The following is a 57230-nucleotide window of genomic DNA, read 5'->3' on the forward strand; positions in this document are numbered from 1 at the left end:
TCGGCCACGGGCTCGCCGCCGGCACCGACCTCGGCCCGCTGGTGAGCGCCGCGCAGGCCGAGCGCGTGGCGGGGTACGTCGACGAGGGGGCTGCCGACGGCGTCGAGGTCGTCACGGGCGGACGGCGCGAGGGCGACGCCGGCACGTTCTACAGGCCCACGGTGCTCACGGGCGCCCGGCCCGGGATGCGCCTGCTGCGCGAGGAGATCTTCGGGCCTGTCGCCGTCGTCACTCCGTTCGACGACCTCGACGAGGTCGTCGTATGGGCCAACGACAGCGACTACGGCCTGGCCGCGAGCGTGTGGACGGAGGGGCTGAGCGCTGCGCACCGCGTCGCCGCACGGCTGCAGGCGGGAACCGTGTGGGTGAACTGCCATTCCTTCCTCGGCCCCGAGCTGCCCAAGGGCGGCCACAAGGAGTCGGGCTGGGGCTACGAGAACGGGCCGCAGGGGCTCGAGAACTACCTGGAGACGAAATCGGTGGTGATGGTCCTGTGACGCAGCGCATCAGGCTCGGGGTCTTCGAGATGATGAACCCCTCGAACGGCATGCCGACGTGGACGCATCCCGAGGGGCGAGGGGACGACTGGGACCGGCTCGAGTACTGGGTCGACCTCGCCCGCGACCTCGACGCCGCCGGCTTCGACTTCCTCTTCTTCGCCGACACCTACGGCTATGCGACGCTCGACGGGCGCATGCCGGACGAGGTCGCGGCCCACGGCATCCAGTTCCCCGCGCTCGACCCCATGCTCGCCATCGCGGCCCTCGCGCGCGAGACCGAGCGGCTCGGCTTCGTCGTGACCTCGCCGACGACGGTCGAGAAGCCCTACGGCACGGCGCGCCGCTTCGCCACGCTCGACCGCCTGACGGGAGGCCGCATCGGATGGAACGTCGTGACCGGCAGCTCGCAGGCGACGACCGACGAGCTCTTCGGCGTCACGTCCGCGCTGTCGCACGACGCCCGTTACGACGCGGCGGACGTGTTCCTCGACACGTGCCTGCGGCACTGGGAGCACAGCTGGGACGACGACGCCGAGCGGCGCGACCGAGCGGCGGGCGTGTACGCCGACCCCCGGCGGCTCCACCGGGTGGAGACGCCCGCGTCGCGCGGCGTCTTCGCCGTGCCGCCCACGCCGCAGCGCACTCCCGTGCTGTTCCAGGCGGGCACGTCCGACCGCGGGCGCGCGTACGCCGCACGCAACGCGGAAGCCGTGTTCATCCAGGGGCAGACGGTCGAGGGGGCCGCGGCGCACGTCCGCGACATCCGCGCGCAGGCCGTCGCGCACGGACGTGATGGCGCCGACGTCGCCGTCATCACGGGGATGACCGTCACCGTCGCGCCCACGCGCGCGGAGGCCGACGCCCTGCGCGCGGAGTACGAGGCCCTCCTCGGGCACGACGACGCGGCCGTCATGTTCGCCGGGATCACGGGGCTCGACCTCACGGGCATCGGCCCGGGGACGAAGGTCGTCGACCTCCGCACCGACCTCGGCCAGACGCTCGTGCAGCGCTACGCGCGGGAGGATCCCGGCATGCGCGTCGGCGACATCCTCGACGCGTTCCGCACGCGCGCCATCCGCGGGTTCCAGGTGACGGGCGCGCCCGACGAGGTCGCCGACGAGATCGAGCGCATCGTCGACGGCTCCGGAATCGACGGCATCATGCTCGAGCCGACGTTCGGCGGCCCCGGCGCCTACCGCGCCTTCATCGAGCTCGTCCTGCCGATCCTCGTCGCCCGAGGACGTGCGGGCGCGCCGGAGGGCGCGACCCTGCGCGAGCACGTGAGCGGGCGCACCCGACTCGCCCCCGCCCATCCCGCGCACCGCCTCGCCGCGGTCGCACCCCAGCCGGCGCACAGCGCCGAGAACGGAGAGAGCGCATGAGAGCCGACGCCGTCGAGGCGGTGATCCGGGGCCTGAAGCGGGCCGGCGTGAGCATCGCGACCTACCTCCCGGACTCGCTCCTCAAGGAGCTGTACCCGGCGCTGGACGCCGATCCCGACATCCGCACCATCCCCGTCACGAACGAGGGCGAGGGCGCGGCGATCGCCGGCGGCGTCTTCCTCTCTGGCAAGCGCGCCGTGCTCGTCATGGAGAACTCCGGGCTGCGGGCCGCGACCGAGCACCTCGCGCGCATGGGTCTCGGCGCGGGCATCCCCGTCGTCATGATCATGAGCTACCGCGGCGAGCTGGGCGAGAACAACTGGTGGGCCATCCCGCACGGCATCACGATGGAGCCGCTGCTCGCCACCCTGCGCACGCCGTACACGATCGTCCGCGAGGTGGACGAGATCGAGCAGGCCGTCGTGAACGCGTACGAGACGGCGTACGCGTCCTACCACCATGCCGCCGTCGTCCTCGGAGGGGGGATCGTGCGATGAGCATGAGCCGTTGGGAAGCCATGGCCCTGCTGGGCGCGCGTCTGCGCGACGAGCTCGTCGTCCTGTCGCTCGGCGGCGCCGTCGACGAGTGGTACGACGCCGCTCCGCACATGCGCGACGCGAGCCTGTTCCAGCAGCAGCTCGGATGCGTGACGCCGGAGGCGTTCGGCCTCGCCGCCGGCCTGCCGCACCGCCGCATCGTGTCGCTCGACACCGACGGCGGGCTGCTGTTCAACCTCGGCATCCTCGCGACGCTCGGCAACGAGCAGCCCGCGAACCTCTTCGTCGTCGTGTGGGACAACGAGCAGTACCAGTCCATCGGCGGGCCCGCCACCCACACCGCGAAGGGCCGCGTCGACCTCGCCGCGATCGCGCGGGGTGCGGGCGTCGCCGAGGCGCACACGGCGACGACGCTCGAGGAGTTCGACGCGCACTGCGCCGCCGGCCTCGCCGCGCACGAGCCCTACATCGTCGTCGCGAAGACCGACGGCGTGCTGAAGCCCGGCATCCGCCGCAAGCACTCGGATGGCCGCGAGGACAAGTACATCTTCGTGCGCCACGTGGAGGAGACCGAGGGCATCGTCGTCATGGGTCCGAGCGAGCACAACTGATGCCCGTCGTCGCCCGTCCCGCCGCCGCCTACGACGTCATCGTCGTGGGCGGCGGCGCCGCCGGCTGCGTGCTCGCCGCGCGCCTGTCGGAGGACGCCGCCGTGCACGTGCTGCTCGTCGAGACCGGTCCCGACCACCGCGGCGTCCGGGAGATCGTCGACGCCGCGCACTGGGATGCGCTCATCGGCGGACGCTACGACCACGGCTACCGGTCGGCGCCGTCGCCGCACGTCGGCGGCCGGGAGCTCGCCATCCCCCGCGGCCGCGTGCTCGGCGGCAGCTCGAGCACCAACGCGATGCTCTGGTACCGCGGCAACCGCGCCGACTACGACGCCTGGGAGGCGCAGGGGGCCGCCGGCTGGGGATACGACGCCCTGCTGCCCGCGTTCCGGCGCTCGGAGACCCGGCCGGGCGGCGACCCCGCCTACCGCGGCGACGACGGGCCCATGCGCGTGGGCCCGCTCGCCTCGGTGCACGCCATCGCGCACGCGCTCGTGGCCGCGTCGGCCGAGCGGGGCCTTCCCGTCATCGACGACGCCAACGCGGCCGACGACCTCGGCGCGACCTACGCCGACTACAACGCCGTCGTGGGCGAGGACGGGGCGTTCGAGCGCTGGAGCGCCGCGCGCGCCTACCTCGAGCCCGCACTGGCACGGCCGAACCTCCATGTGCTCGTCGGGAGCCGCGTGCACGAGGTCTCGCTCGAGGGCGACGTCGCCACCGGCATCCGCCACGAGCTCGATGGAGCGCTCGCCACCACGCGCGCGGCGCGCATCGTGCTCACCGCGGGCGCCATCGACACGCCGCGGCTGCTGCAGCTGTCGGGCATCGGCGACCCGACCCGGCTCGCCGAGGCGGGCATCCGGGTACGGCACGACCTGCCGGGCGTGGGCGAGAACTTCCAGGACCATCCGCTCATCCTCGGGATGAACTTCCGGTCGCGCGCGGGCCTCGGTCCCGTCGTCGGCAACGGCGGCGGCGCGATGCTCAACTGGCGCAGCACGCACGCGGGGGCGAGCCCCGACCTGCACACGGTGGTCGCGCACGGATCCCGCGGCGATGAGCGCCTCCACGCGGCGCACGACCTGTCGGGCGACCGGGTGTTCGCGCTCGTGCCCGGCCTCTACCGGTCGCAGAGCACGGGGTGGGTGCGGGTGCGGTCGTCCGACGCCGCGCAGGCTCCCGAGATCCAGCCGAACTACCTCGCGCATCCGACCGACCTCGCCGCGATGGTGGAGGCCCTCGACGCCGTGCACGACCTCGTCGCGGCTCCCGCCTACCGAGCGCTCGCCGAGGGGCCGATCACGCCGCCGCACGGGCTCGACCGCGCCGCGAAGGAGCGGTACGTGCGGGAGAACGTCGGCACCTTCTTCCACTGCTCCGGCACCGCGCGCATCGGGGTCGACGACCTCGCCGTCGTCGACCCGTCACTGCGCGTGCGCGGGCTCGCCGGGCTGTGGGTCGCCGACGCGTCGGTCATGCCGAGCATCCCGACCTGCAACACCCAGGCCCCCACGATCGCGATCGCCGAACGGGCGGCCGAGCTCCTCGGCGCGGCCGGCTGATAGGGGTGGGCGGCGCGGGCGGCGCCGTGCCGCCTTTCGCGACGTTCGCCAGTGCGGATGTCGGCCTGGGCGGCCCGCCCCCCGCTTCGCCAGTGCGGATGTCAGGCCGGGCGCCCCGCCCGCCGCTTCGCCAGTGCGGATGTCAGGCAAAAGCACCCACTTCGCCCACAACCGCACTGGCGAACGACAACAACGCGCACAACCGCACTCGCGAAGCAGCACCCGACACCCCACGGCAGCCGTCACCGCCCAGCACACCTGCTCGCCAGTGCGGATGTCGGCCAAAAGCACCCACTTCGCCCACAACCGCACTGGCGAACGACAACAACGCGCACAACCGCACTCGCGAAGCAGCACCCGACACCCCACGGCAGCCGTCACCGCCCAGCGCCCTACTCGCCAGTGCGGATGTCAGCCAAAAGCACCCACTTCGCCCACAACCGCACTGGCGAACGACGACAACGCGCACAACCGCACTCGCGAAGCAGCACCCGACACCCCACGGCAGCCGTCACCGCCCAGCGCCCTACTCGCCAGTGCGGATGTCAGCCAAAAGCACCCACTTCGCCTACAACCGCACTGGCGAACGACGACAACGCGCACATCCGCACTGGCGAGCGGTGACGAATGGACGAAAAGCACGCACCGGCGTCACCGCGCAGCGCGCACCGTCTCCTTGACCACGAGCAGCCGCGCGGCACCGCCGTCGGGCGTCCACCAGCGGTGCTGCACTCCGCCCGCGTACGACGCGGAGTCTCCCGCGGCGAGCGCGTGCTCCTCGCCGTCGAGCTCGAGGCGGATGGCCCCGGCGAGCACGTACACGAACTCACCTTCGGCGTGCGCGAACCGCTCGCCGCGCTCCGAGCGGGTGACCTCGACCTCGAGCGGATGGAACGCCGACGCGCCGTGCGCGAGCGCCCGCGCCGTGCCGCGCGAGAACCCCTCCGGCACGGCTCCGTCCCCCGCGCGGACGAGCTCGACGCGGGCGGGCTCGTCCGACGGCTCATCGGCGGCCGCGACGAGCTCGACGGGGCTGGTCTCGAGCGCGACGGCGATGCGCCGCAGCGACCCGAGGCTCGGCTGGTGGATGCCGCGCTCGACCTGGCTGAGGAACGGGTGCGAGAGCCCCGTGGCGGCGGCGACGCGGGCGAGGGTGAGGCCGCGCGCCTTGCGGAGCGCGCGGATGCGCTCCCCGAGCCGCGCGGCCGTCTCCGGGTCGGAGGTGACGCGGGCGTCGGCGTCCGCGCGCGCCGCGCCCGCCGCCATCCTCAGCCCGCGACCGCGACGCCGTGCGACGCCGCGAACTCCTCGACGGCCGCGACGAAGGCCGCGCGCCGCGCGGGCGTCAGCCACGAGGCCTCGAAGGAGTTGACCGCGAGACGCGCGAGGTCGCCGGCGTCGAGGCCCGCCTGTTCGGCGAGGGCGACGTAGTTGTCGGCGACGTAGCCGCCGAAGTACGCCGGGTCGTCGGAGTTCACCGTGACGCGCACGCCCTCGCGCAGCAGCGAGACGATCTCATCCGACTTCATCTGCTCCGTCACGAACGAGTTCGACACGGGGCACGTCGTGAAGCCGAGGCCGCGCTCCTTCGCGAGTGCGACGAGCGCGGGGTCCTCCACGATGTTCGTGCCGTGGTCGACGCGGTCGACACCGATCTCCTCGAGCACCTGGCGGATGTGCTCGATCGAGCCCTTCTGGTCGATGTCGCAGTGCATCGTCGTGAAGAACCCCTCCGCCTTGGCGCGCGCAAACACGGCGGCGAACTTCGCGGGCGGGTTGTCGCGCTCATCCGAGTCGAGGCCCACGCCGACGATCCACGCTTTGTACGGCAGCGCCTCCATGAGCGTGGACATCGCGTGCTCGGCCGTGAAGTCGCGCAGGAAGCAGAGGATGAGCTCGGCCGAGACGCCGAGCTCGTCCTGCGCCCGGACGGCCGCACGGCGGTACCCCGTGACGACGTCGGCGAACGGGACGCCGCGGCTCGTGTGCGCCTGCGGGTCGAAGAACATCTCGACGTGCACGACGCCGTTCGCCTTCGCGCGCTGCAGGTACGCCCAGGCGAGGTCGTGGAAGTCGTCGGCGGTCTGCAGCACCTCCATCGCCGGGTAGTAGACGGCGAGGAAGCTCGTGAGATCGGTGAAGTCGTAGGTCGCCTTCACGGCCTCGACGGTCTTCTCGGCGAGCGCGATGCCGTTGCGCGCGGCGAGCGCGAACTTCAGCTCGGGCTCGAGCGTGCCCTCGAGGTGCAGGTGGAGCTCGGCCTTGGGGAGGCCGTAGGCGAAGGCGCGGAGGTCGACGGTCATGCGGGTGGTTCCTTTCGGGTGGCGCGTCAGGCGCGGTCGGCCATGCCCATGCGGGCGAGGACGACCGATTCGACGATAGCCACGAGGTTGTAGAGGACGAGCGCCGCGCCCGTGACGAGCACGACGGCCGTCCACAACGCAGCGAACTGCGCCTGCGCCTGGTACCCGCCGACGGCGCCGCCGATGCCGCCGCCGACCGCGAGCCACTCGGCGAGCAGGGCGCCCGTGATGGCGCCCGGCACCGAGATGCGCACGGCGGCGAGGAGCGAGGGCAGCGAGCTCGGCAGGGCGACCTTGCGCAGCGCCGTCCACGGCGAGCCGCCGTAGACCTCGATGACGTCGCTCATCTGCGGCGACACCTGGCGGAGGCCGAAGACGATGTTCACGAGCGCGGGGAACAGCACGACGATGCCGCCGATGACGGCCACCGTGACGGGGCTGCGGCCGAAGATGAGGATGATGACGGGCGCCATCGCGACGAGCGGCACGGAACGCAGCAGCATCGCGAGCGGCATGAGCGCGTGCTCGAAGCCCTTGCTGAGCTGGAAGCCCATCGCGACGAGCAGCGCGACGACGAGGCCCGCGACGAAGCCGATGGTCGCGTCGGCGAGGGTCACGCCGAGCTGCCCGAACAGCTGCGCGCGGTTGTCGGCGGCGTTCGGCATCGTGAAGAGGAACGCCCAGACGTCGGCGGGGCCCTTGCCGACGTAGGGGCTCACGCCGAACACGAGGAGCAGGCCCTGCCACAGCACGAGCACGGCGACGATCGTGAGCGCGAACGTGGTGAGACTCGACCCGAGCGCGCGGAGCGTCGCGCGCCGCGCCTCGCGGCGCATGTCGGCGATGGGGGCGGATGGCGCGGGGGCGGCCACCGGGGCGGCGACGGCGGTCATGCGGATGCTCCCTTCGACCACGGGGCGACCTGGCGGGCGGCGAGCCCGACGAGCGCGAACCCGGCGAGGGCCACGAGGCCCGAGACGAGGGCGATGCCCCACACGCGCGGCGAGTCGAGCGCCTGCTGCGCCGCGATCATGGCGGGGCCGACGCCGTACTGCACCTTGCCGAAGAACTCGCCGAGCACGGCGCCCAGGAAGGCGGCGGGCACGGCGATCTGCAGGGCGTTGAGGATGGACGGCAGCGCGGCGATGAGCCGCACCTTGCGCAGCTGCGTGAGCCGCGATCCGCCGTAGACGGCGACGAGGTCGAGGGCGGAGCGGTCGGCGGCCTTGAGCCCGAGGAGCGTGCTCACGACCGTCGTGAAGAAGACCGACAGGGCCGCGAGGAAGATCGCGTTGCCGGCCGGCTCGCCCGCGTCGGGCACGGGGATGATGACGACGAGGAGGATGCCGATGGCGACGATCGGGATGCAGTACGTGATGATGGCGAGCTGCATGACGACGCCCTCGAGCCGCGGCAGCACGAGCACCGTGGCCGACAGGAGGAGCGCGATGACGTTGCCCCACAGGTAGCCGATGCCCGCCTCGGCGAGGGTGACGCCGAAGTTGCGGGCGTAGAAATCCCACCCGGAGGTGAACAGTCCCTCCACGACCTGCGGAGGGGTCGGGATGGCGCGCACGCCCGTCCCGACGCTCGCGAACGCGGTCTCCGCGAGAATCCACCACGCGAGGATGACGCCGATGATGCCGATCGCGCCGACCATCCAGGAGGGGAGCTTGACGTCCTCCCACTGGATGCGCGCTCCGCGTCCGTCCGGAGCCTGTGCCGCGACGGCCGCCATCGCGGCTCCCGAGCCGTCCGTCGCGACGGGTGCCGCGCCATCCGTCTCAGTGCTCATCGTCTGCCCCGTCGTCTCCGCCGAACAGCAGCTCGGATGCCTGGTCGACGTACGCGTGGAACTCCGGCGTGCGCATGAGCTCGGGTGTGCGAGGCCGCGGCAGGTCGATGTCCATGACGGCCTTGATGCGCCCGGGGCGCGGGCTCATGACGGCGACCTTGTCGCTCAGGAAGATCGCCTCCGAGATGCCGTGCGTGACGAGCAGGGTCGTGGCGGGCTTCTCCGTCCAGATGCGCAGGAGCTCGAGGTTGAGGCGCTGGCGCGTCATGTCGTCGAGGGCGCCGAACGGCTCGTCGAAGAGGAGCACCTCGGGCTTCAGGATGAGCGAGCGCGCGATCGACACGCGCTGCCGCATCCCGCCGGAGAGCTGGGCGGGCTTGGCCTTCTCGAAGCCGGTGAGCCCGACGAGATCGATCATCTCGCGCACGTAGTCCTTGTCGACGGGGGTGCCCGCGACCTCGAACGGCAGCTGGATGTTGGACTGCACGCTCCGCCACGGCAGCAGCGCCGAGTCCTGGAAGGCGATGCCGAGCTTGTTCTCGCGGCGCAGCTCCTTCGGGCTCTTGCCGTCGACGCGCGTCATGCCGCTCGAGGGCTCCTCGAGCCCGGCGAGGATGCGCAGGATGGTCGACTTGCCGCAGCCCGACGGGCCCAGGAGCGAGAGGAACGTGCCCTGCTCGGTGTGCAGGTTCGCGTCCTGCAGCGCGACGACGCTCTTGCGCCCCACGCGGAAGACCTTGTTGAGGCCCGTGATCTGGAGGCCGGTGCCCGCGCTCTGCGCGGTTCCGGTCGGGATGGCCGTGTCGGTCACTGCTGCTCCTGGCTTGTCGTGGCGGAGGTGTCGGGGGCGCGGCCGGCCGGTCCGCCGGCCGGCCGCGCAGGGGATCACTCCGCGTAGGCGATGAGGTCGGGGTTCTCCTCGTAGACCTCGGCGAGCAGGCTGAGGTCGAACAGCTGGTCGGCCGTCACCGAGATGCCGGCGCCCTCGAGGCTCGCGATCGTCTCGGCCTGGAGGTCCTCGCTGATGGTGAAGAGGCCGTTCTCGGCGGTCTCGTCCGACACGACGAGCGCGTTCTGCGCCTCGGAGCCGGCGAGCGTCTTCTCGGGGTCGAGCCCGAGGTCGGCGCCGTACTCCTCGAGAGCCAGGTCGGCGCCGAGCTGCGGGTCGTTCACGGCGTCGGTCCAGCCGCGCACCTCGGCCTCGAGGAGGCCCTTGAGCTTCTCGCGCTCGGTGTCGATGGCCTCCTGCGTGACCGTGACGGTCTCGGCGACGAACGGCAGGCCGTTGTCGGCGAAGGTGAGGTTGGTGGTCTCCAGCCCCTCCATCTCCACGGAGATAGCCTCGTTCGTGATGTAGGCGACGAAGCCGTCGACCTCGCCGTTGATGAGCGGCGCCGGGTCGTACTGCACCGGCACGACCTCGACGTCTGCGGGGTCGATGCCGTTGGCGGCGAGGAGCGCGTTGAAGAGCGACGTGTTGGAGTCCTGCACGCCGATCTTCTTGCCGACGAGGTCCTCGGCGGTCTGGATGTCGCCGCCGTCGGCGAGAGAGAGGATCGTGAAGGGGTTCGCCTGGAACGTCGCGCCGATGATCTTGAGCGGGGCGCTCTCGTTGGCGATCGCGGTGCCGACGGCGACGGAGTCGCTGAACGCGACGTCGGCCGTGCCGCTCAGCAGCTCCGCGACGCCCGTGGACGGGCCGGGGACGAGCGTGACGGAGTCGAAGCCGGCGTCGGCGTAGTACCCCTCGGAGTCGGCGATGTACTCGCCGGCGAACTCCTCGTTGAGGATCCAGCTGAGCTGGAGGGTGAGGTCGCCGAAGCTCTCCTCCTCCTCGCCGCCGGCTGCGGCGTCGTCGGACGAGCTCGCGCAGCCCGCGAGGACGAGGCCCGTGAGGGCGGCGGTCGCGACGGCGATGCCGGCACGGGTACGGCGGGAAGACAGGGACATGCTGTGCTCCATCTGCAAGGTGGTGCTCTCGGGTGAGTACCTGCCTGACACTAGGAGCCGTAGGTTTCCCCAACATTCGCCCGCGTTGCCGCGATGTTACGGGTTGATCGGAGCCCTCCCCCGCCCCTCAGCCGCGCTCGGCGCCGCGATGGGCGACAGCCTCGGCGAGCGCGCGGATGCCGAGGGCGACGTCTCCTCCCGCCACCGACTCCGCGGGGTGGTGGCTGATGCCGTCGGGATTGCGCAGGAAGAGCATGCCGACATCGGTCAGGGCGCCGATCGACATCCCGTCGTGGCCGGCCGGACTGAAGAGGGTCGCGGGCTCCGCGCCCGCGACGGTCGCCCGGATGCCCGCGCGCACGACGTCCTGCAGCAGCGGAGCGCAGAACACGGCGGCTGCGCTGTGCACCTCGCGGGCACGCCAGCGCAGGTGGCGGCGGCCCATGATGGCGTCGAGCTCACGCGAGATCGCGTTCCACACCCTGTCGCGCTCGCCGTCGAACTCGCCGCGCAGATCGAGGCTGAAGCGCGCCTCGCCAGGCACCACGTTGACGGCGCCGGGGAACGCCTCGAGCTGCCCCACCGTGCCGATGATGTGGTGCTCGCCGGAGCAGATGCGCTCGACGGCGAGGGCCGCCTCGCTCGCGCCGAGCAGCGCGTCCCGTCGCATGTCGTAGGGCGTGCCGCCCGCGTGGCGCGCCTCCCCCTCGACGACGAGCTGGAACCGGCGCGCCGAGGCGATCGACGACACCACGGCGAGCGACTCGCCCCGGCGGTCGAGCTCCGGCCCCTGCTCGATGTGGGCCTCGAGGTAGCCGACGAGCTGGTCGGGTCGGCGTGCGGCCTCGCCGATGCGGCCGGGGTCGAGCCCGAACTCGCGGTACGCCTCGCGCAGCGACGTGCCGTCGGAGTCCTCGAGCTCCCACCACGCGTCGTCCCAGTCGCCTGCGACGGCCGACGATCCGAGCAGCGCCTTGCCGAACCGCGTGCCCTCCTCGTCCGAGAACGCCGCCACCTCGATGCCGAACGGGAACGGCGAGCGCCAGCCGTCGCCATCCGCGACGCGCAGCAGGCGCACGACCTCGATCGCCATGAGCACGCCGACGATGCCGTCGAAGCGGCCAGCGTCGATGACGGTGTCGAGGTGCGAGCCGAGCATGAGCACGGGCGCGTCGCGGTCGGCCGCGGGCAGCAGGCCGAGCTGGTTGCCCGCCGCGTCCTGCCGCGTCGTCAGGCCGACCTCGCGCATCCACTCCGCCGCGAGGCGGTTGACGCGGGCGTGCTCGGGCGAGAGGTAGACGCGCGTGATGGCGCCTTCGTCCGCGGTGACGCGGGCGAGCTCGTCGCACCGCGCCATCACGCGCCGCGCCGCCGTGAGCACGGCGTCGGGGGCGAGGTGCGAGAGCCGCCCGCCCGTCACGCGGCGGCCCCGCGGAAGACGTCGGCGGCGGCCTCGACGCCGCCGCCGGCCGGCACCGACGCGCCGAAGCGGCGCAGCACCGACTCGAGCGCGGCGAGCGTCGTGAGCACGGTGTCGCGTCGGGCGTTGTAGCCCATCGTGCCGATCCGCCACACGCGGCCGTGCAGCGGGCCGAACGACGTGCCGATCTCGATGCCGAAGTCGTCGAGCATCGCCTGGCGTGCGGCGTCGCCCGGCACTCCGTCGGGGATGACGACGGCGACGACGTTGTTCATCTTGTGCGCGACGTCGCCGAACACCTCGAGCCCGAGACCCTGGACGCCTGCCAGCATGGCGGCGCCCGCGACGCGGTGGCGCTCGATGACGGCCGTGCGCCCCTCGTTCAGGAGCACGGCGGCGCATTCGCGCGCCGCGTAGAGCATCGACGTGGCCTCGGTGTGGTGGTTGAGCCGGCGCGGCCCCCAGTAGTCGAGGATCATTCCGAGGTCGAAGTAGTTCGTGCGGATGAAGTCGGACGCGCTCTCGTCGGACTCCTCGCGGATGCCCGCCTCGACGCGGCGACGCGAGCGGATGACCTCGACGGCGCGGTCGGAGAGCGTGATCGGCGACGAGCCGCTGGGCCCACCGAGGCACTTCTGCAGGCCGGCCGTCGCGGCGTCGAGCCCCCACGCGTCCGCCTCGAAGGCGTTGCCGCCGAGCGAGGCGGTCGCGTCGGAGTAGAAGAGCACCCCGTGCGTCGCGCACAGCGCGCCGATCTCGTCGAGCGGCTGGTTCATGGTCGTCGAGGTGTCGCCCTGCACGAGGGCGAGGAGCGTGGGCTTGACGCGCACGATCGCCTCCTCGATGAGCGAGACGGGCACGACCTGCCCCCATTCCACCTCGATCGTGTGCACCTCGGCGAGCGCGCGCTCGGCGATCTCGGCGAGGAGGTGCCCGAAGCGCCCGAAGACCGGCACGAGCACGCGGTCGCCCGGCCGCACGAGCGAGACGATGGCGGCCTCGATGCCCGCGCGCGACGTGCCGTCGACGAGCAGGGTGGCGTCGTTCGACGTCGCCCACACCTCGCGGTAGAGCGCCTGCACCTCGCCCATGGCGCTCGTCATGAACGGGTCGTACTGCCCGACGAGCGGCGACGACATCGCCCGCAGCACGCTGGGGTACGCCGAGATGGGGCCGGGGCCCATGAGCAGACGGGCGGGCGGGTCGAGGGGGGCGATGCGGGTCATGGCGGTGCTTCCGGGGTCGGGGCGGGGTCAGGGGCGGATGGCGCGGCTCACGCCGCCGCCTCGGCGACGCGGCGCGCGAGGCGCACGAGGGCGATGTCGGTGCCGGGGCGCGAGACGAGGCAGACGCCGACGGGCGCGGGCCCGAGCGACGACGGCACTGTCAGCAGCGGGGCGGAGACGGCGGGCGCTCCCGCGACGGCGGCGGGCGTCGTCATGCGCAGGGTCGCGGTGCGGAGCGCGTCGACGGCCGCGCCGTCCGCCGTGCGCAGCGGGGCGGGCCCGGGCACGGTCGGCAGGAGCAGGGTCGCGTCGCGCAGCAGGCCGTGCAGGCGCTCCGCGAGGGGCTCGAGCGCCGCGCGGGCGGCGGTCTCGTCGTCGGCCGAGATCTGCGACGCGGCGCGGAAGCGGTCGGCGACGGCCGCCCCCGTCGAACCGGGATGGTCGCGCAGCCAGTCGCCGTTGTTGCGCCAGGCCTCGGCGCCCTGCACGACGCGGAACGGCTCCTGCCATCCGGCGAGGTCGCCGATCGACACGCGCTCGACGGGCGCCTCGAGCCGTGCGAGCAGGGCCTCGAAGGCGTCGCGCGTGGCCGGCTCGACGATGTCGAGCACCTCGATGGGCACCGCGAAGCGCCACGGCAGGTCGGCGCCCGATTCGCCGAGCACGCGCTCGGTCGACTCCGATCCGTCGTACGAGAGGCACCAGTCGACGACGCGCTGCAGCGTCGCGCCGTCGCGCGTGAGCCATCCGACCGTGTCGAACGACTGCGCGAGCGGCAGCATGCCCTGGCGTGGCACGAGCCCGTGCGTCGTGCGGATGCCCCACAGCCCCTGGTACGACGCCGGCACGCGGACCGATCCCGCCGTGTCGGTGGCGAGGCCGATGTCGGCCTGGCCGGTCGCGACGGCGGCGGCGGGCCCGCTCGACGATCCGCCGGGGAGCGCTCCGGGGAGCGCGCCGTTCGGCGGGGTGCCGTAGTGCGCGTTGTCGCCCGCGACGGAGTAGGCGAACTCGTCGGTGCGCGCGATCCCGCGGAGCGACGCGCCGCCGCGGAGCAGGTCGGAGACGGCGGGTGCCGTGCTCGACTCCGCCTTGACGGACTCGAGGTAGGCGGGGTTGCCCGCGCCGATGCGGTAGCCCTTGATGGCGAAGAGGTCCTTGACGGCGACCGTGAGCCCCTCGAGGGGGCCCTCCCACGCCCCCTGGAAGAGCGGGTCGCCGACCGTGCGCCAGATGGCGCGGTTGAACGCCTGCGGCCGGGGCGAGACGTGCGCGGCCGTGATGCGCCAGCCGTCCGCCGTCTTCTGCCACACCTGCGTCTGCAGCCCGCGGCCGCCGATCGCGAAGCGCGACACCGAGACCAGGAGCGCGACGTCCTCGCCCAGCGGCCGGTGCTCGATGCGCTCGATGACGCGCGACGAGACGCCTCCGCGCAGCGACCGGAAGGCGCTGATCGCGTCGTGCCCGACGAGGAGGCCCGCGTCGTCGCCGCGCATCGTCCCCGCGCCCGGCGCGAACCATCCGTCGAGCGCGTCGAGGTCGTTGTCGAGGATCGCGCGCTCGTAGGCGAGGAAGGCGTCGAGCAGGTCGGCGGGCACGCCGTCGGTTCCGGGGATGGCCATGGCCTCAGTCTCGGTCACGGGGCACCTCCGCGAAGTCGGACGCGCGGATGCGGGCGTGCACGCCGCTGACGACGTCGACGACCTGGGAGATGTCGAAGTCGGTCGCCGCGGAGAGGTACGCGTAGGCGAGGTGCTCGTCCATGCCCCATCGGGCCTGCAGCAGCGACAGCGCCGCCGCGACGCACTTGCGCATGGCCTCGTCGAGGTCGAGGTCGATGCCCGTGGGGACGAGGTAGTCGGCCGTCCGCACGAGCGGACCCGTCACGATGCCGAACTCCGCCGCCGCGTCGGCGGCGGGCACGACGTCGAACGTCAGCGTCGCGCGCAGCGACGCCTCCAGCGCCGTGAGCGCCACCTCGCCGTCGCCCTGCGCGAAGTGCGGGTCGCCGACGTAGGCGAGGGCGCCCTCGACCTGGACGGGGAGGTAGAGGACGCTGCCCTCCACGAGCAGGTTGATGTCGATGTTGCCGCCGTACTCGGCCGGCGGAACGGAATGCGGACGCTCGTCGCTCGCGGGGGCGACGCCCATCGTGCCGAGGAACGGCGCGAGCGGGAAGGCGATGTCGCGGCGCCCGCCCTCCGTCGCCGGCAGCGTTCCCACGAGGCGCCCTGCGCGCTCCTCGACGGGCGCGAAGACGCTGACGGTGGCTCCGGAGCGGGGCAGCACGGCGGGCAGCGCGCCCTTGCCGTGGCGGTTGGAGATGACGCCGTACGGGACGCGCGGCTGCAGGCGGCCGACCGTGATGCGCAGGAGGTCGCCGGGCGCCGCGCCCTCGACGCGGATGGGGCCGGTCACGACGTGCGGGCCGTCGGCGACGACGTCGCGCGGAGACCGGGCGGCGATCGCCACGGCGTCGTCGAGCACGGCCGCGCGGTCGACGCCGTGGCCCGCGAAGAAGGCGACGGGGTCCTGGCCCTGGTCGGGGAGGATGCCCTCGTGGCTGACGGTGTCGACGACGACGGTGTCTCCGGCCGCGATCGTGAGGACGGGCGCGTCGCGCTGCGACGGCAGCCGGCCCCACAGGACGGTGTCGGGCCCTGCGGGCAGGTAGGTCGCTCCCTCGGGCACATCGGCGCCGGGCTGCAGCACGGGCAGGTCGGCGAACACGGGCGGCGTCGCGCCGACGCCGAAGCGGTTGTCGTCGATCGCGCTCATGCCGTGCGCTCCTCTCCAGCGGCCATCCGATTGCCCAGCGCACACCCGATTCCCGACATTCGCGTGGCCTCTCGGCCAACGGATATCCGTTGGCCGAGAGGCCACGCGAAAGCGCGAGAACGGATGCGGGTTCGGCACGCGGATGTGGGTTCGCCGATCGCGCTCACGCGAGCACCTCCCGTCCGTCGCGGGCCAGCACCCCGTCGGCGCGCGTGTACACGCGCGCGCCGTGCAGCCAGGTCTCGCGGACGATTCCGCGCAGGCGCGCACCCTGCCACGGCGACATCCGGTTGCGGTAGTGCAGGTCGTCGAGCTCGAGCGTGTGCTCCGCATCGGGCTCGAACACCGCGAGATGGGCGGGGGCGCCCGGCGCGATGACGCCGCGGTCGGCGAGGCGCACGATGGCGGCGGGGCCCGTCGTGAAGCGCGGCAGCACGTCCTCGAGCGGGATGCCGCGGCGGTGCGCCTCCGTCCACACGGCGGAGAGCCCCGTCTGGACGCCGGCGATCCCGCCCCATGCAGTGCCGAGGTCGGGGTCGTCCTTCAGCTCGGCAGTGGCCGGGGAGTGGTCCGAGACGATGGCGTCGATCGTGCCGTCGAGCACGCCCTCCCACAGCAGGTCCTGGTTGGCGCCGTCGCGGATGGGCGGGCAGCACTTGAACCGGCCCAGCCCGTCGGGCACCTCCTCGGCGCGCAGGGTGAGGTAGTGCGGGCACGTCTCGACCGTGAGGCGCACGCCGTCGGCCTTGGCGGCGCGCACGAGGTCGAGAGCCTCGGCGGCGGCGACGTGCACGATGTGCGCACGGGCGCCCGTGCGACGCGCGGCCTCGATGACGAGGCGGATGGCCTCCACCTCGGCACGCGGCGGTCGCGACGCGACGAAGTCGGTGAAGACGGGGCCCGCGGCATCCGTCAGGTACTCCTCCAGCTCGGCGTGGGCGATGAGGAGGCCGTCGTGCGCGGCGAGCTCGGCGAGGGCGCTGTCGAGCTGTGCGGCGTCGAGGTGGCCGAACTCGTCGATGCCGCTGGGCGCGAGGAAGCACTTCACGCCGACGACGCCCGCATCGAGCAGCGCTCCGAGCGCGCCGAGGTTCTCGGGCACGGCGCCGCCCCAGTACGCGACGTCGACGGCGAGCTGCGTGCGGGCGGCGTCCCGCTTCACGGACAGCGCCTCGGGCGTCGTCGTGACGGGCACGGAGTTCAGCGGCATCTCGACGAGCGTCGTGATGCCGCCCGCCGCCGCGGCGGCCGTTCCCGTCGAGAAGCCCTCCCAGTCGGTGCGGCCGGGCTCGTTGAGGTGCACGTGCGTGTCGACGAGCCCCGGCAGCAGCACCTGGTCGTCGGCGAGGACGACGTCGGCGTGCTCGTCGAACGCGTCGACGGCGACGATGCGTCCGTCGGAGATGCGGACCGTGGCGGGCGAGAAGGCCCCGTCGAGGAAGACGCGCAGAGCGGCCACGGACGAGATCGGGGCGGGGTGCGGGGTGCGGGGCGGTGCGGTGGTGCTCACGCGATCACGCTAACCGCGGAGGATGTCCCGGATGTTTCGCGCTGCGGCGGGAAGGCGTACTCGTCGCGCTTGCTCGTGCCCACGGCCATCCGCACCATGCCGGACGCGAGGCCGACGGCGGCCGCGACGCCGTCGACGACGGGCGCGCCCACGACGGCCGTGAGGCGCGCGCAGAGGTCGGCCATCCCCGCGCACCCGAGCACGACGGCGTCGGCGCCGTCCTCGCGCACGACGCGCTCGCACCATCCCGCGATCCGCTCGAACGCCGCCGATCCCGTGTCCTCGAGCTCGAGGACGGGGATGCCCGTGCCGTAGGCGGCGACGCGCGCCCGCTCGAAGCCGTACCGCTGCACGAGGTCGTCGGCGCGGCCGAGCGTGCGCGAGAGGGTCGTGACGATGCCGAAGGTGCGGCCCGTGAGGGAGGCGACGTGCATGGCGGCCTCGGCGATGCCGACGACCGGAACGCCGACGAGCTCGCGGGCGGCGTCGAGGCCCGGGTCGCCGAAGCACGCGATGACGTAGGCGTCGCTGCCGCCCGCGCGCTGGTCGCGCTCGACGAGGTCGACCACGGCGGCCGCCGCGCGGACCTCGTCGTAGTGGCTCTCGATGGCCGACGGCCCCTCGCCGTCGGCCGGGCACACGGCCGCGATCTCGACGTCGGGGGCCGCGACCCCCCGGGCCGCGTCCGCGATCTTCGCGGTCATGGCCCGGGAGGTGTTGGGGTTGATGAGGGTGATGCGCATCAGCGGACCTGCAGGGAGCCTTCCGTCTGGTCGGCCACGGCCACGGAGGCGGTCGCGGTGTCGGGGTACCCCTCGAGGACGTCGGGTGCGGTGCCGTCGGAGACGCCCTCGGCGTCGCCCTCGAGGGTCGGCACCCGGGGGTTCCGGCGCTCGAGGAGCGTGAAGAGCGCGAAGCCCAGGCCGCAGCCGATGAACCACGTGAAGTCGCCGATCGAGCCCCACCCGGCGTCGATCACGCCCGCGAAGACGAGCGACTTCGGCACGATCGCGAGGAGGATGGTCGGCACTCCGGCGCCCACGATCGCCCACATGGCGTTGGGGTTGTAGCCGCGGCGGTACCAGTAGGCGCCCTGCTCCGACATCGTGTACATCTCGTCGACCCTGATGCGCTGCTTCGACACGACGTAGTAGCCGGCGATGAGGATGCCGAACAGGGGGCCGATGAGGGCGGACAGGATGCCCAGCGAGTAGTGGATGGCCTGGTCGTTGGAGTACCAGTTCCACGGCGTGAGGAGGACGGAGCCGACGGCAGCGATCATGCCGCCCATGCGCCACGAGATGCGGTGCGGCGCGACGTTGGAGAAGTCGAACGCGGGCGAGATGAAGTTCGCGACGATGTTGATGCCGACCGTGGCGGTGACGAAGGTGAGGCCGCCCAGCAGCACCGCGAACCAGTGGTCGATGCGCTCGACCGTGTGGATGGGGTCGGTGATGAGCTCGCCGAAGACGGGGACCGTGGCCGATGCCGTGAGCACCGTGAGGATCGAGAAGAAGAGGAAGTTGATCGGCAGCCCCCAGAAGTTGCCGCGCTTGACGGCCTGGAAGCTCTTGCCGTACCGGGCGAAGTCGCCGAAGTTGAGCATGGGGCCGGAGAAGTACGAGACGACGATCGCGACGGCCGTGAGCATGACGGGGATCGATGCCCAGAAGTCCAGCGGCTCGCCGCTCGAGAGGTCGAGGCTGATGTTCTCCCAGCCCGCCTGGCTCACGAGGTACACCGCGAGCACGATCATCACGACGTAGACGGCGGGGCCGGCGAAGTCGATGAAGCGGCGGATGGCCTCCATGCCGTTCCAGAACACGGCCGCCTGCGCGACCCAGAGGATGGCGTAGGAGATCCAGCCGAGGGCGTCGAGGCCCAGGAAGCTCGGCTCGAGCAGCGCGGCGGACGCCGGGATGAACTTGAGGAACACGATCGTGAGCGACTCGGCGGCGAGGTAGGTCTGCACGCCGTACCAGGCGATCGCGATGACCCCGCGGATGATCGCGGGCACGTTCGCGCCCTTGATGCCGAACAGGAAGCGGTTGACGACGGGGTAGGGGACGCCCGTGCGCTGGCTGGGCTTGGCGACGAGGTTCGTGAAGAACTGCACGATGCAGATGCCGACGACCAGGGCGATGAGCACCTGCCAGCTCGCGATGCCGAGCGCGAAGAGCGAGCCGGCGGTGACGTAGCCGCCGACGGAGTGCACGTCGCTCATCCAGAAGGCGAAGATGTTGTAGCTCGTCCACTTCTGCTTCCGCAGCGGGGCGAGGTCCTCGTTGGCGAGGCGCGGGTCGTAGCCGGGGCGCATGTTGCCCGAGCCGACGGGGAGACCCGCCGCCTCGACGATGTCCTGAGGGCGGGTGAGGGGCTGGGGGGAGCTGCTCTGCGACACGGGAGTGCCTTTCGAGAGGAGGGATGCTGCGTCGTGGGTGGTGCTCCGGCGGGAGCGGGTGCCGGACGGAGAGGCGTGACTGTGAAGTTATCGCTTCACGTTTCCCGCGCGGTGTCCCTCGTGTTTCGGGGGTGTAAATCCCGCGCCGCTAGCATCGCCTCGTGACCTCAGGAGCCGCCGCCCCCGACCCGCGCGCGCTCGTGGGCCGCCGGCTCCGCGAGGCACGTGCTCTCACGGGCCTGTCGGTATCCGCGCTCGCCCGCCGCCTCGGCATCTCGACGAGCGCGGTGTCGCAGATCGAGCGCGGCGTCATGCAGCCGAGCGTCTCGCGCCTCATCGCCATGACCGATGCCCTCGGCGTGCCGCTCGCGACCGTGCTGTCGGGCCCGGCGTCGACCTCGCCGACGGGCGCCGAGTACGCCGTCGAGCGCGCAGGCGACGCCGCGTACCTCGAGCTCGGCGGCGGCGTGACGTTCCGGCGGCTCACACCGGGCGACAGCCCGGGCGTGGACTACTTCGAGTCGGTCTACCCGCCCGGCAGCACAGCGGCGTCGAAGGACCAGCTCTTCCGCCACGAGGGCTACGAGGTCGGACAGGTGGTGTCGGGCGAGCTCACGATCGACTTCTCCGACGAGATCGTCGTCCTCGGCGCGGGCGACACGATCAGCTACCCGTGCGACAAGCCCCACCGGCTGCACAACACCGGTGCGGACCCCGTCGTCGCCCGCTGGCTCATCGTGCACCCGGCCGACCCCCGTCGTTGAGCGAGCCGCCCGACCCGTCCCCGGCCATCCCGCCCCGGTGCCGGTCCGGCCCCGGCCATCCCGCCCGCCCTGCGTAACCGACCGGAAACGCCCCCGGGCTAGCCTGGCGGCATGCTCCTCGATCAGTTCAACAGCGCTCCCGGCGACGAGGCCGCGGCGATCGCGAAGGTCTGGGCGGATGTTCCGGCGTGGGTCGACTCCCTCGTCTCCGGCCGCCCGTACGCGTCGGTCGACGCCCTCGTCGACGCCGCGTCGACGGCCGCCGCGACGTGGGGGCGGGCCGAGCTCGACGCCGCTCTCGCGCAGCATCCGCGCATCGGGTCGTCGCCGACCGGCGCGTCGGCCGAGGCGGCCGCATCCCGCCGAGAGCAGGCGTCGATGGCGGGGGCGTCCGACGAGGTCGCGAGCCGGATGGCCGAGGGCAACGCCGCGTACGAGGCGCGGTTCGGACGGGTGTTCCTCATCCGCGCGGCCGGACGCTCAGCCGAGGAGATGCTGGCCGAGCTCGACCGGCGCCTCGCCCAGGACGACGAGGCCGAGGTCGCCGAGGCGTGCGCGCAGCTCGCCGAGATCGCCGTCCTGCGCATCCGCCAGCAGTTCGCACCGGCCGAGGAGGCCTGATGCCGCACCTGACCACGCACATCCTCGACGCCGCGACCGGCACGCCCGCGGCGGGCGTCGCCGTCGCTCTGGCCACGGCGGCGGGCGATCCGGTCGCTGCAGCCGAGACCGACGCCGACGGCCGCGCCGGCCTCGGCCCGGAGCGTCTCGCGCCCGGCGACTACACGCTGCGCTTCGAGACCGGCGGCTACTTCGCCGCGCAGGGCGTCGACGCCTTCTACCCGTTCGTCACCGTGACGTTCCGCGTGACGGGCGATCGGCACTATCACGTGCCGATCCTCCTGAGCCCGTTCGCGTACTCCACCTATCGAGGAAGCTGATCCATGAGCGACGTATCTGTGCACCTGGGGCCGAACAAGTACGGCAAGGCCGAGAACCGGCTCGTCCGCATCACGCGCGACGGCGACCGGCACGAGATCGAGGATCTCAACGTCACGTCGCAGCTGCGGGGCGAGGCGTTCGCCGGCTCGTTCTTCACGGGGGACAACTCGCGGATCATCGCGACCGACACCCAGAAGAACACCGTGTTCGCCTTCGCGAAGAAGCACGGCGTTGGCTCGCCCGAGCGGTTCCTGTCGCTGCTCGCCGAGCACTTCACGACCGAGTTCGACTGGGTCGAGGGAGGGCTGTGGCAGGCCGAGCAGTACGCGTGGGAGCGCATCGTCGCCGGCGGCGCCGAGCACGACCACTCGTTCGTGCGGAAGGGCCAGGGCACGCGGCTCGCGACCGTGCAGGTCGTCGACGGCGACACGCACGTGACGGGAGGCGTGAAGGACCTCGTCGTGCTGAAGTCGACCGGGTCGGAGTTCTGGGGGTACCCGAAGACGGAGTACACGACGCTGCCCGAGACGACCGACCGCATCATGGCGACGTCGGTGACGGCGCGCTGGCGCTACCTGCCGGAGGCGGTCGCGGAGGGCGTCGACTACGACGCCGTCTACGAGGAGGTGACGGCCGTGCTCCTCGAGCAGTTCGCCGTCGTGCACTCCCTCGCATTGCAGCAGACGCTGTTCGAGATGGGGAAGGCGGCCATCACGGCGCGGCCCGAGCTCGCCGAGGTCCGCTTCGCGATGCCGAACAAGCACCACTTCGTCTATGACATCGCGCGCTTCGGCCTCGAGAACGACAACGAGGTGTTCATCGCCGACGACCGCCCCTACGGCCTCATCGAGGGCACCGTCGTGCGCGACGGCGCCGCCGACGCTCCTGCGGCCTGGATGGACGTGCCCGGCTTCATCTGACGCCCGTTTCGCCCCCCTTTCCCCCTTTCGACCCGGTCGGCCATCCTCCGGCCCCGGCGTTCCTTCTCGCCCAGGTCGCAGTTTCCGTCCTCCAACGGCCGTTTCAGGACGGAAACTGCCACCCCGGCGAGAGGCCCCGGCGCCCAGGTCGCACTTCGCGGCCTCAAACCGCCATTCCAGGACGGGAACTGCCACCCCGGCGAGACGCACAGCCGCCCAGGTCGCACTTCGCGTCCCGAAACCGCCGCTCCAGGACGGAAACTGCGACTCAGACGGGAATGCCCGCGACGGGATGGCCACGGCGGGATGGCCACGACGGCGCCGGGTCAGCGGCCGGGGTCGCGCTCCGGGACGACCACGTGGGCGTCGACCGGGTTGCCGTCCTTGTCGACGGCGGCCAGCTCGGTGCCATCGCCGTCGCGGAACTGCACGGGGATGAGACCCGTCCCCACCGCTTCCGGGTGGATGAGCGCGATCGCGGCGGTCGACCGCACGCCGTCGTACGATCCGACGGCCGGATCCTCTCCGTAGCGCGCCTTCGCCGACCGCGAGTTGAGGAGCAGGTTGAGCAGGATGGCCGCGATGGCGCCGGCGGAGATGCCCGAGTCGAAGATGAGCGTGAACCAGTCGGGGAACCGCGCGTAAATGTCCGGCGTCACCGTCGGCAGCAGCGCGATCCCGACCGACAGCGCCACGACGAGCACGTTGCGGTTGTCGAAGCGCACCTTCGCGAGGGTGCGGATGCCGCTGGCCGCGACCATCCCGAACAGCGCGATGCCCGCGCCGCCGAGGACGGCGCGCGGCACGCCCTCGACGACGGCCGACACCTTCGGAAGCAGACCGAGCACGACGAGGATGGCCCCCGCCATCGTCGCGACGTAGCGCGAGCGGACGCCCGTGAGCGAGACGAGGCCGACGTTCTGCGCGAACGCCGTGTACGGGAACGTGTTGAACACACCGCCGACGACGGTGCCGAGCCCGTCTGCGCGCAGGCCGTCGGCGAGCTGACGGCGCGACACGGGCTTCCCCACGATCTCGCCGACCGCGATCATGTCGCCCGTCGTCTCCGTCATGATGACGAGGCCGACGATGAGCATCGAGACCACCGAGGCGGCATCGAACGTCGGCAGTCCGAAGTGGAACGGCGTGACGAACCCGAACCAGGCCGCCTCCCCCACGCCCGACCAATCGACCATCCCCGGCACGAACAGCGCGGCGACCGTGCCGGCGACGAGGCCGAGGAGCACGGAGACCCGCGCGAGAGCGGCCGGCGCGAACCGCTCGATGAGCACGATGAAGAGCAGCGTGCCCGCGGCGAACGCGATGCTCACGGGGTCGGCTGCGCCGTCCTCCGCGTTGTTCACGATCCAGCCGGCGGCGACATCCATGAGAGACAGGCCGATGATGAGGATGACCGTGCCCGTGACGATCGGCGGGAAGAACCGCAGCAGCTGTGAGAAGAACGGGGCGACGACGATCATGAACACGCCGCAGGCGATCGTCGCGCCGTAGATCGCCGTGATGCCGTGCTGGGTGCCGATCGCGATCATGGGCCCGACCGCCGCGAAGGTCACGCCCTGCATGAGCGGCAGACGCACGCCGAAGCGCCAGAACCCGATCGACTGCACGAGCGTCGCGAGTCCCGCGACGAACAGGTCCGCGCTGATCAGGTAGGCGAGCTCCGCCTGGGTCAGCCCGAGCGCGCCGCCGACGATGAGGGGCACCGCGACCGCACCCGCGTACATCGCGAGCACATGCTGCAGCCCGAGCGGGAACAGCCGGGCGAGCGGCGGGACGGAGTCGACGGTGTTCGCGTCGGAGCGCGCAGAAGCGGACATGCCGCGACGCTATCGACGCCGTGTTGCCCGCTCATTTCGTGAAGGAGTCGCTTCAATGTCGGCCGCCGGGTACCAACCCGTTCCCTTTTCCGCCTGCCGCCCCGTTCGCCAGTGCGGATGTCGACCGCGCGCCGATTCGCCAGTGCGGATATCTGCCTGTAACCGCTTCCACCCCTTCATCCGCACTGGCGAAGCGCGACGGAGGGCACGGCGAAGCGCGACGGAGGGCACGGCGCCAGTGCGGATGTAGACGTCAGACCCGGTTCACCCCGACATCCGCACTGGCGAAGGCGACCGAGACGGGCCGCAGCGACATCACTGAAGGGCGCCGCGCTCAGGCGCCTTCCGTCGCCGTGAACACCGTGTGGACGTCGCCGCCGGCGTGCGCGCGGCCGCCGAGGTCGGTGAGCTCGAGCACGACGGCCGACCCCGCCACCTCGGCTCCGAGATCGCGGATGAGCTGCTGGGCCGCGGCGAGCGTGCCGCCCGTCGCGAGCACGTCGTCGAGCAGCAGCACGCGCTCCCCCGGCTGCAGCACGCCCGGGGCCTCGATCGACGCCGTGCCGTACTCGAGGGAGTACGACACCGCCGCCGCGGGCTTCGGCAGCTTGCCGGCCTTGCGGATGGCGAGCATCCCCACGCCCGTGATCGCGGCGACGTACCCCGCGAGCAGGAAGCCGCGCGCCTCGATGCCGCCGACGATGTCGAAGCGTCCTGCGAACGGCTCCACGAGCGCATCCGCGACGGCGCGGAGGGCGGGGCCGTCGGCGATGAGGGGCGAGATGTCGCGGAACAGGACGCCGGGCTCGGGGTAGTCGGGCGTGAGGTCGATGAGCGATTCGGCACGGGCGAGGGCGTCGTTCACGTCCCCAGGCTACCGGCGGCTCCTGGAGGTCGACCGGGCCGTGGGGCAGACTGGGCGCGTGACCACTCTTCTCGCGCAGGCCTCGACCGAGCTGGCGAACACCGGCACCGACCTCGTCCCGTGGATCGTCGGCGGCGCCGTCGTGCTCGTCATCGCTGGCGCGGCGCTGCTCCTCCTGCGTCGGAGGCAGTGACCGCCGCACGCGCGTCGACGGGGCGCATCCGCGCGATGAGTCCCGGCAGCCCCGACCGGTCGCGCATCGCGATGAGCGCGATGATGCTCGCGAGCGCGAAGGCCCCGTCGAGAGGCGCGGCGACGGCCGTGAGCAGCTGCCATCCGCCGATGCCCGCGAGGTAGCGCAGGGCGCGCGCGAGCGGTGTCGGCCGTGCGCCGCCCTCCCAGCGGATGAGCACGGCGAGATCCCCGAGGGTGCGGCCCGTGGTCAGCACGACGACGGCGAGCACGGCGAAGGGCACCCAGACGGCGGCGGCTCCCGCGGGGCCCCCGTCGAAGCTCGCCGGATCGACCTGCAGCACGTACAGGCGCCACGCGTTGACGGCGACGCCTGCGGAGCCCCCGATGAGCCAGACCGCGAGCACGTCGCAGAGCATGCCGAGCACACGGCGCCAGAACGTGACCGGCCGCGCCGTCGGGGCCACGGCCATCCGGTCGCGCCGGGCGAGCCACGGCCGCAGCGCGAGAGAGAGGATGGCGCCGAGCAGCGCTCCCGACGTGTTCGCGATGAGGTCGTCGACGTCGAAGAAGCGGTAGGCGCAGGGGTAGATACCCCAGACGCCGGTGATCTGCGTCGTCTCGATGGCGAGCGAGACGGCGAAGCCGGCGATCGTCGAGACGACGACGCCCCGACGCCAGACGAGGCGGAGGAAGAACCCGAGCGGCGCGAACAGGAGGACGTTCATCGCGACCTGCATCACCGCGGGATTGCGCACGAGCGCGCCCGCGGAGCCGACCGGGTAGTCGAGCACGTCGTCGACGAACTGGAACGGCCGCAGCTGCGCGCCCACGCAGCGGATGGCGTCGGGATCCGGCAGCGGCAGGAGCGTGTACGTCCACAGCGCGAGCCCGTACACGAGGAACCCCGCCCACAGCAGCGACTGCCGGAGAGTGAGACGCCCCTCGCGGCGATACTGCACGGCGACGAACGGCACGAAGAGCACGACGCCGACGACGACGCCGAGGAGGATCGCGATGATCGCGGGGAACAGCTGGTCGCTCACAGGCCTCCACGCTATCGGAGCGCCTACCCTGGACCCATGACGCGCCTGCTCGCCGACGCCGACACCTCCCGCTGGGTCCCCGTGACGGGCCGCGGCTTCCGCGGCGGCCGCCATCGCAAGGCGGCCATCCGCATGCTGCTCGGGAGTGCCGGCCTGCCGCAGGGCGCTCCCGGATCGGGATTCCTCGCGTGGATCGCGAACCGCGCCGCGCGCGCCATGATGCGGCAGTCGGACGGCCGCGTCCTCGCGTGGGTGTGGAAGGACGACCCCGAGCTCGTCGTCGCGATCGCGCAGGTGCAGGAGCTGACGTCGCAGCTGCGCGCGGCGCGCGCCATGATGCCGATGCAGTACGACGACACCGAGGACTTCCGCTCCCCCCACCTCGGCGCAGGGGAGAAGCTCGTCGTCGACATGCCGCAGGGCGAGCGGGCGCTCCTCAGCGCCACGTACACGTGGGACACCGGCACGCACCTCGTCACGCTGCAGGCGGCGTCGCCCGACCGCACGCGCTTCCTCACGCTGATCCCCGCCGTCGAGGATCTCGCACGCACGCTGCGGCTGTCGGACGAGCTCGAGGTCGGCGAGTCGAACGTCCTCCGTCTGCCTCCGGCATGAGGCGGATGGCCGCGGGCGCGCTCGCCGCGCTCCTCGCGCTCTCGGGGTGCGCGGCCGAGGCGGACGGAGCGGACCGCGACGCGTCGGTCGTGCTCCCGCCCGCCGACGGCGTCATCGACTACCAGCTGGGCGGCGTCTACGAACCCGGCGACGAGGTGACGATCGTCGCGCGCGACCGCACGGAGGAACCCGCGCCCGACGTCTACGGCATCTGCTACGTCAACCTCTTCCAGACCCAGCCCGACGCCGACAGCATCCCCGATCCCGATGCCGAGGGCACGACGGCGTGGTGGGAGGCAGCGCACCCCGAGCTGCTCCTGCGCGATGCCGACGGCGCGCTCGTCGTCGACGGGGAATGGGACGAGGCGCTCTTCGACATCCGGACGGAGGACAAGCGCGACGCCCTCATCGCCATCCAGTCGGAGTGGATCCGCGGGTGCGCGGACGACGGCTTCGACGCCGTCGAGTTCGACAACCTCGACCAGAGCACGCGGTCGCAGGGTCTGCAGACCCTCGACGACGCGATCTCCCACGTGCGCCCCGCGATCTCGCTCGCACACGACGTCGGGCTCGCGGCGGGCCAGAAGAACACCGCGGAGCTCGGCGATGCCGGCCCCGTGCTCGTCTCCACCGACGAGGGCTTCGACTTCGCGATCGCGGAGGAGTGCGAGGTGTACGACGAATGCGGCGACTACCCGTACCCGGGACGCGTGCTGGAGATCGAGTACACCGACACGGGCGAGCTCACACGCGACGGCGACACCCGCACGGCCTTCGAGTGGGCGTGCGAGCGCCATGCGGGCGAGCATCCCATCACGCTGCGCGACCGCGATCTCGTCGCCCCCGACGACCCCGCGTACACGTTCGCCCACTGCTGACGACCGTCGCGCGCCCGCGGCCTACCGCCGTCGACGATGCGCTGTCAACCCCGCGCGCGGCACCACCGCGCGCTCCTACGGTGAATCCCGCGGTGCACACCCGCGCACCGTTCGAAGAAAGGGAGCAGACCATGGGCTTCATCGCATTCCTCATCCTCGGCCTCATCGCCGGCGCCATCGCGAAGGCGATCCTGCCCGGCAACCAGGGCGGGGGCTGGATCGCCACGCTGATCCTCGGTGTGCTGGGCGCCCTCCTGGGAGGATGGCTCGGCACCGCGATCTTCGGCGTGGGGGTCGACCAGTTCTGGGACCTCGGCAGCTGGCTGCTGGCCATCGGCGGGTCCATCATCGTCCTGCTCATCTGGGGTCTCATCACGGGTCGTCGGAAGACGAACTGAGCAGGATCCGGCACAGTGTGCCGATGACCGAGGGCGGGAGCGGCCGGCGCGCAATGCGCCGGCCGCTCTTCTCGTCTCCGGCACGAGGCGGATCGGGCGCGGGGCGCGGATCAGGCCCGGGGGCGCGGTGTGAAGGCGAGGGGCTCCTCGCGCAGGTACGCGCGAGCCGATTCGACGGCGCCGCGGACGACGACGTCGCGGCCGAGCGCGCTCGCGACGAGCTCGGGCACGGGCGGGTAGAAGTCCTCCGCCAGCACGACTCTGGCCCGTCGGAGCACGGGCTCCACGGCGTCCGCGATGGCGCCGGCCACGACAACCCGCTCGATGTCGAGGAGGCTGGCGAGCACGAGCGCGACGCGGGCGATCCGCTCACCCAGCCGGTCGAGGATCTCGATGGCGAGGGCGTCGCCGTCCTCCGCAGCCCGGAAGACGTCCTGCGCCGTCGCGTCCGGCCGGGCGGCGAGCGCCGTCGCACGGCCGGACGCCACCGCCTCGCGCGCCCAGGTGCGCGCGAGCGCTCCGACGCCGTCGGGGGTTCCCGCTCCCTCGACGATGTCGAGGAACCGCATCTCGCCGGCGCCGCCGCGCGCACCGCGCAGCAGCCGTCCGTCGACGATGACGCCCGCTCCGAGGCGCTCGCCCGACAGCAGCGTCGCGACGTTGGCGACGTGCGCCTGCCCGCCGAGGCTCTGCTCGGCGACGGCGGCGAGGTTCGCGTCGTTCTCGACGACCGCCACGCCAGGGAGGAGGTCGGCGAAGTCGGGGTTCATCGTCTTCCAGAAGTCGCGGTCGCCCGCTGGCGAGCGTCCCTCCGCGTCGACGGGCGCGGGGACGCCCACGACGACGACGAGCACATCGGTCCTGTCCGCACCCGCCTGAGCGAGCGCCTCGTCGAGAAGGCGTGCGGCGAGCGCGCGGCGCTCGACGGCTGCGGCTGCACGGCTGCGCTCGGCCGCCGCCCCCTTCCGGCGGTCGACGGCCGGTGCGTCGCCGCGCGCCCCGGCGAGCACGCCGCCGCGGAGGTCGGCGACGACGACGGTGAAGCGGTTCTCCCCGGCGTCGACGCCCGCGACGACGCCGGCGTCCTCGCGCAGGCGGTACCGCCTGGCCGGCCGGCCCTTGCTCGTGAGTCCCGCCGCCCTGCTGTCCTCGACCTCGTCGAGCCAGCCGGCGGCGACGAGGTCGTCGCAGACGCCGAGGACGGTCGACCGGGTGAGGGCCGTCGCCCCCATGGCCTCGGCGGCCGTGAACTCGCCGGCGCCCAGGGCGAACCGCATGAGAGCTCCGGAGTTCATGCGCCGCAGCAGCTGCGGCGAGCTCGCGGTTCCGAGGGACATGCCCTCGACCATACAAGGTCTTGACGCAGCCGACGGGCGGTGAGAAGGTGGTCTCGCCGTTAGATTTGCAGTCTAGATTTAATGCCTGGATCTACGACAGGGAAGGACGACGATGTCTGGGAACACGAGGGCGCGCCTCATCGCGGGAGGGCTCGGGGTCGCGCTGACCGCGGGTCTGCTCGCGGGCTGCAGCGCCGACACGGGAGCGGAGACGGTGCGCTTCACCTTCAGCAAGCGCGAGGCGATCGACTTCATGACGCAGGTCGTCGCCGACTACAACGCCTCGCAGGACGACGTCGAGGTCGTGATGGACACCTCGGGCCCCGATGTCATCGCCGCGGCGTTCGTGCGAGGGAATCCGCCGGACCTCATGCTGTCGAACTACAACCACGAGGTGTCGCGGTTCGTCCAGCGCTGCGCGCTCTCGGACCTCTCCGACACCGACGCGGCCGCGACCATCCGCCCCGAGATGGAGGCGCTGCTCGCTCAGTACGGCGTGTGCGAGGGCAGGACGACGGCGCTCCCCTACTCCGTGATGGCCGCGTCGGTCATCTACAACAAGGAGATCTTCGCCGAGCACGACCTCGAGGTGCCGACCACGTGGGACGAGCTCATCGAGGTCTGCGAGACCCTCGAAGCCGCGGGGATCGCGCCGTTCTACGCGACGTTCGCCGATGCGTGGACGGCGAACCAGGGATGGTTCGACTACTCCGTGGGCGGGTCGGTCGACGTGCTCGACTTCTACGATCGCCTCGCCGCGGAGGGCGAGGACGTCGGCACCGACTCCGCGGTGTCGTTCCAGAAGGACTTCCTCGAGCCCGTGGAGCGGATGCAGGAGCTCGCGAGCACGTACGTGCAGCCGAATGCGAGCAGCCGCACCTACGACGCGGGCAACGTCGGCTTCGCGAAGGGCGAGGGCGCCATGTACCTGCAGGGGCCCTGGGCGCTCGGGGAGATCGCGAAGACGTCGCCCGACCTCGAGGTCGGCACGTTCCCGCTTCCGATGACCGACGATCCCGCGGATCTCAAGGTGCGCGTCAACATGGACCTCGTCGCGATCATCCCCGAGGAGGCGGATGCGAAGGACGGCGCCCGAGACTTCCTCGAGTACCTCTACCAGCCCGACATCATCCAGGCGTACAACGAGTCGCAGCTCGGCTTCGTTCCGACGACCACGGGAGAGGACCCGAGCGACCCCCGCATCGAGGGGATGATCGAGTACTACAACGCGGGCGCCGTCTACCAGGGCCCCGGCGTGCTCAACCCCCGGGCCATCCCCACGGAGAACTACGCGCAGTCGCTCGTGCTCGGCGCCGACGCGACGTCGGTGCTCTCCACCATGGACGCCGACTGGGCTCGGCTCGCCTTCCGCCAGCCGGCGGTCTCGACCGAGGAGACGCAGCGATGAGCACGACCACGACGATCGTGACGGGAGGCGACCGGCGCGTCCGGCGCAGCCGCAAGCCCGTCGAGCCGATCTACTACCTCTTCCTGCTGCCGGCCGTCGTCCTGTTCTCGCTCGCGATCACGCTCCCGGGCGTCATGGGCATCTTCTTCAGCTTCACCGACTCCATCGGCATCGGCGACTGGCAGTTCAACGGGCTCACGAACTACATCGCCGCGTTCAGCGACCCGGCCATCCTCACGAGCTTCCTCTTCACGTTCGGGTTCTCGCTCGTCACGGTCGTGGTCGTCAACGTCCTCGCGTTCCTCCTCGCGGTCGGCCTGACGGCGAGGATCCGTTTCAAGATGGGGCTGCGGGCGATCTTCGTCATCCCCATGGTGGTGTCGGGCATCATCATCGCCTACGTCTTCCAGTTCCTCTTCCAGAACTCCCTGCCCACCGCCGGATCGGTGCTGGGCATCCCGTTCCTCGAGGAGAGCATCCTGGCGAACCCCGACCTGGCCTGGCTCGGCATCGTCATCGTCACGGCATGGCAGTCGATCCCCGGGACGCTCCTCATCTACATCGCGGGCCTGCTCTCGATCCCGGGCGAGGTCTACGAGGCGGCGTCCATCGACGGCGCGTCGAAGGCGCAGCAGCTGCTGCGCATCACACTTCCGCTCGTCGCGGGGTACGTCGTCATCAACGTCATCCTCGGGTTCAAGAACTTCCTGAACTCCTACGACATCGTCGTCGGCCTCACCAACGGCGGCCCCGGCACATCCACCCGCACGATCGCGATGACCATCATCCGCGGCTTCCAGACCGGCGACTACGCGTACCAGATGGCGACCGCGACGCTGTTCTTCCTCATCACGATCGTCATCGCCGTCCTGCAGCTCTCCGTCACGCGCGGAAGGAACGCCCTCTGATGTCCACCCACACCGCCACCCTCGTCACCGCCGACGGGCGACGCCCGCGCATCCGCATGGAGCGGGTGAACTGGTCGACGACGATCATCCTCGCCCTGTGCGCCGTCACGGTGCTGCTGCCGCTGTACGTCACGATCTCCATGGCGTTCAAGACCCCGACGCAGGCCGTCGACGGCAACGCGTTCTCGCTGCCCGCCCCGTTCAGCGTGCAGGGCTTCATCGACGCCTGGCGCCTCACGAGCTTCCCGGTCGGGTTCGCCGTGTCGCTCTTCGTGACGGCGGGAACGGTCGTCGCGACGATCATCCTCGCCTCGTTCGCGTCGTACGCGATCGTGCGCAACTGGGATCGGAAGCTCTTCCGCTGGTCGTTCTTCTACCTGCTCGCGGCGATGTTCATCCCGTTCCCCGTCGTCGCGCTCCCGCAGATCCAGCTCACCGGACGCGTCGGGCTCGACAACCCGCTCGGCGTCGTCGTGCTCGCGACGATGTTCCAGCTGAGCTTCAGCGTGCTGCTCTTCACGGCGTTCCTGCGGTCGATCCCCCTCGAGCTCGAGGAGAGCGCGCGCATCGACGGCGCGTCGACCTGGCAGACGTTCTGGAAGCTCATCTTCCCGCTGCTCGCGCCCATGAGCGCGACGGTCGGCATCTTCGCGTTCCTCTACGCCTGGAACGACTTCATGATGCCGTCGCTCATCATCTCCGACCCCGCGCTGCAGACGCTGCCGGTGCGGCAGAACCTGTTCCAGACGCAGTTCAGCAGCGAGTACAACGTCGCGTTCGCGTCGTATCTCATGGCGATGGCGCCCGCGATCATCGCCTACCTGTTCACGCAGCGCTGGGTCATGGAGGGCGTCACGCAGGGCGCCGTCAAGGGCTGACCGGCCCTCTCACGAGAAAGCAGAAGGACATCGCAGTGACCACACTCACCGAGACCGCGGAGACCATCGTCGTCGGGGGCGACGCCGACTGGTGGCGCCAGGCGGCGGTCTATCAGATCTACCCGCGTTCGTTCGCCGACGGCACGGGCGACGGCATCGGCGACCTGCAGGGCATCGTGTCGCGCATCCCGTACCTGCAGCGCCTCGGCGTCGACGCGGTGTGGCTCAGCCCGTTCTACCCCTCGGCGCTCGCCGACGGCGGGTACGACGTCGACGACTACCGCGACGTCGACCCGCGGATCGGAACCCTGGAGGAGTTCGACGGGATGGTCGCGGCGCTGCACGCCGCGGGCATCCGTCTCATCGTGGATCTCGTGCCGAACCACACGTCCGACCGGCACGAGTGGTTCCGGGAGGCGCTGGCGTCGCCGAAGGGGTCGGCGGCGCGGGCGCGGTACATCTTCCGCGACGGGCGCGGGGAGCACGGCGAGCTGCCGCCCGCAGACTGGACGTCGATCTTCGGAGGGCCCGCGTGGGAGCCGGTCGGCGACGGGCAGTGGTACTTCCACTTCTTCGCGAGGGAGCAGCCCGACCTCGACTGGACGAACCCCGAGGTGCGCGCCGACTTCCTCACGACGCTGCGGTTCTGGTCGGATCGCGGGGTCGACGGGTTCCGGGTGGATGTCGCGCACGGCCTCGCGAAGGACCTCGCGGAGGACGCCGAGGAGCTTCCGACGCAGGCGGAGCTCGACGCGATGCCGAAGGACGGCAGCCATCCGCTGTGGGATCGCGACGACGTGCACGACATCTACGCGGAGTGGCGGGCGGTGTTCGAGGAGTACACGCCGGCGCGGACGGCGGTCGCGGAGGCGTGGGTCGACACGCCGCGCCGGCCGCGGTACGCCAGCGCGGAGGGTCTCGGGCAGGCGTTCAACTTCGATCTGCTGCAGGCCGACTTCGACGCCGCCGACTTCCGGCGCATCATCACGGAGAACCTCGAGCTGTCGGCCGCGTCGGGATCGTCGACGACGTGGGTGCTGTCGAACCACGACGTCGTGCGGCATGCGACGCGATACGGGCTCGCGCTCGACGGAGACGCGGATGCGGGCGCGATGATGGACGTGCCGAGCAAGGGATGGCTCCTGGCCGGAGCGCCGGAGAGCGAGCTGGACCGCGGACTCGGTCTGCGCCGGGCACGCGCGGCGAGCCTGCTCGAGCTGGCGCTGCCGGGCTCGGCGTACCTGTACCAGGGCGAGGAGCTCGGTCTGCACGAGGTGGGCGACATCGCCGACGAGGCGCGGCAGGATCCGTCGTTCTTCCGGAACAAGGGCGTCGAGGTCGGGCGCGACGGATGCCGCGTGCCGCTCCCCTGGACAGCGGACGGGCCGTCGTTCGGATTCGGCGACGGCCCGGCGCACCTGCCGCAGCCGGCATGGTTCGGGGCGGTATCGGTGGAGGCGCAGGAAGGCGATCCGGCCTCGACGCTGACGATGTACCGCGAGGCCCTGCGGCTGCGACGCCAGCACCAGGCGGCCGAGTCGCTCGTATGGGACGACGCCCTCTCGGCGGAGGACGTGCTCGCGTTCGAGCGCCCCGGCGGGTGGGTGAGCGTCACCAACTTCGGCGACGCCGCCGTGCCGCTGCCCGAGGGCGAGGTGCTGCTCGCGAGCGGCCCGCTCGAGGGCGGCGTGCTCCCCGGCGCGACGACGGTCTGGCTGCAGCGGGCCTGATCACCAGCACCCCGGCTCGCGTCAGCGCTCTCCGGCCCTCCGGAACCACACCGTCGCGAGCGGGGGCAGCGTGACCTCGGCGTGGGCGGGCCATCCCTTGTGCTCGCCCACGACCGCCGTCACGCCGCCGAGGTTGCCCACGCCCGATCCTCCGTACGCCTGCGCGTCGGTGTTGAGGCACTCCTCCCACTCCCCCGCCCCGGGGAACGCGAGCCGGTAGCCGTGGTGCGGCATGGCGGCGAAGTTCGTCACCGACACGAGCTCGTCTCCACCCGACCTCCGCACGAAGCCGAACACGTTGCCGGCCGCGTCGTCGGCCTCGACCCACGCGAACGAGCCGGGGTCGGCATCCGAGCGCCAGATCGCGGGGCTCTCGACGTACCGCGCGTTGAGGTCGCGCACGGTGTCGCGCATGCCCTGGTGCTCGGGGTGCTCGAGCAGCCACCAGTCGAGCTCCCGCGACTCGGCCCACTCGGCCTCCTGGCCGAACTCCGAGCCCATGAAGATCATCTGCTTGCCGGGATGCGCCCACATGAACCCGTAATACGCGCGCAGGTTCGCGAGCTGCTGCCACCGGTCGCCCGGCATCTTGCGCAGCAGCGACCCCTTGCCGTGCACGACCTCGTCGTGCGACAGCGGCAGGATGTAGTTCTCGCTCCATGCGTAGACGAGCGAGAACGACATCTCGCCGTGGTGGTACGAGCGGTGCACGGGGTCGTGCTCCATGTACTGCAGGCTGTCGTGCATCCAGCCCATGTTCCACTTGAAGCCGAACCCGAGGCCGCTTGCGCTCGTGGGCTGCGTCACGCCGGGCCACGCCGTCGACTCCTCCGCGATCATCGCGATGCCGGGAGCCCGCCGGTACGCCGTCGCGTTGAGCTCCTGCAGCAGGGCGACGGCCTCGAGGTTCTCGCGCCCGCCGTGGATGTTCGGGGTCCACTCCCCTGCTTCGCGCGAGTAGTCGAGGTAGAGCATCGACGCGACGCCGTCGACGCGCAGGCCGTCGACGTGGAACTCCTCCAGCCAGTACAGGGCGTTCGCGACGAGGAAGTTGCGGACCTCGCGCCGGCCGAAGTCGAAGATGTGCGACCCCCAGTCCTTGTGCCAGCCGCGCTGCGGGTTGGGGTCCTCGTACAGCGGGGCGCCGTCGAACTGCACGAGCGCCCACGGGTCGGTGGCGAAGTGGCCGGGCACCCAGTCGAGGATGATGCCGATGCCGGCCTGATGCAGCCGGTCGATGAGCAGGCGCAGCCCGTCGGGGTCGCCGAAGCGGCTGTCGGGCGCGTAGTAGCCCGTGACGTGGTACCCCCACGACCCGCCGAAGGGGTGCTGCATGACGGGCATGAGCTCGACGTGCGTGAAGCCGAGGTCGGCGAGGTACGGCACGAGCTCGTCGGCGATCTGGGCGTAGGAGCGGTCGCGGCGCCACGACGCGAGGTGCATCTCGTACACCGAGATGGGCGCGTCGATCTGCCCGCGCGACGCGCGCTGCGCCATCCACTCGTCGTCGCCCCACGAGTAGGTCGACTCGTACACCCGCGACGCCGACTGCGGCGGCTTCTCCGCCCACTGCGCGAGCGGGTCGGCCTTCTCGCGCCAGTGCCCGTCGGCGCCGAGGATGACGTACTTGTACGCGGCGCCGCTCTCGACGCCCGGCACGAACAGCTCCCAGACCCCCGAGGTGCCGAGCTGGCGCATGGGGTGGGCGCGGCCGTCCCAGTCGTTGAAGTCGCCTTCGAGGCGCACGGCGCGCGCACGCGGCGCCCATACGGCGAACGACGTGCCGACGACCGGCTCCTCGCCGTCGTACCGGCGCACGTGCGCGCCGAGCGCTTGCCACAGCTGCTCGTGGCGGCCCTCGTTGATGAGGTGGATGTCCATCTCGCCGACCGTCGGCAGGAAGCGGTAAGGGTCGTCGACGCGGATGGCCGCGCCCCCGTCGTACGCGACCTCGAGCCGGTAGTCGGGCACCTCGGCGACGGGCAGCGCGCCCGCCCACACGCCCTCGTGCTCGTGCGCGAGGGCGAGCTCGCCCCATCCACCCGGGCTCTTGCGTGTCGCCGACGCGAGCCGGTAGCGCACCGTCACCGACGCCGCGAGCGGCTTCAGCACCCGCACGGTGACGCCGCCGTCGTGCGGGTGCGCGCCCAGCACGGCATGCGGGTCGCCGTGCCCTCCGTGCGCGATCTGCGCGAGGATGCCGTGGTCGGCGGGGAGGATCTCGGGCATCATGCGCTCCTGACGGTGAGGATGTGGGCGACCTGGTGCCCGGGGTCGAGACGCACGTAGTCGTGGCGTCCCCACGTCCACTCCTCGCCCGTGAGCTCGTCGCGCACGGCGAACGACTCGGGCAGGCCCGCCGCCTCGAGGTCGAGGTGCACGGTCGTCTCGCGCGTCGCATGCGGGTCGAGGTTGATGACGACGATGACGGTGTCGCCCGCGCCGTCGCCCTTCGAGAACACGAGCGTGTGGTCGTCGTCGGCGCCGTGGACGACGAGGTCGCGCAGCTGCTGCAGCGCCGGGTGGGCACGGCGGATGGCGTTGAGGCGCGCGACATAGGGCGCGAGCGTGCGCCCCTCGGCTGCTGCGCCCTCCCAGTCGCGGATGCGGATCTGGTACTTCTCGCTGTCGAGGTACTCCTCGCTGCCGGGCTTCACGGCGACGTGCTCGTACAGCTCGTACCCGGCGTACATGCCCCACGACGGCGACGACATCGCCGCGAGGGTCGCGCGGATGCGGAACGCGGACGGCCCGCCGTACTGCAGGAAGGCGTGCAGGATGTCGGGGGTGTTGACGAAGAAGTTCGGCCGCATGAGGTGGTCGCTCGAGGTCGAGACCTCGCGCAGGTAGTCCTCGATCTCGCCCTTCGCGGTGCGCCACGTGAAGTACGTGTACGACTGGTGGAAGCCGACGGCGCCGAGCGCGTGCATCATCGCCGGGCGCGTGAAGGCCTCCGACAGGAACAGCACGTCGGGGTCGGTGGCGCGGATGTCGCCCAGAACCCGCTCCCAGAACGCGACGGTCTTCGTGTGCGGGTTGTCGACGCGGAAGATGCGCACGCCATGGCTCATCCAGAGCCGGATGACGCGCTCCACCTCCGCGACGACGCCCTCGAAGTCGTTGTCGAAGTTGACGGGGTAGATGTCCTGGTACTTCTTGGGCGGGTTCTCGGCGTACGCGATGGAGCCGTCGGCACGCGTCGTGAAGAACTCGGGGTGCTCGGTCACCCACGGATGGTCGGGAGCCGCCTGCAGGGCGAGGTCGAGCGCGATCTCGATGCCGAGCTTCGCGGCCTTCTTCACGAACGCGTCGAAGTCGGCGAAGGTTCCGAGGTCGGGATGGATGGCGTCATGGCCGCCGTGCGTCGAGCCGATCGCCCAGGGCGACCCCGGATCGCCGGGACCGGGCGTGAGGGTGTTGTTCGGGCCCTTGCGGTTGATCTCGCCGATCGGGTGGATGGGCGGCAGGTAGAGCACGTCGAAGCCCATGTCGGCGACGCGCTGCAGGCTCTTCGCCGCGGTCGCGAAGGTGCCGCTGCGCACGGCGCCCGTGCGCGTGTCGATCTTCGCGCCCTCAGAGCGCGGGAAGAACTCGTACCAGCTGCCGTAGAGGGCGCGGCGGCGGTCGGCGAACAGCGGGAAGGGCCCCGCGACCGTGAGGAGGTCGCGGAGCGGATGGGCGAGGAAGAGCGCCACGACCTCCTCGCTCGCCAGTGCGGCCATCCGCGCCTCGGCAGGTCGCGATACGTCGGTCGCGGCGTCGAGCGCGCCGTCGAGCACCGCGCGCTCCGCCGCCGTCAGCGCCGCGGAGTCGATGCGCTCGAGCAGCAGGCGACCCTCGAGGAACATGAGGTCGACGTCGACGCCGGCGGCGATCTTCACGCTCGCCGCGTGCTCCCACGTCGCGAGCGGATCGGACCACGACTGCACCTCGAACGTCCAGGCACCCTCAGCGTCGGGCGTCACGCGCGCCTCGTAGCGGTCGGTGCCCTTCGCGATCTCGGCCATCCGCACGGGCGGTCTGCGCACGCCGTCGGGCCCGGTCAGCACGACCTCCGCCCCGAGCCGATCGTGCCCCTCGCGGAACACCGTCGCGCGCACGGGAAGCGACTCTCCCACCGTGGCCTTGGCGGGCAGCTGGCCGCCCTCGACGAGCGGATGGACGTCGATGACGGGGATGCGGCCGACCATGGGACCAACCTAGCGATGCGCGGCGCGCGGCGCTCACCCGATCCGCGCGTGTGTCGATGACGCCACGGTGACGTTCTCATGACGCGGATGGCCGGTGCGGCCGCTCGTCTCCCCCCGTTCCCCTCCGCGCAACGCGCGTGCACTACGTTGAGCGCATGCGCGCCATCCGACGCTTCACGGTCCGTCCCGTCCTCCCCGAGCCGATCGCCGCGCTGGGCGTGCTGGCGGGCAATCTGCGCTGGTCGTGGCATCCCGCCACGCAGGACGTCTTCGCCGAGGTGTCGCCGGAGGCCTGGGCCGCGACGCACGACCCCGTGCACGTGCTGGGCTCGGCATCGCGCGAGCGGCTCGACGCCCTCGCCGCCGACGACGGCTTCCGGCAGCGGCTCGGCGATGCCGCAGCGAGCCTCGACCGCTACCTGGCCGACGACCGCTGGTACCAGCGGCAGCAACATGACGGCCCGCGCGCGATCGCGTACTTCTCCCCCGAGTTCGGCATCACGGCCGTCCTCCCGCAGTACTCCGGAGGTCTCGGCATCCTCGCCGGCGACCACCTCAAGGCGGCGAGCGACCTCGGCGCTCCGATCGTCGGCGTGGGCCTGCTCTACCGCCACGGCTACTTCGCCCAGTCCCTCTCGCGCGAGGGCTGGCAGCAGGAGGGCTACCCGCTGCTCGACCCCGACGAGCTGCCGATCACGGCGCTGCGCGAGGCGGACGGCTCGCTCGCGACGATCTCGATCGGCCAGCCCGGCGACCGCGACCTCGTCGCGCGCATCTGGGTGGCCCGCGTGGGCCGCGTGCCCCTCCTCATGCTCGACACCGACGTCGAGGGCGCCCCCGATCACCACGTCGCCGTCACCGACCGGCTCTACGGCGGCAACAGCGAGCACCGCCTGCGCCAGGAGCTGCTGCTCGGCGTCGGCGGCGTCCGCGCCCTGCGCGCGTGGAGCCGCATCACGGGCGCCGTCGAGCCCGAGGTCTACCACACGAACGAGGGCCACGCGGGGTTCCAGGGGATCGAGCGCATCCGCGAGCTCACGGCGTCCGGCCTCTCCTTCGACGCCGCGCTCGAGGTGTGCCGCGCCTCCACGGTCTTCACGACGCACACGCCCGTGCCCGCCGGCATCGACCGCTTCCCGCGGTCGCTCATCGAGCAGTACTTCGCGGAGGGCGCAGCGACTCCCGGCGTGCCGCTCGACCGCGTGCTCGCGTTCGGCGCGGAGAGCTATGCGGGCGGAGATCCCGGTGTCTTCAACATGGCCGTGCTCGGGTTCCGCCTCGCGCAGCGCGCCAACGGCGTCTCGCAGCTGCACGGCCATGTGAGCCGCGAGATGTTCCACGGACTGTGGCCGGCGTTCGACGAGGCCGAGGTCCCGATCACGTCGATCACGAACGGCGTGCACGCCCCCACCTGGGTCGCCCGCGAGTTCCAGGAGCTCGTGGCCGAGCTGGGGGCCGACGCCGACGGCGACCCCGCGGCGTTCCAGGCGGCCATCGAGGCGGCGCCCTTCGGACGCGTGTGGGAGCTCAAGCACGCCCTCCGCGAGCGGCTCGTCGACGACGCCCGCGCGCGGCTGCGCGCCTCATGGCGGGGGCGCGGGGCGGCGGATGCCGAGCTCGGCTGGATCGACGACGCCCTCGATCCCGACGTGCTCACGATCGGCTTCGCGCGACGTGTGCCGTCGTACAAGCGCCTGACGCTCATGCTGCGGGACCCCGAGCGCCTGAAGCGGCTGCTCCTCGACCCGGAGCGCCCCGTGCAGCTCGTCATCGCGGGCAAGGCGCATCCGGCCGACGACGGCGGCAAGAAGCTCATCCAGGAGCTCGTGCGCTTCGCCGACGACCCCGAGGTGCGGCATCGGATCGTCTTCCTGCCCAACTACGACATCGCCATGGCGCTGCCCCTCTACCCCGGCTGCGACGTGTGGCTCAACAACCCGCTGCGCCCATACGAGGCGTGCGGCACGAGCGGCATGAAGGCCGCGCTGAACGGCGGCCTCAACCTCTCCATCCTCGACGGATGGTGGGACGAGTGGTTCGACGGCGACAACGGCTGGGCCATCCCCTCGGCCGACGGCGTCGACGACGCCGACAAGCGCGACGACCTCGAGGCGACGGCGCTGTACGACCTCATCGAGCGCGAGATCGCACCGCGCTTCTACGACGCCGGCGCCGACGGCGTGCCCGTGCGCTGGCTCGAGATGATGCGCCACACCTTCGTCTCGCTCGCCCCGAAGGTGCTCGCGACGCGCATGGTGCGCGACTACGTGCGCCTCCTCTACTCGCCCGCTGCGGCGAGCGCGCGGGGTCTCGACGCCACGGCGGCGACGGACCTGGCGGCATGGAAGGCCCGCATCGCGGCCGGATGGCCCGGCGTGCGCGTCGAGCACGTCGAGTCGGATGGCGCCGGCGACGCCGCCGAGGTCGGCGCCGTGCTGTCGGTGCGCGCGTTCGTGGCGCTCGGCGCGCTGTCCCCGGACGACGTGGCGGTGCAGCTCGTGTCGGGCAGGCCCGTCGGCGACGACGAGATCGCCGACCCGCAGCTCGCCCCGCTCGACGTCGTCGAGACGTACGAGGGCGGCCGCTACTGCGTCGCCGGGAGCATCCCCCTCGACCGATCCGGCGCCTTCGGCTACACGGTGCGGGTCGTCCCCGCTGGCGCCCATCTCGCCTCCGTCGCCGAGCTGGGGCTCGTCGCGACGGCGTAGGGGCTGTCGGGGCGGTCGAGCATGGTCGTCGCCTCCTCGCGTGTGACACGCGCAGCCGGCGACGGCCCCACCCGTCAGCCCGCGTCGGGCTCGTCGGACTGCATGACGACGACCGTGCGCGGGGCCATGACGAGCGGCGCCTCCACTGACACCCGGGTGCCGACCGCGACCGCGGGATCGGTCGAGAGCGCGACCTCGCCCGCCTCGATCCAGTCGTTCTCGGGGAAGGTGATGGTCACCTCGGTCTCTCCCGCGTTGAACCAGAACAGGAACGAGCGGTCCACGAGCTGCTCCCCGCGCTTGCCCGGCGCGCGGAGGGGGCCGCCCGAGACGAACATCCCGATCGTCTTGAGCCCGCCGTCCGCCCAGTCGGAATCGCGCATGCGGCGCCCGTCGGGGTGCAGCCAGACGAGGTCGGCCGGGCCGCCCTTGATGGTCGGCGCCCCCTCGAACCAGTGGCGCTGTCGGAGCGCGGGATGCTCGCGGCGCAGCTTCAGGGCCGCCTTCGTGAACTCGTAGACGTCGAGCCACGCGTCGTCGCCGCGCCAGTCCATCCACGAGATCTCGTTGTCCTGGCAGTAGGCGTTGTTGTTGCCGCCCTGGGTGCGGCCGCGCTCGTCGCCTGCCGTGATCATGGGCACGCCGTTCGACAGGCACAGCGTCACCATGAGGTTGGCCGCCTGCCGTCGTCGCAGCGCAACGATGTCGGCGTCGTCGGTCTCGCCCTCGACGCCGTGGTTCCACGAGCGGTTGTTGTCGGTGCCGTCGCGGTTGTCCTCGCCGTTGGCCTCGTTGTGCTTGCCGTCGTAGCTCACGAGGTCGCGCACCGTGAAGCCGTCGTGCGCCGTGATGAAGTTGACGGAGTTGTAGGCCGAGCGGCCGTCGTCGGCATAGAGGTCGCTCGACCCGGCGAGGCGCGTGGCGACATCCTTGATCGCGCCCTGCCCGCGCCAGAAGTCGCGGATCGTGTCGCGGTACTTGTCGTTCCACTCCACCCACGGCGGAGGCATCTTGCCGACCAGGTACCCGTCCATGGAGACATCCCACGGCTCGGCGATGAGCTTCACGTGGCGCAGGATGGGGTCCTGGTCGACCGCGATGAGGAACGCGCACGCGAAGTCGATGTCGTAGCCCGTGCGCGTGAGGGCCGACGTGAGGTCGAACCGGAATCCGTCGACGTGCATCTCGGTCACCCAGTACCGCAGCGAGTCGAGGATGAGCCGCAGGGCGAGCGGGTCCCACGTGTTGACGGTGTTGCCGCAGCCCGTGACATCCCAGTAGGTGTCGTCGTAGCCGCCGTCCTCGGGGATGAGCCGCTTGTAGAAGCCGCGGTCATCGAACCCTCGGAACGAGAGCGTGGGGCCATCCGGACCCGCCTCGGCGGTGTGGTTGTAGACGACGTCGAGGATGACCTCGATGCCGGCCTCGTGCAGCGCCTTGACCATCCGCTTGAACTCGTGGACCTGCCCGCCGCGGTCTCCCGACGACGAGTACGCCGCGTCGGGAGCGAAGTAGCAGAGCGTGTTGTAGCCCCAGTAGTTCACGAGACCGCGCTCGAGGAGCGCCGGCTCGGAGAAGAACTGCTGGACGGGCAGCAGCTCGACCGCCGTCACGCCCAGGTCGTGCAGGTACTGCACGACGGCGGGGTCGGCGAGGCCCGCGTAGGTGCCGCGGATGCTCTCGGGGATGCGGTCGTGGAGCTTCGTGAATCCCTTCACATGCAGCTCGTAGACGACGGTGTCGCGCCACCGGCGCTTCATGGGCTCGTCGCCCTCCCAGTCGAAGCGCGTGTCGACGACGACGCTGCGGCCCGTGTACGCCGCGGAGTCGGTGTCGTCGCGCACCGAGGGGTCGTCTTCGCGGACGCCGTAGATCGGCTGCTCCGCGATGATCGTGCCGCTCGTCGCAAGCGCGTAGGGGTCGAGAAGGAGCTTCTGCGGATTGTGGCGGTGCCCCTGCGCCGGGTCCCACGGGCCCTCGACACGGTATCCGTACCGCTGGCCGGGGAGGATGCCGGGGACGGCGCCGTGCCAGATGCCCTGCGAGTGCTCGGTGAGGGGATGGCGCGTCTCGCGCCCCGCATCGTCGAACAGGCACAGCCAGACGCCCGTCGCATTGGGCGCGTACACGGCGAAGTTCGTCGACTCCTCGCTCCACGTCGCTCCGAGCGGCCAGTTGCGACCGGGCCAGATCTCGGTCTTCTCCCCCAGCAGGGTCCACATCTCCGGGCTCACAGGGTCATTTTCCACGACGTGATGACGCGGAACGTCCATTGCGCGTGTCAGGGATGTGAACGCGGGTCAGTCCTTGAGCCCGGAGTTGATGTCGGCGTTCATGATCTGCCGCTGGAACACGACGAACAGCACGATCATGGGGATGAGCGAGATGATCGACGCCGACAGCAGCACCGACCAGTCCACGTTGTCGGCGCCGACGATGCTGCGCAGCGCGACCTGGAGGGTGTACTGGCTGGGGTCGCGCAGGATGAGCAGCGGCCAGATGTAGTCGTTCCACCGCCACTGGAACGAGAAGATCGCGAGGACGACCGCGATGGGCCGCGCCAAGGGCAGCATGATGCGCCAGAACGCCCCGAACTCGCCCACCCCGTCGATGCGAGCGGCCTCCAGCAGCTCGTCGGGGATCGTCTTGAAGTACTGCCGGAACATGAAGATGCCGGTGGCGGTGACGATCGAGGGGACGATGATGCCCGCCAGCGTGTCGTACAGGCCGAGGTCGCGCACGACGACGAAGGAGCTCGGCATGATGACCTCGGTGGGGAGCATCGTGGTCGCCAGGATGCAGATGAAGAACCCCTTCAGCCACCACGACCGGTACTTCGCGAACGCGTAGCCCGTCATGGCGCTCACGATCACCGTCAGCGCCGTCGTCACGACCGAGACGATCGAGGTGTTGAGGAAGTAGCGCGCGAAGTCGAAGCGGTTCCAGGCCGTCTCGTATCCGCTGGCCGTCCACGTCTCGGGCAGCAGGGTGAGCGGCAGGCTGAACAGTTCGGAGCCGGGCTTGAACGAGCTCAGCAGGAACCAGGCGACCGGGATGGCGTACAGCAGGGCGAGCACCCACAGCACGATCGTGCTGGGGGCGGAGCGCAGGATCCTCATGACAGGTCGTTCCTCCGGTCGAAGCGCAGCTGGATCACGGCGATCACGATGAGGATCACCATGAGCACCATCGACGCGGCGCTCGCGTAGCCGATGTCGGCCCGTTCGAACCCCGTCCGGTAGATGTACTGGACGATGAACATGTTCGACGTGCCAGGGCCTCCGCCGTTCAGCGCCTGCACCATCGCGAACTCCTTCATCGAGCCGATGGTCGTGAGCAGCACCACCATGAACGAGGTCGGGCGCAGGAGCGGGAGCGTGACGTGCGCGAACCGCTGCCAGGCGTTCGCCCCGTCGAGCTCGGCGGCCTCCAGGTAGGACTGCGGGACGTTCCGGATCGCGGCGATGAACAGCAGCATGTTGAAGGCCGTGCTCCCCCAGGTGCTCACGATGAGGATGAGGACGAGGGCGAGCGTCGGGTCGGTCTCCCAGCGCAGCGGATCGGCGCCCAGCATCGAGACGACGGCGTTGACCATCCCGAAGTTCTCCCCGAACAGCCACTTCCAGATCACGCCCGCGACGATGGGCGAGATGAGCCACGGGAGGAAGAAGATGACCCGCGCGGCGCCCTTGCCCCGCGCGGCGTGCGAGGTGAGGAGCATCGCGATGCCGAGCGACACGACGTAGTGCGCGGGGACCGACAGCGCCGTGTAGAGCACGGTGCGACCGAGCGACGCGTAGAAGTCGGCGTCGCCGAAAAGGTCGACGTAGTTCTCCAGCCCGACGAAGTCCATCGAGCCGACCCCGCGGTAGTCGGTGAAGGAGTAGAGCAGCCCGAGCGCCCCCGGCCAGACGAAGAAGAGGCAGAACAGGACGACGGCGACCGCGATGAAGGCGAGCGGGGCGACGACATGGCGCGTCGCCCCGCCGCGTCGTCGCTGCCTCCCTCTGCTTCCCACCGGGATGGCGACCGAGGTCTCGAGGCTGAGTCCGTCCTTCGTGCGCGTCGCGGGCGCGGTCATTCCAGGGCACCCAGCTGATCCGTGAACTGGCTCTCGATGTTCGCGATCGCCTCGTCGACGGCGATCTCGCCGTTGAGGTACTTCACGGTCTCGTCGCGCACCGGGTCGCCTTCCGTCGCGACTCCCAGCGCAGCGTACGAGAGCTCCATCTGCTTGATCTCCCCGACGATGTCGGGGGATGCGGCGATGTCGTCGGCGTAGATGGCGAAGGCGTCGGCGTGCGCGGCGTACTCGATGTCGAGTCCGTCGACCGCGGGGATGAACGACGACGTCTCCGAGAGCTCGGTATAGTTCTCCGGCTCGTACAGCCACTCGACGAAGTCGTGCGCCGCCTCCTGCTGCGGTCCGTCGAACACGACGATGCTCGCGGCGTTCCCGAAGTTCGTCGCGCGCTGCGCGTCGACCGGCATGTACACGGACGCCCACTCGAAGTCGGCGATGTTGACGGCGAAGTCGGCGATCTGCCATGACCCCGACAGGTACGACACCACGTCTCCGCTCTTGAAGAGCGCATTGGGGTCGGCGTCCGAGAGCCAGACGGAGCGCGGCATGAAGGAGTCGTCATTGAGGGAGGCGAAGAACTCGAGGGCTCGGGCGGTGTCGTCGTTTGTCGAGAACTCGCCGTCGGCATCCGGCTGGAAGTAATCGGACCCGAACTCGTAGAGGAGCGCCTTGAGGCGATGAGACGACTTGTCCATCACCATCCCGTAGCTCGTCCCCGTGTCCTCCTGCACCTCGCGTACCGCGGCGGCGTACTCGTCCCATGTCCACGGCTCGTCACCCGCGGCGGGATAGGCGACCCCGGCCTCGTCGAACAGGGTCTTGTTGATGAACATCCCCACCGCGGTGATGTCGGAGGGCAGCGAGATGACGTTGCCGTCGTCGTCGAGGTCGGACAGGTCGGTCCGGATCGCGCTGCCGTCGGCGATGTCGGAGAGGTCCGTCGCCGCATCGCGCCAGACCGGGTCGACGCCGCCGACGCGCGCGATCGCCGGGAGATCGTTCGCCTGTGCCGCGTTCTTGAGCTTGGTCGGGAGGTCGGCATTGGCGATGTCGACGATCTCGATCTCGACCCCCGTCTCCTCCTCGTACTTCTCGGCCATGTGCGCGTACCCGCCGCCCTGGTTGGCGTCGCCGGACAGGAAGAACTGGATGGGCGCGTCGGCGTCCGCGCCGGTGCCCGCCGATCCGCATCCACCGAGCGTCAGCGCCATCGCGCCGACCGCGACTGCGCCGACGGCGCTGCGGATCCCCTTGCCTGTGGAGCTCGTCATGGCTTCCTCTCTCCGGCACCCCGGCCGGAACAACCTCGTCGTTGTCACGGCGCATCGCGGTCGATGCGTCGTCGGGAGCGCGTCTTCCATCGATGGAAAGCGCTTGCTACGGTGATGTTAGGACAATAGTCCAAACCCGGCAACCACGACTTCCCACGTTGCACGGGCAGCCGCTCGAAGAGGAGAGGACGCCATGGACTACCGCGACGAGGTCATCGCCGCTGCACGAGAGTCCGCGACGGAGGTCGACCCGCACGCGCTCGCCCACCGCGGACTGATGGAGCGGGTGAAGCTCCTCGTGGGACTCGCGATCCTCGACCTCGCTCCCGCGGCGTCGGCGGCGCCGTTCCTCGATGCGCTCGAGCGCCGGCAGCTGCGATCGGGGCTCTTCGCCGGCGGCGACAACGTCGAGTCGCCTCCCGACTCCGCGTTCACGGCGGGCGACGTCTGCGACGCGCTCGAGATCATCCGCCGCCACCCCTCGGCCGCCCTCGACCCCATCGGCGCCCGGCTCGAGCTCATCGCCGACCATCTCGAGCCTCCCCTGCTCGTCGGCGGCGTGCACACGCCGAACCACCGGTGGGAGATCTCCGCCGCGCTCGCGCGGCTGCACAGGCGCCGCCCCTCGGGTGCCCTCGTCGACCGCATCGACGCGTGGCTCGCCGAGGGCGTCGACATCGACGCCGACGGGATGTACTCCGAGAGGAGCCCGAACTACGCCGCGTTCGTGACCAATCCGTCGCTCACCGTCATCGCCGAGATCCTCGGTCGCCCCGACCTCGACGCGATCGTGCAGCGCAATCTCGCGGCGACCCTGCCGCTCATCCGAGCCGACGGCACCGTCGAGACCGTGCACTCGAGACGACAGGACCAGGGCAGGCGGTTCTCCGCCGCCGCATACATCACCGCGTTCCGCCGGGCGGCGCTGCGCACCGGCGACGGCCGCTTCGCCTGGGCGGCGGAGGTCGCCCGGAGCGAGGGGATCGCGCATCCCGCCACCGCGCTGGCCGAGCTCCTGCTCGAGCCGCAGCTCGCGCAGCCCCTGCCCCGCGCCGTCGCTCCCGTATCCGCCGTGCACCGCTACGCCGCATCGTCGCTCGTCGTCGATCGCTCCGAGGTGCGCACGCTCGTCGTGTACGGGGGCTCCGACCACGCGCGTGCCGGCCGCATCCGCTCAGGACTCGCCAACGACCCGACCTTCCTGCGGCTGCTCGGCGATGACGTGGCCCTCGAGTCCGTGCGCCTGTCGCGCACCTTCTTCGGTCTGGGGCCGTTCCGCGCACAGCGACTCGACGGGATGCGCCTGCAGGAGACGGTCGCCGCGTGGTACTACCAGCCGCTCGGCTCGGCCGGTGCGCTCGACCTGGAGGACGAGGGCAGGTTCTCCGCGGAGATGTCGTTCTCGCGCCGCGCGGCCGACCGAGTCGAGATGACGACGACGATCGACGTGGAGCCGACGACGACGGGCGCGCGGGTCGTCATCGACGTCGCGGGGCCGATCGCGCCCTGGGCGCTCGAGCTCGCGTTCTCGCCGGGCGGCGCCTTCGAGGGACTCGCCGACGACGGGCGGTTCGGGTCGGCGGCGGTCCGCTACCAGCACGGTGGGCAGGCGATCGTCTTCCGCGCCGACGGCGAGAGCGCCGCCGACGCCCCCGCCGCGTACCACCCCGGCGAGGAGTACGCGTATCTCGGCGGCAGCGACGCCGTCGCCGCTCCGCGCGCGTACCTCACCGGCTGGTCGCCAGGGCGGCGAGTCGTGGAGCTGCGCGTGGAGTGAGCCGGACCCACCGCAGGAGATCCGAGGGCACGCCCGCTCAGCGCGGCAGGACGACGCGGGATGGCGCGACGTGCACGACCGGATCTCCTGCGGTGTGTCCGCCGGCGGCGGGGCGAGGGCGCCGCGAGTCAGGCCAGTGCGGCGTCGATCTCGGCGCGCGTGGGCATGGCGGGGGCGGCACCGGGGCGGGTGACGGCGATCGCGGCCGCCGCCGTGGCCGCGCGCACGGCGTCGTCGAGCTCCGCGGCGTCGACGATCCACGCGACGAGCACGCCCACGAACGTGTCGCCCGCCCCCGTCGTGTCGACGGCCTCGACGCGGCGCGCCTCGACGCGCGAGACGATCTCGCCGCCCCGTGCGATGAGCGAGCCGCGGGCGCCGAGCGTCACGATCACGGTGCCTGCGGTCGCGCTCAGCACCCGGGCCGCAGCCTCGACGTCGGTCTCGCCCGACAGGGCGAGCGCCTCGCTCTCGTTCGGCACGAGGATGTCGGCGAGCGGCAGCAGGAGGGCCGCCGCCGGGTCGACAGGCGCGGGAGTGAGGACAGTGCGCACGCCCGCCGCGCGGGCCGCCGACAGCCCCTTCTCGACGAGCGGGAGCGGGCGCTCGAGCTGGACGACCAGGGCCGAGGCCTCCGCGATCGCGGCGGCGTCGCCATCCGCCAGCGCGCTCTCGCCGTTCGCGCCGGCGACGATGACGATGCTGTTCTCCCCGCCGTCGAGCACGCTGACCTGGGCGATTCCGGTCGGCTCGTCGGAGGTGGCGAGCCGGTCGGCCGCGACGCCCTCCGCCTCGAGGAACCCGCGCAGCTCGCGCCCGAACCCGTCATCGCCGACCGCGCCGATGAACACGACGTCCGCCCCGGCACGACGAGCCGCCACGGCCTGGTTGAGGCCCTTGCCGCCGGCACCCGTCGCGAATCCGGTGCCCGCCATCGTCTCACCCGGTTCGGGGAGCCGCGGCTGACGCGTCACGAGGTCCATGTTGGCGCTGCCGAGCACGACGATCTGACTCACCCGACCACGCTACCGTGCCGGGATTCGGACCAGCGGGACAGGTGATGCCGCACGAGCACGACACGCGCACACCCGCCCCCGCCATCCGACAGGCGGCCCGCACCCGAGGCCGACGCCACGTGCCGGGATTCGGACCGGCGGGGCGGCTGATGCCGCACGAGCACGACACGCGCACACCCGCCCCCGCCATCCGACAGGCGGTCCGCCGGATGGCCCGCGCTCGGAGCGGCGCGAGGCCATCCGAAGCACGGGCCTCCCGAACCCGACTCAGCCGGCGAGCACGCCCGCCTCGAGTCGCGCGTACGACGCCTCCATGCCGTCGGCCATGCCGGTGGCGAGGATCATGTCGCGGGTCTCCTGGTCGGGGTACTCGATGAGGAGGGTGATGAGCGTCGCGCCGTCCTCCTCGTAGAGGTTCAGGTCGTTGAGCGTCTCGGGGCCGTCCGTGCCCTGCATCCGCTCGGTCGAGACGGCGCGGCGCGGCGCATCGACGAGGACGGCCTCGCCCTCGAACCCGAACGCCTCGCCGGGGGTGTCGCCGACGGGAGCCCACGACGTGCGGTGCGCGTCGCCAGGGGCGAGGGCGACGACGCACTCCGTCATCTCCCATCCGTCGGGGCCGAGCAGCCACTGCCGCATGAGCTCGGGCTCGTGGTGGGCGCGCCACACGAGATCGCGCGATCCCTCGACCAGCCGCGTGATGCGCACGTGGGTGTCGTCGAGGAGCTCGACCCGCGTGCCCTTGCCCTGCGCGTAGTCGCGGAGATCCTGGAGGACGGCGTCGATCTGGGCCATGGCCATCCGGGTGCCCTCGATGGCGCCCATCTGGATGACCTGTTCGAGCGACTCGATCGAGTCGAAGTAGCTCGTGTTGACCATGCGCGTGCCGTCGGCGGTCTCCTCGAATGCGAAGGTCATGCGCATGGCGGGGAATCCCTCGAGCGGCTTGCCGTCGTCGTCGACGAAGCTGTCGATCACCGCGAAGCCGCGCGGCGCGTCGATCTCGAGGAACTCCCACGAGCCCGACGAGCGCTCGCCGCGCGGGCCGGCCATCGTGTACTGCGCCCTGCCGCCGACCGTGTGGTCGAACGCCGTGAAGGTGGCCGGCCATCCGGGAGGGCCCCAGAACCGCTCCAGCTGACGCGGATCGGCGTAGGCGTTCCAGACGCGCTCGATGGGCGCTGCGAAGTCGGCGATGACGGTCATGGTGAGGTTCTCGGCGTCCGTGAGGACATCGGTGACGGGCATGTCAGTCTCCTGATCCGGTGGGGTCGTTCGGGATGGCCGGTTCGGCCAAGAGGTCGTCGAGGCGCGCGATGCGCGCGCGCCACAGCTGCTCGTATCGGCCCAGGAGGGCCCTGGCGCGCGCGATCATCTCGGGGTTCGCGCGGACGAGCCGCTCGCGCCCCTCCGCGCGCTTGAGGATGAGCCGTGCCTCTTCGAGGACGGCCACGTGCTTCTGGACAGCGGCGAACGACATGTCGTACTCGCCCGCCAGTGCGGAGACCGACTGCTCGCGCTCGATCGTCCGGCGCAGGATGTCACGCCGGGTCGCCGTCGCCAGTGCGTGGAACACACGGTCGATCTCCGTCTCGCTCAACTCCGCTTGTACAACCATTTGGTTGTACGTTAGGGCGAGGGATGGCGGGTGTCAAGAGGGCATGGCGCCCGTCCGCTACAGCGGGTCGGCCCCGCCCAGCAGGCGATCAAGGCCGACGACCAGCGGTCCGATGTACTTCACCACGACTGCCCACACTCTCGAGCTGCCGCTCGACTGCCGACCGCAGGAGCAGCTCGGCGAAGAACCGGCCCTTCGTCACGCCATCCGTGAACGTGTGCACGGCTTTCGCGGCCTCGCTCGCATCCCAGAGGAGCTTGGCGCTCTCAAGCCGCATAGACGTCCTGCGCGCTCTCGAAGGCGGACTTCTTGAAGTACGGATTCCGCACCGCATCAGCCACAACGAGGTCGACGTCACGTCCCGCGATCTCGGCCAGCGCGTCCTTCAGCCCGAGATAGTCGTCCAGGCGATCCTCGCGGTTCGGATGGAAGTCGACCAGGAAGTCCACATCGCTACGTTCCTCGTCGAACCGATCCGTCAGCACCGAGCCGAACACGCGAAGCCGGCGCACGCCGAAACGCTCGCTGACGCGAGCGATCGCCTCGGGGTCGAACTGCACGGCGGTGACCATGCCGTCAGTCTCCCAGATCAGTCGTCTCCCGGCGATACGGCGGATGCATTCACCCGACAGCCACGCCGCCCCACGCACACCACCTCAGTCGGCTGGCCTCCACAGCACGACGTCGGTCTGGCGCCGCACGCGCGTTCCGGCGCGCAGCGTGATGACGGCGCCGGTCGCGCTCGTCGCGAAGACGCGGGCACCGGGGCGCTGATCGCGCTCGGCACGCAGCTCCCCCTCGAGCTCGCGCACGCGGCCGCGCAGCTGCTGCACCTCATCCTCCATCCGGAGGATGCGCTCGATGACGGCGAGGCGCACGCCCTCGGCAGAGAGGCGCGCGACCTCGCGCAGCTGCTCGATGTCGCGTAGCGAGTACCGCCGCGACCCGCCGCGCGTGCGGCCCGGCACGACGAGACCCGTGCGGTCGTACTGCCGCAGCGTCTGCGGGTGCATGGCGGCGAGCTCGGCCGCCGCGGCGATGGGGAAGATCGGCGCATCGGGGTCGATGTCGGCCGGATCGCTCGGGATCGGCATGGGGCTCACCTCCTGTCGGCGTCTCGCGCGGGGTGCGGCTACTGCCGCGCCTTCGCCATCATCTCAGCCCGCGGGTTCTCCCGCGGCTCTGCCTCGCGGTACGCCTCGAGCGCCGCACGAGCCGCGTCGTCGAGGTGCGACGGCACCGCCACCTGCACCTCGGCGAGCAGATCGCCCGTGCCCTTCTGCGACGTGATGCCGCGGCCCTTGACGCGCAGCACGCGCCCCGACGGCGTGCCGGGGGCGACGCGCAGCTTGACCGAGTCGCCGCCGAGCGTCGGGACCTCGATCGTCGCGCCGAACACCGCCTCCGTGAACGTCACGGGCACCGTCAGGCGGATGTTGAGGCCGTCGCGCGTGAAGACGGGATGCGGACGCACCGCCACCTCCACGACGATGTCGCCGTTCTCGCCGCCGTCGGGCGACGGGCGTCCCCGCCCGCGGAGCCGGATCTTCTGGCCATCCGAGACCCCGGCAGGGATCTTGACCTTGAACGGCTTGCCGTCCTCGCCCTGCAGCGAGATCGTCTCGCCCTGCGCGGCGGTCGTGAAGTCGATCGCCGTGCGCGCACGCACATCCGACCCCTTCTGCGGCCCGCCGAACCCGCGGAACCCGCCCGTCGACTGACCGAACCGGCCAGAGCCGAAGCCCCCGCCGCCGCCCGCGGCGCCGCCGAACATGGAGAAGATGTCGTCGAAGTCGCCCGCCGTGCCGCCGCGCTGCTGCGAGAACCGGCTGAAGACGTCGTCGAACCCGCCGCCCGTGCCTCCCGCCGTGAAGCGCGCACCCGAGCCCATGGCCCGCAGCTCGTCGTACTCCTTGCGCTGCTCGGCGTCGGAGAGCACCGAGTACGCCTCGCTGATCTCCTTGAACTTCGCCTCGGCGGCGGCATCACCCGGGTTCGAGTCGGGGTGGTACTTCCGGGCGAGCTTGCGGTAGGTCTTCTTGAGGTCGGCGTCGCTCACGGCCTTGTCGACGCCGAGGACGGCGTAGAAGTCCTTGTCGAACCAGTCCTGACTGGCCATCTGCACCTTCTTCTCGTGCGGGTTGTCTCGGGGAGGCGGTCGGCCCCGCCGTCACGGCGGGGCCGACCGGGATGGTCACTCCGCCGGGACGGCGACGACGACCTTGGCGGGTCGCAGCTCGACCTCGCCCAGGAGGTAGCCGACCTCGACGACCTCGAGCACGGTGCTCTCGGTCGCGCCGGGAACCGGCTGCTGGAAGATCGCCTCGTGGCGCTGCGGGTCGAACGTCTCGCCCGCCTCGCCGAACGCGACGACGCCGAGGCGCTCGGCCACGCCGCGCATCTTCGCGGCGACGGCCGAGAACGGGCTTCCCTCCGCGAGGTCGCCGTGCTTGTCGGCGCGGTCGAGGTCGTCGAGCACGGGCAGGAGGCCCTTCACGGCCTCGCCCTTCGCGCGGGCGATCTCGACCTCGCGCTGCTCCTCGGTGCGCCGCCGGTAGTTGGCGTACTCCGCCTGGAGGCGCTTCAGGTCGTGCAGGAGCTGCGTCTCGTAGTCGCTCTTCTCCGCCTCGACCGCCTCGTCGGTCTGCTCCGCGCCCAGGATGTCGTCGACGGTGAGACCGTCGGCCTCAGCCTGCGCGTCGGGGTCGGAGGCTGCGGCCTCCGACCCGTCGGCGCCCGGCTGGACCTCGTCGTCGCCCCCGGCGGGCTGCTCGAAGTCCTTGTCGGCCATCAGCTCTTCTTCTCGTCCTCGTCGTCGACGACCTCGGCGTCGATGACGTCCTCGTCCGACGAGCCCTGCTCGCCGGCGGGGGCGTCCTGCGGCGCCTGCGCCTGCTCGGCCTGCGCCTGCTGGTAGATCGCCTCGCCCAGCTTCGTCTGGCTCTCGTTGAGCGTGTCGAACGCCGCCTTGACGGCATCGTCGTCATCGCCTGCGAGCGCCGTCTTGAGCGCGTCGACGTCGGCCTTCACGGAGTCCTTGACGTCGGCGGGGAGCTTGTCGTCGTTCTCGGAGATGAGCTTCTCGATCGAGTACGCGAGCGTCTCGGCCTGGTTGCGGACGTCGGCGGCCTCGCGGCGCTTCTTGTCCTCGGCCGCGTGCTCCTCGGCCTCGCGGACCATCCGGTCGATGTCGTCCTTCGAGAGCGACGAACCGCCCGTGATCGTCATCGACTGCTCCTTGCCCGTGCCCTTGTCCTTCGCGGACACGTGCACGATGCCGTTCGCGTCGATGTCGAACGTGACCTCCACCTGCGGGACGCCGCGGGGCGCCGGTGCGATGCCGGTGAGCTCGAACGTGCCGAGCGGCTTGTTGTCGCGCGTGAACTCGCGCTCGCCCTGGAACACCTGGATGGCGACCGACGGCTGGTTGTCGTCGGCCGTCGTGAAGGTCTCGCTGCGCTTGGTCGGGATCGCCGTGTTGCGCTCGATGAGCTTCGTCATGATGCCGCCCTTGGTCTCGATGCCGAGGCTGAGGGGGGTCACGTCGATGAGGAGGACGTCCTTGCGCTCGCCCTTGAGGACGCCCGCCTGGATGGCCGCGCCCACGGCGACGACCTCGTCGGGGTTCACGCCCTTGTTGGGCTCCTGGCCGGTCTCGCTCTTGACGAGCTCGCTCACGGCGGGCATGCGCGTCGAGCCGCCGACGAGCACGACGTGCGCGATGTCGCCGACCTTGATGCCGGCCTCGCGGATGACGTCCTGGAACGGCTTCTTCGTGCGCTCGAGCAGGTCCTTCGTCAGGTCCTCGAACTTCGCGCGCGTGATCGTCTCGGAGAGCGACACGGGGCCGTTCTCGGTGAGCGAGAGGTACGGCAGGTTGACGCTCGTCGACGTCGAGCTCGAGAGCTCCTTCTTCGCCTGCTCCGCCGCCTCCTTGAGGCGCTGCAGGGCGATCTTGTCGTTCGAGACGTCGACGCCCGTCGAGTCCTTGAACTGCTTGATGAGGTAGTCCACGACGCGCTGGTCCCAGTCGTCGCCGCCGAGGCGGTTGTCGCCCGAGGTGGCGCGGACCTGGATGGTCGAGAAGTCGTCGTCCTTGCCCACCTCGAGGAGGGAGACGTCGAACGTGCCGCCGCCGAGGTCGAAGACGAGGATGAGCTCGTCCTCCTTGCCCTTGTCGAGGCCGTAGGCGAGCGCGGCCGCCGTGGGCTCGTTGATGATGCGCAGCACGTTGAGGCCCGCGATCTCGCCGGCCTCCTTCGTGGCCTGGCGCTCGGCGTCGTTGAAGTACGCGGGCACGGTGATGACGGCGTCGGTGACGGTGTCGCCGAGGTACTGCTCGGCATCGCGCTTGAGCTTCTGGAGGATGCGCGCCGAGATCTCCTGCGGCGTGTACTTCTTGCCGTCGACGTCGAACGTCCAGTTCGTGCCGACGTGGCGCTTGACCGACGCGAGCGTGCGGTCGACGTTCGTCACGGCCTGGCGCTTGGCGGTCTCGCCGACGAGCACCTCGCCGTCCTTCGTGAACGCCACGACCGACGGGGTCGTGCGGAAGCCCTCGGCGTTGGCGATGACCTTGGGCTCGCCGCCCTCGAGGACCGAGACGACGGAGTTCGTCGTCCCGAGGTCGATACCCACAGCACGTGCCATGTTGCTTCTCCTTCTGTTGCTGCCTGAAGTCGTCGCGCGGGTTGAGTCGCGCTGACTCAAGGGTACGACGAAGGCGTCATGCTGTCAAGCGAACTTGATATGAGTCGGCTCAGGTTTGACATCGCCGCAGTCGTCGTCGCCCGTCACAGCGGCACGACGAGCGGGGTGCCCGAGTGCGGATCGGGGATGACCGTGCACGGCAGGCCGAAGACTTGCTCGACCCGCTCCGCGGTGACGACCTCCGCGGGAGCGCCGGCGGCGACGACCTCGCCCGCGCGCATCATGACGATGCGGTCGGCGAAGCGCGCCGCCTGGTTGAGGTCGTGCAGCACGGCCACGACGGTGCGCCCCTCGCCGTGGAGCCGGCGGAACAGCCTCAGCAGCTCGTACTGGTGCGCGATGTCGAGGAACGTCGTCGGCTCGTCGAGCAGCATCGTGGGCGACTCCTGCGCGAGCAGCATCGCGACCCACACCCTCTGCCGCTGCCCGCCCGAGAGCTCGTCCACGAGCCTCCCCGACAGCTCCGTCGTCGCGGTCGCCTCGAGCGCGGCCGTGACGGCGGCCTGGTCGGATGTCGACCACTGGCGCAGGATCGTCTGGTGCGGATGGCGGCCGCGCGCCACGAGGTCGGACACGCGGATGCCGTCGGGGGCGATCGACGTCTGCGGCAGCAGCCCCAGCCGTCGGGCGATCTCTCGCGTGGGCAGCGCCGTGATCGCCTTGCCGTCGAGCAGCACCTCCCCCTGCGTCGGCCGGATGAGTCGCGCGAGCGCACGCAGGAGCGTCGACTTGCCGCACGCATTCGGCCCCACGACGACCGTGAACGATCCGACGGGGATCTCGACGTCGAGGTGCTCGGCGACGGCGCGGCCGTCGTAGCCGAGCGACACGTCGCGCGTGGCGAGCTTCGCCTGCGCTATCGAGGAGAGGGTGGATGGTGCGGAGGTGAGGGTCATCGCCTTCTCGCTTCCTGGATGAGCAGCCAGATGAGGTAGACGCCGCCGAGGCACACCGTGACGAGGCCGACGGGGAGCTGCGACGGCGCGAACAGCCGCTGGGCGAGCACGTCGCTCGCGACGAGGAGGAGCGCGCCCACCGCGGCGGATGCCGTGAGCGTCACGCCGGCCGAGCCGGTCAGACGCCGTGCGATCTGAGGGGCGGCCAGCGCGATGAACGCGATCGGGCCCGCCATCGCCGTGACGACGGCCGTGATGCCGACGCCGACGACGATGAGCGCGACGCGCACGGCGCCCGTGCGC

General features: G+C 71.4%; 52 protein-coding genes (2 of these 52 running past the window's edge). 19 read left to right on the forward strand and 33 right to left on the reverse strand.

Annotated features, from left to right (window positions below; genetic code table 11):
• The 5 genes in view from ABD998_RS06355 to ABD998_RS06375 are tightly spaced (at most 2 nt apart) and all read left to right on the forward strand, a layout consistent with a single transcriptional unit that may run on beyond the window.
• Positions 1 to 497 carry the 3' portion of an aldehyde dehydrogenase family protein gene (locus tag ABD998_RS06355; protein ID WP_345437163.1) on the forward strand. It extends 1006 nt beyond the left edge of the window, so the window shows 497 of its 1503 coding nt (coding positions 1007–1503); its start codon lies beyond the left edge, outside the window; it ends in the stop codon at positions 495 to 497.
• A complete protein-coding gene (locus ABD998_RS06360) occupies positions 494 to 1882 on the forward strand; it encodes an NtaA/DmoA family FMN-dependent monooxygenase (protein WP_345437165.1) in 1389 nt (462 codons plus the stop codon). Before ABD998_RS06355 ends, ABD998_RS06360 begins: the two co-directional genes overlap by 4 nt.
• On the forward strand, positions 1879 to 2379 hold the full coding sequence (locus tag ABD998_RS06365) for a thiamine pyrophosphate-binding protein (RefSeq protein ID WP_345437168.1): 501 nt from the start codon (positions 1879 to 1881) through the stop codon (positions 2377 to 2379). Before ABD998_RS06360 ends, ABD998_RS06365 begins: the two co-directional genes overlap by 4 nt.
• A gap of 2 nt (positions 2380 to 2381) precedes the next feature.
• Positions 2382 to 2990 carry a thiamine pyrophosphate-dependent enzyme gene (locus tag ABD998_RS06370; RefSeq protein ID WP_345437170.1) on the forward strand — a complete coding sequence of 203 codons (609 nt, stop codon included), beginning with the start codon at positions 2382 to 2384 and terminating at the stop codon, positions 2988 to 2990.
• Positions 2990 to 4555, forward strand: a complete 1566-nt coding sequence (locus ABD998_RS06375; RefSeq protein ID WP_345437172.1) for a GMC family oxidoreductase — start codon at positions 2990 to 2992, stop codon at positions 4553 to 4555. Before ABD998_RS06370 ends, ABD998_RS06375 begins: the two co-directional genes overlap by 1 nt.
• A 651-nt stretch (positions 4556 to 5206) precedes the next feature.
• Here the strand turns inward: ABD998_RS06375 and ABD998_RS06380 are convergent.
• The 13 genes from ABD998_RS06380 to ABD998_RS06440 all read right to left on the reverse strand — a co-directional run bounded on the left by ABD998_RS06380 (position 5207) and on the right by ABD998_RS06440 (position 19938).
• The gene (locus tag ABD998_RS06380) at positions 5207 to 5821 is read right to left on the reverse strand and encodes a helix-turn-helix domain-containing protein (RefSeq protein WP_345437174.1); all 615 of its coding nucleotides are present in this window, start codon (positions 5819 to 5821) and stop codon (positions 5207 to 5209) included.
• Between the two features lie 2 nt (positions 5822 to 5823).
• Positions 5824 to 6858: an adenosine deaminase gene (gene add, locus ABD998_RS06385; protein ID WP_345437176.1), complete on the reverse strand. Its 1035-nt coding sequence runs from the start codon at positions 6856 to 6858 to the stop codon at positions 5824 to 5826.
• 26 nt (positions 6859 to 6884) lie between these two features.
• A complete protein-coding gene (locus ABD998_RS06390) occupies positions 6885 to 7751 on the reverse strand; it encodes an ABC transporter permease (RefSeq protein WP_345437178.1) in 867 nt (288 codons plus the stop codon).
• Positions 7748 to 8653 (reverse strand): ABC transporter permease, encoded by a 906-nt coding sequence (locus tag ABD998_RS06395; RefSeq protein ID WP_345437180.1) that lies wholly within the window; start codon positions 8651 to 8653, stop codon positions 7748 to 7750. Before ABD998_RS06395 ends, ABD998_RS06390 begins: the two co-directional genes overlap by 4 nt.
• On the reverse strand, positions 8643 to 9464 hold the full coding sequence (locus ABD998_RS06400; protein WP_345437182.1) for an ABC transporter ATP-binding protein: 822 nt from the start codon (positions 9462 to 9464) through the stop codon (positions 8643 to 8645). The genes ABD998_RS06395 and ABD998_RS06400 overlap by 11 nt, the downstream gene beginning before the upstream one ends.
• A gap of 74 nt (positions 9465 to 9538) precedes the next feature.
• Positions 9539 to 10603: an ABC transporter substrate-binding protein gene (locus tag ABD998_RS06405; protein ID WP_345437184.1), complete on the reverse strand. Its 1065-nt coding sequence runs from the start codon at positions 10601 to 10603 to the stop codon at positions 9539 to 9541.
• A 127-nt stretch (positions 10604 to 10730) separates the two neighbouring features.
• Positions 10731 to 12023 (reverse strand): allantoate amidohydrolase, encoded by a 1293-nt coding sequence (locus tag ABD998_RS06410; RefSeq protein ID WP_345437186.1) that lies wholly within the window; start codon positions 12021 to 12023, stop codon positions 10731 to 10733.
• Positions 12020 to 13249, reverse strand: a complete 1230-nt coding sequence (locus ABD998_RS06415) for a pyridoxal-phosphate-dependent aminotransferase family protein (RefSeq protein WP_345437188.1) — start codon at positions 13247 to 13249, stop codon at positions 12020 to 12022. The genes ABD998_RS06410 and ABD998_RS06415 overlap by 4 nt, the downstream gene beginning before the upstream one ends.
• Before the next feature lie 47 nt (positions 13250 to 13296).
• Positions 13297 to 14889 carry an AtzH-like domain-containing protein gene (locus tag ABD998_RS06420; protein WP_345437190.1) on the reverse strand — a complete coding sequence of 531 codons (1593 nt, stop codon included), beginning with the start codon at positions 14887 to 14889 and terminating at the stop codon, positions 13297 to 13299.
• Positions 14876 to 16027 carry an acetamidase/formamidase family protein gene (locus tag ABD998_RS06425; RefSeq protein WP_345437192.1) on the reverse strand — a complete coding sequence of 384 codons (1152 nt, stop codon included), beginning with the start codon at positions 16025 to 16027 and terminating at the stop codon, positions 14876 to 14878. The genes ABD998_RS06420 and ABD998_RS06425 overlap by 14 nt, the downstream gene beginning before the upstream one ends.
• A 163-nt stretch (positions 16028 to 16190) precedes the next feature.
• The gene (gene allB / locus ABD998_RS06430) at positions 16191 to 17495 is read right to left on the reverse strand and encodes an allantoinase AllB (protein WP_425562956.1); all 1305 of its coding nucleotides are present in this window, start codon (positions 17493 to 17495) and stop codon (positions 16191 to 16193) included.
• A 38-nt stretch (positions 17496 to 17533) separates the two neighbouring features.
• A complete protein-coding gene (locus ABD998_RS06435; protein WP_345437196.1) occupies positions 17534 to 18280 on the reverse strand; it encodes an aspartate/glutamate racemase family protein in 747 nt (248 codons plus the stop codon).
• Positions 18280 to 19938 carry an NCS1 family nucleobase:cation symporter-1 gene (locus ABD998_RS06440; protein ID WP_345437198.1) on the reverse strand — a complete coding sequence of 553 codons (1659 nt, stop codon included), beginning with the start codon at positions 19936 to 19938 and terminating at the stop codon, positions 18280 to 18282. Before ABD998_RS06440 ends, ABD998_RS06435 begins: the two co-directional genes overlap by 1 nt.
• A gap of 161 nt (positions 19939 to 20099) precedes the next feature.
• On the opposite strand from ABD998_RS06440, the gene ABD998_RS06445 reads away from it, so the two are divergent.
• From ABD998_RS06445 to pucL, 4 genes are all read left to right on the forward strand, one after another.
• Positions 20100 to 20702 carry a helix-turn-helix domain-containing protein gene (locus ABD998_RS06445; protein ID WP_345437200.1) on the forward strand — a complete coding sequence of 201 codons (603 nt, stop codon included), beginning with the start codon at positions 20100 to 20102 and terminating at the stop codon, positions 20700 to 20702.
• A gap of 111 nt (positions 20703 to 20813) precedes the next feature.
• Positions 20814 to 21323, forward strand: a complete 510-nt coding sequence (gene uraD, locus ABD998_RS06450; protein ID WP_345437202.1) for a 2-oxo-4-hydroxy-4-carboxy-5-ureidoimidazoline decarboxylase — start codon at positions 20814 to 20816, stop codon at positions 21321 to 21323.
• Positions 21323 to 21643 carry a hydroxyisourate hydrolase gene (gene uraH / locus ABD998_RS06455; protein ID WP_345437204.1) on the forward strand — a complete coding sequence of 107 codons (321 nt, stop codon included), beginning with the start codon at positions 21323 to 21325 and terminating at the stop codon, positions 21641 to 21643. The genes uraD and uraH overlap by 1 nt, the downstream gene beginning before the upstream one ends.
• A 3-nt stretch (positions 21644 to 21646) precedes the next feature.
• A complete protein-coding gene (gene pucL / locus ABD998_RS06460; protein WP_345437206.1) occupies positions 21647 to 22564 on the forward strand; it encodes a factor-independent urate hydroxylase in 918 nt (305 codons plus the stop codon).
• A gap of 326 nt (positions 22565 to 22890) precedes the next feature.
• Here pucL and ABD998_RS06465 read toward each other — a convergent pair whose 3' ends face one another.
• Both ABD998_RS06465 and ABD998_RS06470 read right to left on the reverse strand, forming a co-directional pair.
• Positions 22891 to 24402: a nucleobase:cation symporter-2 family protein gene (locus tag ABD998_RS06465; RefSeq protein ID WP_345437208.1), complete on the reverse strand. Its 1512-nt coding sequence runs from the start codon at positions 24400 to 24402 to the stop codon at positions 22891 to 22893.
• Positions 24403 to 24736: 334 nt separating this feature from the next.
• Positions 24737 to 25267 (reverse strand): adenine phosphoribosyltransferase, encoded by a 531-nt coding sequence (locus tag ABD998_RS06470; RefSeq protein ID WP_345437210.1) that lies wholly within the window; start codon positions 25265 to 25267, stop codon positions 24737 to 24739.
• 58 nt (positions 25268 to 25325) lie between these two features.
• Here ABD998_RS06470 and ABD998_RS06475 point away from each other — a divergent pair, with 58 nt between their 5' ends.
• Positions 25326 to 25460 carry an LAETG motif-containing sortase-dependent surface protein gene (locus tag ABD998_RS06475; RefSeq protein ID WP_345437212.1) on the forward strand — a complete coding sequence of 45 codons (135 nt, stop codon included), beginning with the start codon at positions 25326 to 25328 and terminating at the stop codon, positions 25458 to 25460.
• On the opposite strand, the gene ABD998_RS06480 is transcribed toward ABD998_RS06475, so the two are convergent.
• Complete coding sequence (locus tag ABD998_RS06480) at positions 25417 to 26505, reverse strand: VanZ family protein (RefSeq protein WP_345437215.1); 1089 nt, start codon at positions 26503 to 26505, stop codon at positions 25417 to 25419. The two genes, ABD998_RS06475 and ABD998_RS06480, sit on opposite strands and share 44 nt — an antisense overlap.
• 36 nt (positions 26506 to 26541) lie before the next feature.
• Here ABD998_RS06480 and ABD998_RS06485 point away from each other — a divergent pair, with 36 nt between their 5' ends.
• From ABD998_RS06485 to ABD998_RS06495, 3 genes are all read left to right on the forward strand, one after another.
• Positions 26542 to 27120: a hypothetical protein gene (locus tag ABD998_RS06485; protein WP_345437217.1), complete on the forward strand. Its 579-nt coding sequence runs from the start codon at positions 26542 to 26544 to the stop codon at positions 27118 to 27120.
• A 5-nt stretch (positions 27121 to 27125) separates the two neighbouring features.
• Complete coding sequence (locus ABD998_RS06490; RefSeq protein WP_345437220.1) at positions 27126 to 27998, forward strand: endo alpha-1,4 polygalactosaminidase; 873 nt, start codon at positions 27126 to 27128, stop codon at positions 27996 to 27998.
• A 131-nt stretch (positions 27999 to 28129) separates the two neighbouring features.
• Positions 28130 to 28396, forward strand: coding sequence for a GlsB/YeaQ/YmgE family stress response membrane protein (locus ABD998_RS06495; protein ID WP_345437222.1), 267 nt, complete (start codon positions 28130 to 28132; stop codon positions 28394 to 28396).
• Positions 28397 to 28506: 110 nt separating this feature from the next.
• Here ABD998_RS06495 and ABD998_RS06500 read toward each other — a convergent pair whose 3' ends face one another.
• Positions 28507 to 29733 carry an ROK family protein gene (locus ABD998_RS06500; protein WP_345437224.1) on the reverse strand — a complete coding sequence of 409 codons (1227 nt, stop codon included), beginning with the start codon at positions 29731 to 29733 and terminating at the stop codon, positions 28507 to 28509.
• 112 nt (positions 29734 to 29845) lie between these two features.
• Here ABD998_RS06500 and ABD998_RS06505 point away from each other — a divergent pair, with 112 nt between their 5' ends.
• From ABD998_RS06505 to ABD998_RS06520, 4 genes are read left to right on the forward strand one after another with little or no spacing between them, the layout of a single operon-like run.
• Complete coding sequence (locus ABD998_RS06505) at positions 29846 to 31141, forward strand: ABC transporter substrate-binding protein (RefSeq protein ID WP_345437227.1); 1296 nt, start codon at positions 29846 to 29848, stop codon at positions 31139 to 31141.
• Positions 31138 to 32049 (forward strand): carbohydrate ABC transporter permease, encoded by a 912-nt coding sequence (locus tag ABD998_RS06510; protein ID WP_345437229.1) that lies wholly within the window; start codon positions 31138 to 31140, stop codon positions 32047 to 32049. Before ABD998_RS06505 ends, ABD998_RS06510 begins: the two co-directional genes overlap by 4 nt.
• On the forward strand, positions 32049 to 32927 hold the full coding sequence (locus ABD998_RS06515; protein ID WP_345437231.1) for a carbohydrate ABC transporter permease: 879 nt from the start codon (positions 32049 to 32051) through the stop codon (positions 32925 to 32927). Before ABD998_RS06510 ends, ABD998_RS06515 begins: the two co-directional genes overlap by 1 nt.
• 35 nt (positions 32928 to 32962) lie before the next feature.
• Complete coding sequence (locus ABD998_RS06520) at positions 32963 to 34657, forward strand: glycoside hydrolase family 13 protein (RefSeq protein WP_345437233.1); 1695 nt, start codon at positions 32963 to 32965, stop codon at positions 34655 to 34657.
• A 21-nt stretch (positions 34658 to 34678) separates the two neighbouring features.
• On the opposite strand, the gene glgB is transcribed toward ABD998_RS06520, so the two are convergent.
• Complete coding sequence (gene glgB, locus ABD998_RS06525) at positions 34679 to 36886, reverse strand: 1,4-alpha-glucan branching protein GlgB (protein ID WP_425562953.1); 2208 nt, start codon at positions 36884 to 36886, stop codon at positions 34679 to 34681.
• Positions 36886 to 38847 (reverse strand): alpha-1,4-glucan--maltose-1-phosphate maltosyltransferase, encoded by a 1962-nt coding sequence (locus tag ABD998_RS06530; RefSeq protein WP_345437235.1) that lies wholly within the window; start codon positions 38845 to 38847, stop codon positions 36886 to 36888. Before ABD998_RS06530 ends, glgB begins: the two co-directional genes overlap by 1 nt.
• 155 nt (positions 38848 to 39002) lie before the next feature.
• On the opposite strand from ABD998_RS06530, the gene glgP reads away from it, so the two are divergent.
• Positions 39003 to 41555, forward strand: coding sequence for an alpha-glucan family phosphorylase (gene glgP / locus ABD998_RS06535; protein ID WP_345437237.1), 2553 nt, complete (start codon positions 39003 to 39005; stop codon positions 41553 to 41555).
• Between the two features lie 74 nt (positions 41556 to 41629).
• Here the strand turns inward: glgP and glgX are convergent, their stop codons facing one another.
• The 4 genes from glgX to ABD998_RS06555 form a co-directional block, all read right to left on the reverse strand.
• Entirely contained in the window at positions 41630 to 43789 is a 2160-nt protein-coding gene (gene glgX / locus ABD998_RS06540; protein ID WP_345437239.1) for a glycogen debranching protein GlgX, read from the reverse strand.
• A gap of 66 nt (positions 43790 to 43855) precedes the next feature.
• Entirely contained in the window at positions 43856 to 44674 is an 819-nt protein-coding gene (locus ABD998_RS06545) for a carbohydrate ABC transporter permease (RefSeq protein ID WP_345437241.1), read from the reverse strand.
• Entirely contained in the window at positions 44671 to 45636 is a 966-nt protein-coding gene (locus ABD998_RS06550) for a carbohydrate ABC transporter permease (RefSeq protein ID WP_345437243.1), read from the reverse strand. The genes ABD998_RS06545 and ABD998_RS06550 overlap by 4 nt, the downstream gene beginning before the upstream one ends.
• Positions 45633 to 46910 carry an ABC transporter substrate-binding protein gene (locus ABD998_RS06555; protein WP_345437245.1) on the reverse strand — a complete coding sequence of 426 codons (1278 nt, stop codon included), beginning with the start codon at positions 46908 to 46910 and terminating at the stop codon, positions 45633 to 45635. The genes ABD998_RS06550 and ABD998_RS06555 overlap by 4 nt, the downstream gene beginning before the upstream one ends.
• Positions 46911 to 47103: 193 nt before the next feature.
• Here ABD998_RS06555 and ABD998_RS06560 point away from each other — a divergent pair, with 193 nt between their 5' ends.
• Positions 47104 to 48687, forward strand: a complete 1584-nt coding sequence (locus tag ABD998_RS06560; protein ID WP_345437247.1) for a hypothetical protein — start codon at positions 47104 to 47106, stop codon at positions 48685 to 48687.
• 128 nt (positions 48688 to 48815) lie between these two features.
• Here ABD998_RS06560 and ABD998_RS06565 read toward each other — a convergent pair whose 3' ends face one another.
• The 10 genes from ABD998_RS06565 to ABD998_RS06610 form a co-directional block, all read right to left on the reverse strand.
• A complete protein-coding gene (locus tag ABD998_RS06565) occupies positions 48816 to 49703 on the reverse strand; it encodes a ribokinase (protein WP_345437250.1) in 888 nt (295 codons plus the stop codon).
• Between the two features lie 267 nt (positions 49704 to 49970).
• A complete protein-coding gene (locus ABD998_RS06570; RefSeq protein WP_345437252.1) occupies positions 49971 to 50951 on the reverse strand; it encodes an SRPBCC family protein in 981 nt (326 codons plus the stop codon).
• A 1-nt stretch (position 50952) separates the two neighbouring features.
• Positions 50953 to 51321, reverse strand: coding sequence for an ArsR/SmtB family transcription factor (locus tag ABD998_RS06575; protein ID WP_345437255.1), 369 nt, complete (start codon positions 51319 to 51321; stop codon positions 50953 to 50955).
• A 266-nt stretch (positions 51322 to 51587) separates the two neighbouring features.
• Positions 51588 to 51893 (reverse strand): nucleotidyltransferase family protein, encoded by a 306-nt coding sequence (locus ABD998_RS06580; protein ID WP_345437257.1) that lies wholly within the window; start codon positions 51891 to 51893, stop codon positions 51588 to 51590.
• Positions 51894 to 51977: 84 nt separating this feature from the next.
• A complete protein-coding gene (locus ABD998_RS06585; RefSeq protein WP_345437259.1) occupies positions 51978 to 52415 on the reverse strand; it encodes a heat shock protein transcriptional repressor HspR in 438 nt (145 codons plus the stop codon).
• Positions 52416 to 52453: 38 nt separating this feature from the next.
• A complete protein-coding gene (locus tag ABD998_RS06590) occupies positions 52454 to 53440 on the reverse strand; it encodes a DnaJ C-terminal domain-containing protein (protein ID WP_345437261.1) in 987 nt (328 codons plus the stop codon).
• Positions 53441 to 53515: 75 nt separating this feature from the next.
• Positions 53516 to 54112, reverse strand: a complete 597-nt coding sequence (locus tag ABD998_RS06595; protein WP_345437263.1) for a nucleotide exchange factor GrpE — start codon at positions 54110 to 54112, stop codon at positions 53516 to 53518.
• On the reverse strand, positions 54112 to 55971 hold the full coding sequence (gene dnaK, locus ABD998_RS06600) for a molecular chaperone DnaK (protein WP_345437265.1): 1860 nt from the start codon (positions 55969 to 55971) through the stop codon (positions 54112 to 54114). The genes ABD998_RS06595 and dnaK overlap by 1 nt, the downstream gene beginning before the upstream one ends.
• Positions 55972 to 56114: 143 nt before the next feature.
• Positions 56115 to 56927, reverse strand: coding sequence for an ABC transporter ATP-binding protein (locus ABD998_RS06605; protein WP_345437267.1), 813 nt, complete (start codon positions 56925 to 56927; stop codon positions 56115 to 56117).
• A protein-coding gene (locus tag ABD998_RS06610) for a FecCD family ABC transporter permease (protein WP_345437269.1) crosses the window boundary here: on the reverse strand, positions 56924 to 57230 show its final stretch. It continues 743 nt past the right edge of the window; 307 of the gene's 1050 nt are visible here — the last part of the coding sequence; its start codon lies beyond the right edge, outside the window; it ends in the stop codon at positions 56924 to 56926. Before ABD998_RS06610 ends, ABD998_RS06605 begins: the two co-directional genes overlap by 4 nt.

Source organism: Microbacterium gilvum, assembly GCF_039543865.1.
Lineage (GTDB): Bacteria > Actinomycetota > Actinomycetes > Actinomycetales > Microbacteriaceae > Microbacterium > Microbacterium gilvum.

Bases quoted from the DNA above. Each gene is read 5' to 3' on its own strand.
- ABD998_RS06365 (WP_345437168.1), top strand. From the start codon at position 1,879: ATGAGAGCCGACGCCGTCGAGGCGGTGATCCGGGGCCTGAAGCGGGCC.
- ABD998_RS06370 (WP_345437170.1), top strand. From the start codon at position 2,382: ATGAGCCGTTGGGAAGCCATGGCCCTGCTGGGCGCGCGTCTGCGCGAC.
- ABD998_RS06375 (WP_345437172.1), top strand. From the start codon at position 2,990: ATGCCCGTCGTCGCCCGTCCCGCCGCCGCCTACGACGTCATCGTCGTG.
- ABD998_RS06380 (WP_345437174.1), bottom strand. From the start codon at position 5,821: ATGGCGGCGGGCGCGGCGCGCGCGGACGCCGACGCCCGCGTCACCTCC.
- add (WP_345437176.1), bottom strand. From the start codon at position 6,858: ATGACCGTCGACCTCCGCGCCTTCGCCTACGGCCTCCCCAAGGCCGAG.
- ABD998_RS06390 (WP_345437178.1), bottom strand. From the start codon at position 7,751: ATGACCGCCGTCGCCGCCCCGGTGGCCGCCCCCGCGCCATCCGCCCCC.
- ABD998_RS06395 (WP_345437180.1), bottom strand. From the start codon at position 8,653: ATGAGCACTGAGACGGATGGCGCGGCACCCGTCGCGACGGACGGCTCG.
- ABD998_RS06405 (WP_345437184.1), bottom strand. From the start codon at position 10,603: ATGTCCCTGTCTTCCCGCCGTACCCGTGCCGGCATCGCCGTCGCGACC.
- ABD998_RS06415 (WP_345437188.1), bottom strand. From the start codon at position 13,249: ATGACCCGCATCGCCCCCCTCGACCCGCCCGCCCGTCTGCTCATGGGC.
- ABD998_RS06425 (WP_345437192.1), bottom strand. From the start codon at position 16,027: ATGAGCGCGATCGACGACAACCGCTTCGGCGTCGGCGCGACGCCGCCC.
- ABD998_RS06435 (WP_345437196.1), bottom strand. From the start codon at position 18,280: ATGCGCATCACCCTCATCAACCCCAACACCTCCCGGGCCATGACCGCG.
- uraD (WP_345437202.1), top strand. From the start codon at position 20,814: ATGCTCCTCGATCAGTTCAACAGCGCTCCCGGCGACGAGGCCGCGGCG.
- uraH (WP_345437204.1), top strand. From the start codon at position 21,323: ATGCCGCACCTGACCACGCACATCCTCGACGCCGCGACCGGCACGCCC.
- pucL (WP_345437206.1), top strand. From the start codon at position 21,647: ATGAGCGACGTATCTGTGCACCTGGGGCCGAACAAGTACGGCAAGGCC.
- ABD998_RS06465 (WP_345437208.1), bottom strand. From the start codon at position 24,402: ATGTCCGCTTCTGCGCGCTCCGACGCGAACACCGTCGACTCCGTCCCG.
- ABD998_RS06485 (WP_345437217.1), top strand. From the start codon at position 26,542: ATGACGCGCCTGCTCGCCGACGCCGACACCTCCCGCTGGGTCCCCGTG.
- ABD998_RS06490 (WP_345437220.1), top strand. From the start codon at position 27,126: ATGGCCGCGGGCGCGCTCGCCGCGCTCCTCGCGCTCTCGGGGTGCGCG.
- ABD998_RS06495 (WP_345437222.1), top strand. From the start codon at position 28,130: ATGGGCTTCATCGCATTCCTCATCCTCGGCCTCATCGCCGGCGCCATC.
- ABD998_RS06500 (WP_345437224.1), bottom strand. From the start codon at position 29,733: ATGTCCCTCGGAACCGCGAGCTCGCCGCAGCTGCTGCGGCGCATGAAC.
- ABD998_RS06505 (WP_345437227.1), top strand. From the start codon at position 29,846: ATGTCTGGGAACACGAGGGCGCGCCTCATCGCGGGAGGGCTCGGGGTC.
- ABD998_RS06510 (WP_345437229.1), top strand. From the start codon at position 31,138: ATGAGCACGACCACGACGATCGTGACGGGAGGCGACCGGCGCGTCCGG.
- ABD998_RS06515 (WP_345437231.1), top strand. From the start codon at position 32,049: ATGTCCACCCACACCGCCACCCTCGTCACCGCCGACGGGCGACGCCCG.
- glgB (WP_425562953.1), bottom strand. From the start codon at position 36,886: ATGCCCGAGATCCTCCCCGCCGACCACGGCATCCTCGCGCAGATCGCG.
- ABD998_RS06530 (WP_345437235.1), bottom strand. From the start codon at position 38,847: ATGGTCGGCCGCATCCCCGTCATCGACGTCCATCCGCTCGTCGAGGGC.
- glgP (WP_345437237.1), top strand. From the start codon at position 39,003: ATGCGCGCCATCCGACGCTTCACGGTCCGTCCCGTCCTCCCCGAGCCG.
- ABD998_RS06545 (WP_345437241.1), bottom strand. From the start codon at position 44,674: ATGAGGATCCTGCGCTCCGCCCCCAGCACGATCGTGCTGTGGGTGCTC.
- ABD998_RS06550 (WP_345437243.1), bottom strand. From the start codon at position 45,636: ATGACCGCGCCCGCGACGCGCACGAAGGACGGACTCAGCCTCGAGACC.
- ABD998_RS06555 (WP_345437245.1), bottom strand. From the start codon at position 46,910: ATGACGAGCTCCACAGGCAAGGGGATCCGCAGCGCCGTCGGCGCAGTC.
- ABD998_RS06560 (WP_345437247.1), top strand. From the start codon at position 47,104: ATGGACTACCGCGACGAGGTCATCGCCGCTGCACGAGAGTCCGCGACG.
- ABD998_RS06570 (WP_345437252.1), bottom strand. From the start codon at position 50,951: ATGCCCGTCACCGATGTCCTCACGGACGCCGAGAACCTCACCATGACC.
- ABD998_RS06575 (WP_345437255.1), bottom strand. From the start codon at position 51,321: ATGGTTGTACAAGCGGAGTTGAGCGAGACGGAGATCGACCGTGTGTTC.
- ABD998_RS06580 (WP_345437257.1), bottom strand. From the start codon at position 51,893: ATGGTCACCGCCGTGCAGTTCGACCCCGAGGCGATCGCTCGCGTCAGC.
- ABD998_RS06585 (WP_345437259.1), bottom strand. From the start codon at position 52,415: ATGCCGATCCCGAGCGATCCGGCCGACATCGACCCCGATGCGCCGATC.
- ABD998_RS06590 (WP_345437261.1), bottom strand. From the start codon at position 53,440: ATGGCCAGTCAGGACTGGTTCGACAAGGACTTCTACGCCGTCCTCGGC.
- ABD998_RS06595 (WP_345437263.1), bottom strand. From the start codon at position 54,112: ATGGCCGACAAGGACTTCGAGCAGCCCGCCGGGGGCGACGACGAGGTC.
- dnaK (WP_345437265.1), bottom strand. From the start codon at position 55,971: ATGGCACGTGCTGTGGGTATCGACCTCGGGACGACGAACTCCGTCGTC.
- ABD998_RS06605 (WP_345437267.1), bottom strand. From the start codon at position 56,927: ATGACCCTCACCTCCGCACCATCCACCCTCTCCTCGATAGCGCAGGCG.